The sequence below is a fragment of the Paenibacillus methanolicus genome (assembly GCF_008124765.1).
GTDB lineage: Bacteria > Bacillota > Bacilli > Paenibacillales > Paenibacillaceae > Paenibacillus_Z > Paenibacillus_Z methanolicus.
Genome location: NZ_VNHS01000011.1, coordinates 173,015 through 230,685, shown reverse-complemented (window position 1 = coordinate 230,685; position 57,671 = coordinate 173,015). Strand labels below are relative to the sequence as shown.

Below are 57,671 nucleotides of genomic sequence, written 5' to 3'. Positions count from 1 at the left end.
TGGACGAAACGTTCGTGCGCGTTCGTTTCTCGAATAGCGAGTTGGCGGCGGGTCCGTATTCGATCTCGCAGGAGCTGGCGAACGTCATTTCCCGTTACGCATAAGCGATGAACGGTCCGCTACAATAACATAAAGCCAAAGCGCGGGGAGCGTCGTTTCAGGAGAGACGCCCTCGCGCTTTTTTTACGTGCTCTTATTCTCCCCCGGATCCAATGCTGTCTGGTTAAGGAAAACGGTTGGTACGGCTGGTGAAGGCAGCCGTGGGCATAGTCGATCGGCTTACGCACAGGCATAAGTCTTAGGATGGACTTCAAAACCCACTGAAGCTTTGTCCGTCAGGACAAAAGCGTGCCCCATTCAAGCCTTCCCGCCGACCGCGAACAAACATGCCAGCACGAAAAAGGGAGTCTGAGCGTTTTCAAAGGAAAACGCACTTCGGAAGCATAGACTTTGGAGCCTCCTCGGCGGAGGAGGTGGGAGGAGGGAGCAACAAAAGTGGGGTCAACGGGGCGCAGCCCTTCTTAACCTGACAGCATTGGCGGAGGGGAAGGGGGAGGGAGGCCTCTGTTTGCCCGCCGAAATAGACGTGTAAAGGTTGGCAGAGCCAGGGCCGCCCGGATGCGGACGTTAGGCGGATCGGCTATAATAGCGGGAGGAGGCGATGCGAAGATGGCCGAGCCATTAAAAGCGATGTATAACGAGCCGTTCCTGCGGCAATTCGCGGCGCTCGTCCATTCGGCATGGACGCCGTTCGACCAAGAACGGTTCGTGGCGCTCGCGCTGGCCGGAGATTGGAAGCAGCTGGAGCTGAAGGCGAGAATGCGGCGGATTACGGTGTCGTTGGGCGCCAGTCTGCCTGAGGCATATAGCGAGGCGCTGGGTATTATGTACGCGATCGACGAGCAATGCAGGGGGTTCCCGTATTTGTTCTTCCCGGACTTCGTCGAGGTGTACGGGAGGGACGATTGGGCGCGGTCGATGGACGCGCTCGCCCGATTCACGGGCAAATCGTCGGCGGAATTCGCGATCCGTCCGTTCATCTTGGCGGAGCCGGAGAAAACGATGGCGCGGATGCTCGAATGGGCGGACGGCGAGGATGAGCATATCCGGCGATTGGCGAGCGAAGGCTGCCGGCCGAGATTGCCCTGGGCGCCGGCGCTGCCCGATTTCAAGCGCGATCCGTCCCCGATTCTGCCGATTCTGGAGAAGCTGAAAGCGGACCCGTCGCTCTACGTGCGCAAGAGCGTGGCCAACAATTTGAACGATATCGCCAAGGATCATCCGGAGCTGGTGCTGGCGGTCGCGCGGCGCTGGATCGGGCATGACGAACGAACAGATTGGATCGTGCGGCGGGGCTGCCGGTCGCTTATTAAAGCGGCCGATCCGGTCGTGATGGCGCTATTCGGCTATGCGGACGAGGCGGCTGCCGCGAACGTGACGCACGCCGCGGTGGACGTGTCGCCAGGCGAGGCGCGCATCGGCGAGACGACGGAGATCCGCTATGCCGCGCAAGTGGGTACGACCGAGGCCGAGGGAACGGAACAGGGGGCGATCAAGCTGCGGCTGGAGCTGGGCGTCGACTACGTCAAAGCAAACGGCAGCGTATCGCGCAAGAAGTTCCTGCTCAAGGAGACGCTGGCCGAGCCCGGGACGCGGATTGCCGGCGTTAAGCGGCTGAGCTGGGCGGACCTTACGACGCGCAAACATTACCCCGGCGCGCACCGGTTATGGCTGCTCGTGAACGGGCGCGAGGTAGCGCAGACGGTGATGCGGCTGCGCGGCGCGGAAGAGGGGGCGGTACCATGACGATCGGGGCGCGCGTCCTGAAGACGGGCCTTGCCGTGGCGCTGGCGATCTATCTCAGCGAGCTGCTGGGTTTCCCGTCGCCGATCATTTCGGCCATTGCGGCCATATCCATTCAACCGTCCATATCGCGGTCGTGGCAAAACACGGTCGATCAGCTGCAGACGAACGTGCTGGGCGCGATTCTGGGCATAGCGGCCATCAAGCTGTTCGGCCAAACGGCGATATCCGTCGGTCTTGTTTGCATCATCGTCATTATGATCTGTATTAAGCTTCGCATGGAAGCGACGATCGCGCTGACGCTCGTAACGGTCGTCGTCATTATGGAGACGGACGGCCAAGGCTGGTGGTTCGCGGTCGAGCGGTTCTTCCAGGTGCTCACCGGGATGGGCGCCGCCTTCGCGGTCAATCTGCTCATCTTCCCGCCGCGCCCGCGCAAGCAGTTCAACGAACAGGTACACGAGGCGTTCAACGAGCTGTCGCTCCTCTTGCGGATGGCGATCTCCAACGAGCTGAAGGAGGACGTCCACCGGAAGGAGAAGGGGAAGCTCACCGGCACGCTGCGCAAGCTGGAGGAGCGCTACACGCTGTTCGAGGAGGAGCGCTCGCTGCTGCCGAGCCGCCGCCTGGCCAGAGCCAGGCAGCTGCTCATCTCCAAGCAGCATATCAAGGCGCTGCAGCAGGGGGCGGATTTGCTGGAGGCGGTCGAGGAGCATTACTTCGCCGCGCCGGAAGCCGGCAAGTGGGCGAAGCAGTTCGACGACCAGATCGAAGATTTGACCAAATACCACGAGCAGATTCTGCTCAAGCTCGAGGGCAAGCTGAAGAACGGCGCTTCCTTCGAGCCGCCGGAGGAACGGGAGGCGCGGCTCGCCATGCAGCTGACCGAATACCTGGTGCAGGACCCGGACGAGCGCAAGCGGCTCGTCTTCGTCGGCTCCGCCGTGTTCGAATATGCCTTCCATCTGCGCAGGCTGGAGCGCCTGGCGGATCAGGTGATGCAGCGGGATGCGGAAGACGCGGAACGCGGCGCCGATTAACGGCATGAATAATCAAGGTCCTTAAGCGACGAACGCCCGCTAGCCGGTTCCGGCAGCGGGCGTTCTCTGTATAGGGCACAGTTAATGTGGAGAATTGAACCGACAACGTACGGTCGTCTAGACGCGGTCTTCCGCGACGATGGCCTCCGGAAAATCCGCCTCGTCCAGCTCGATCCACTCATGCGACCAATGCTCCAGCTCCTTGAAGAGCGGACCAAGGGCAAGTCCCTTGCCTGTCAGCGAATATTCGATGCGAACCGGCGTCTCGGGATATACGTCCCGGCGGACGATCCGCTCCTGTTCCAGCTCCTTCAGCCGCTCGGACAACAGCCGGCCGCTAATGGGCATGGCGGATTCAATGTTGCAAAATCGCTTGGGGCCGTTCAGCAGCTGATGAATGATCAAGCCGGTCCAGCGTTTGCTGATCAGCTGCATCGCTTTATCGAATTTGGGACACATTGAATCATGCATTGTCATCACCTCGTTGACTCTATTATAGCCGTTAATGACGCAAATGAATAGGTGCTAAAGAAATAATAGTTACTTGACATATAACCGCTTTCGATATAAATTTGATTACATTAAGTAACTTGTTAGTGAATGATAAGTAACGGAAGGGGATGTATTTATGCTGCCGGCTTTATTTTTGGCGCACGGATCGCCGATGCTGGCGATCGAACAAACCGATTACGCCGCGTTCCTCGGGGAACTGGGGAAGCAGTTTCAACCGAAAGCGATCGTCGTCTTCACCGCGCACTGGGAGACCGAGACGCTCGCGATGACCTATACGGACGACGTGTACGAGACGATTTACGACTTCGGCGGATTCCCGGATGAGTTGTACCAAATCAAGTATCCGGCAAGAGGATCGAAGATCGTGGCGGACATGTTGGAAGCGAAGTTTGCGAAGCAGGGTATTGCGGTAAGGCGAGACGCCGAGCGAGGACTGGACCATGGCACGTGGACGCTGCTGCACCGGATGTACCCGAAAGCGGACATCCCGCTCGTGCAGCTGTCGGTCAATCCGTATCGTTCGCCCGAGGAGCATTATCGGATCGGAGAAGCGCTGCGGGGACTCGGCGAGCAGGGGATTCTGGTGATCGGCAGCGGCGTGACGGTGCATAACCTGCGCATGATCAAATGGGGACAGCGGGAACCGGAGGACTGGGCCGTCGCATTTGACGACTGGCTCATCGAACGGATGGGAAGCGGCGACGTAGATTCGTTGTTCCGCTACGAGGAGCTGGCGCCCGGTGCTCGGATGGCGGTGCCGCGCGCGGAGCATTTCGTTCCGCTGTACGTCGCGCTCGGGAGCGGATCGAAGAAGACGCCGGAGATCCTATTCCGCGGCTATGACATGGGGACGCTGAGCTATTTGTCGTTCGCGCTTTAACGCCGTCTATTATTAAAAAGCGAAACCCCGTTGAATGGACAAAGACGTCCTTCGGCGGGGTTTCGCGCTTTTATTTCTTGGAGGCTTGGCGATGGCGAATCTTGTGCGGGCTGTGCGAACGTTCGTGACCGCCGGCGTCGTTGCCAAGGGAATCGTCTTTGGGCACTAGGCGCGGATCGGTCTCGCCGTTGTGATGGTTCTCGAAGTCAAGTTCGACCAGCTGCCATTCGCTCGTTCCCATCTGCGGATCGGCCGGGAACGTCTCTCCGCGCTTCAGCTTCTCTTCGCGGCCCCACTCGTTGCGGTAGACGCCGTCGACCTCGACATGCTCGTCGGACATCGGCTGCATCTCGTAATGGTTCTGCTCTTCGCTCATGATTGCGTTTCCTCCTTAACGGACAATGGCGTTCTTGCTTAAGCCGGCAGCTTAAGCCGGCAGCTTAAACCGACTGTCATCGCTTAGCATGCCCGGCTTGCGGAAGGGTTATAAGCCGTGCTTGCGCACCGCCGCGCTGTCCGCTTTGGACTGCATGGCGCTCGCCTTCGCTTTGCTTTTGCCGGAACGGTCGGCTTCGGATTGCGCTTGGCTGGCTTGGTTTTGCGCTTCGGACGGGAATTCGCCTGACATGGTGCAAACCTCCTTATCGTGGGTAAGCTGCATCGCAATGAATTGCTTCTACAGTGTGCGCGGAAGCGGGCAAACTATGTATCGATCCCGGCGGAAAACGATGCGCCCCGATAACGGCAAATAAGCCATGAACGTCCCGGCGAGGACGCGCATGGCTTCTTGTTATTGCAGGCGAAGACCGCAGGATGGGCAGTCCGCGTGCGCCTGCGTGACCGTCTCGCCGCATCCCGGGCACGGCTCCGAATAAGCGTGACCGTTCGCGGCGGGCGCTGGCCGTTCTTCCTTGCCGGCCGCCGTCTCCTCCGCGGCTCCGCTCCCGGGCCGCAGATGGGCGGGCGTGCCGAATAAAGTCTCGACGAAATCCCGAATTTCCCGATGCTTATCCGAATCGCTCGTCGTGATCCGAATGATCGCGAACATCGCGCCGACCAACCCGAGGGCGAGCAGCAGCACGCCGCCGGTGGCCAAGCCGCTGATCCATCCGGCCAGCGGGAGCGGATTCAGGCCGTTCCCCCACGTCAGCAAGTTTCATTCCCCCCGCATCGTCCGTTATTTCAACTGATAGCGCGACTCAAGCTTCTTGCCGCCGAACCACATGACGACGATCATGACGACCGCGACCACGATGCGCCACGGCTCCTCCGCCAAGTCCGCGATGTCGAAGCTGAGGACGGAGACGCCGAAAATCATGACGGCCTTGCCGAGCAGAACGGCCAACAGGAAGGAGCGGAACGGCACGTTGCCGATGCCCGATACGATATTGATGAGAGCCGAAGGGGAAAACGGAAAGCAGGCGAAGAGGAAAATCGGCGTGAATCCGCGGTGCTCGACCCAGTCGAAGAACTTCTCCATCTTGGGAAACCGGCGCTGCAGCCAGGGACGGAACCGCCTGCCGAGCTTGCGGGCCAGAATGAAGACGATAAGGGAACCGGCGCTGACGCCGATCCAGGAGTAGAGCGAGCCGAGCCATAGGCCGTAAATGTTCGCGTTCGCCGCGACGAAGACGAGCAGGGGCAGGATCGGCAGGAACGACTCGACCATCGTCAGCGCGATGCCCGGCAGGGGGCCGAGCACCGAATAGCTCTGGAGCGTTCGCTGAAGATGATCGAGGTCGAGCTGCTTCAGTTCGTGAATCCACTGATTGATTTGACTCATGGGTTAGGCGATCTCCTTAAAATAAGCGAAGGCGCGTAAGGCCTCTCTACGTAAACGAGCGGAACGGGAACCAAATGTAGAAGAAACCGATCACGCCGTACAGCACGGCGCTGTACAAGACGACGGACGGCTCGCCCATCGAGGCGGCCAGCACGCCGCCGACGACCGGACCCAGCATGCCGCCGATGCCCTCCACCGTGGAGAAGATGCCCCAGCCGAGGCCGGCCTGCTGAGGCGGGACATAGTTGGCGATGAGGGCGTTCCACGCGGGCAGCAGCGCGGCGTACGAAAGGCCGAGCAGACCCGCGAGCGCCATGCTGACGCCGATCGAGGGCTCCGTCGACAGCAGATAGAGCGCTACGCCGATGAAGACGAAGCCGAACACGAGGAACCACTTCTTGCCGCCCAGCCGGTCGGACAGCCGGCCGAACGGGATCAGGCCGGCCGCCGTGCAGGCGCCGCCGGCGAGCAGCAGCAGGGAATATTGAGCCCCGCTCAAACCCAGCCGGTTCTCCGCGAAGCTCGGCAGAATCGGCACGAGCATGCCCGCGCCGCCGGTCTGCAGGATCATGCCGGGCAGGAGCAGCTTCGTGTGCCGCAGCCGCTCGCCCAGCACCTTGAACTGCTCCCGGATCGGCAACGACACGACATTCGTCGCCTTGGCCCCCGAGATCAGCAGCGAGAGCAGCCAGCAGAGCGCGGACAGCCCCAGCAGAATGTAGTACGTCGCGCTAATGCTGTGATCGATGACGAAGTTGCACACGACCGGGCCAGCGCCGAGTCCGACCAGCCAGATGGTGTACAGGAAACCCATCTGAGTCGCGCGTTTCTCTTCGCTTACCCGCGTCAGGCAGACGATCCAGATCGGCGAGATCCCGACGCCGTACAAGGCGGAAGCGACGATGAACAGCCACGGCGAAGAGGCGAACTGCAGCAGCGCGATGCCGGCGAGCGAGGTCAAGAGGCCCACATGGACGACGAACCGGATGGAGAACCGGTCGAGCAAGGCGCCGATTCCCATTTTGAGCGCCGTATCGGTTAAGTAATGGGCGGTGATGGCGATGCCGATGACGTCGAAATTCAAGCCCAGCGTCTTCTGCCCGAAGACGGGCAGAAAGCTGACGAGCGCGGCGCCGCGGACGAATTCGACGAGAAACAGAATCACGGAGAACAAGGCGATCTCCGGCATGAACAATCGCTTCGAAATTTCCCTCACGTCCTTGGGTAGTCAGGTCAGAAGCCTCCGAGAGCCGCATCGTCCGCATGGGTGGTAACGGATGCGGCGGCCGGACGCGCTTCTTCCATTATATTCAAGCTGGATAAAAAGTCTAATGCGATCGTGTCCGCGGCGTACCGGCGGCCAAGCCGCGCGAGCGCCTGCTGCATGTTCTTTAAACGAAGCGGATCGCCCAGGAGTTTCAAGATTTCTCCTGCAAGCTCTTCCGTATCGTTCGTCAGGACGGCCGCGCCGCAGCGCGCCAAGTAGCGGGCGTTGCGCAGCTCCTGCCCGGGCACGGGCGAAGGGGTGAACAACGGCAATCCGCTGGCGAGCCCTTCGGCGAGCGTCAGCCCGCCGGGCTTCGTGACCATGCAGGCGGAGAGCGCCATCAATTCGTGCATATGCTCGACGTAGCCGAACACGCGCAGCCGTTCGGCCGCGGGAGGCGCTGCGAACGTCTCCCGCAGCGAGGCCGCCAGCTTGGCGTTGCGGCCGCACACGACCGCCACGAGCGGCCCCGGGCAAGCCAGCAGCGCCTCGCATAGGCCGATGACGTCGCTCATCTGGCCTTGGGCGCCCGCCATGACGAGGACCGCCTGCGAGCCGGCGGGAATGCCGTACTTCGATCGCAGCGGGGGACTGACGGTCACGCTGCCGAAGCCGCGCCGCAGCGGGATGCCGCTGACGCAAATCCGCGGATACGGAATGCGCCGTGCAATGAGCTCCGCGCGCATATCCTCGGTCGGCACATAGTAACGGTCGATATCGGGGTGTACCCATCGGCCGTGAAGATCGAAGTCGGTGACGACCGTGTACGTCGGCACCTGGAGACCGAGCTGCTTCCTGATTTCGGGCATCGCCAGCAGCGGGAACGTGTGGAATACGGCATCCGGCCGGTGCGTTTGAAGCAAGCTTCGCAGCTTGGCCCGGCCGAAGGAATGGAGCCATTGCGCGAAGAGGGAGTCATGACGCATCGGGCGGGTGGCGTCATAGACGAAGCCATATAACTCCGGCAGCAGCGTGAAGCTTTTGGCGTAGAGCTGTTTGGTCACCGCGTTCATCCAGGGATGCGCTTCGGCCAGCAGATCGACGAGGATCATGCGGCCGGCGCCGCGACTCTCGAACGCTTCCTGAAGCGCGCGCGCGGCCTGCAGATGCCCGTCGCCGAAGGATGCGTACAACAGCAGCACCTTCGGGCCGCGTCCTGGCATTGATTTCTCGATGCTCATGGGGAAAACACCTCCTGAGCCGATCGTAAACCGTCTTTGTCATGCGAATGTGAACGCGGCGTGAAACGTTTGTTAGCCTCGGGCATGCCTTCTAGTTCTGGTATAACCTAGGCGGCGGCGAATATACGCCCGAACCGGGCGGCGGGCGAAACTTTTAGACTTTCTTTAAAATACAAGCATTTATAAGTTTCACGTTTATAAATCCTCTTGTATTTTTCCGGAACGAAACTTTCGTCCCCGCAAAAGACGGGGCTAGTCGTTTCGCCTTATTGCTGGTTTAAAGGAAGTGGAAATAAAATGAAGATGCGAGAGTGAACGGTAATGATAGAGGAGGGCGATTCCATCGTGCGATTGCGTCGTCGTTTGCGCATGCCGGGCGATACGAACCCGGTCAAGCGATCCGCGCTGCGCCTGGCGGCGGGGAAGCGGTATTTTACATGGAAAAGACGGTTGTACTGGTGGTTCGGGGGCGTAACCTACGCGAAGCGGCGGGAGGCGGGTCCTCTGCCGTACCCGGTCTTCCGCCATGACACGCCGACGCTGCGGAAGCTGAAGGACGTGGAGATGTGGATGCAGCATAACAAAGAGATCAATCTGGCGCTCGCGGCGCGGCGGCTAAGCGGCATCGTCATCCGACCGGGGGAGACGTTGTCCTATTGGCGGACGATCGGCAAACCGACGAAGCGGAAAGGCTACGTGCCCGGCATGGTGCTGTTCTACGGCGGCTTCAAGGCCGGCGTCGGCGGCGGGCTCTGCCAGCTGTCGAACCTCATCTATTGGATGACGCTGCACTCGCCGCTGACCGTAACGGAGCGGCACCGGCACAGCTACGACGTGTTCCCGGACGCGGGACGGACGCAGCCGTTCGGGAGCGGGGCGACGTGCGCGTATAACTATTTGGATCTGATGATCCGCAACGACACGGAAGCCGACTTTCAGCTGGTACTGGAGCTTCGCGACCACCGCCTGTACGGGGAGTGGCGGTCGACGGCGGCGCCGGTGCTGCGTTACGAGATTTACGAGCGGGAGCACAGGATCGCGCAGGCATACTGGGGCGGGTACGAACGCAGCAACCGAATCGGGCGCCGAACGTGGAACGCGGCGGGCGAGCTGGTCGCCGACGAGCCGATCGCCGAGAACCGCGCGCTCATGATGTACGCGCCGCTGCTGAAGGCGGAAGGGAGCGAATAGCGGGCGTTCGCTATTGGCGCTCGGCGCGGCAACAAGGCGCGCATCCCCTACGGTCGAAGGAATGCGCGCCTTGTCGGCTTGCCGCCGCTCTAAATCAGCAGATTAAAGAGCAGCGGGTCTTTGTTCAGCTCGAGGAACTGGTACCCTTTCGCCCGCATGCGGGCTACCAGCGGCTCGTAGTCCTGACGGTGCTTCAGCTCGATGCCGACGAGCGCCGGGCCGTTGTCCTTGTTATGCTTCTTCGTATATTCGAATCGGGCGATGTCGTCGTCCGGACCGAGCACTTCGTCGAGGAATTCGCGGAGCGCGCCGGCCCGCTGCGGGAAATTCAGCATGAAATAATGCTTGAGCCCCTCGTAGACGAGCGAGCGCTCCTTGATCTCCTGCATCCGGTCGACGTCGTTGTTGCCGCCGGAGATGACGCAGACGACCGTCTTGCCGGCGATCTGCTCGCGGTACAGGTCGAGCGCGGCGACGGTGAGCGCGCCGGCGGGCTCGGCCACGATCGCGTTCTCGTTGTACAGGTCGAGCAGCGCCGTGCACGCTTTGCCTTCCGGCACGACGACGATATCGTCGAGCAGCTCTCGGCACATGCGGAACGTAAGATCGCCGACGCGCTTGACGGCCGCGCCGTCGACGAACTTGTCGATGGTCTCGAGCGGCTGGACGCTGCCGGCTTCGAGCGATGCCTTCATCGACGGCGCGCCTTCGGGCTCCACGCCGATCAGCTTCGTCGACGGCGACACCGCCTTCACGTACGCGCCGACGCCCGCGGCCAAGCCGCCGCCGCCGATCGTGACGAAGACGTAGTCCGGCATGGACTCGACGGCTTCCATGATCTCCTTGCCGATCGTGCCGTTGCCCGCGATGATCTTCGGATCGTCGAACGGGTGGACGAACTCCATGTCGTATTTCTCGCTGGCCGCGATCGCCTGCGCGTATGCGTCGTCGAACGTATCGCCGGTCAGGATGATCTCGACGTCCGGTCCGCCGAAGAACGCGACTTGATTGACCTTCTGGCGCGGCGTCGTGCTCGGCATGTAAATTTTGCCGGGGATGCCGAGCGTCTGGCACGAATATGCGACCCCTTGGGCGTGATTGCCGGCGCTGGCGCACACGACGCCGCGGGCCAGCCGGTCGGCCGGGAGCGACTTCATCAGATGGTACGCGCCTCTGAGTTTGAACGAACGGACGACCTGCAAGTCTTCGCGCTTGAGCAGCACGTCGCAGCCGTACCGCGCCGACAGCACCCGGTTATGTTGCAGCGGCGTGCGGACGACCGCGTCCTTCACGTGAATTTGCGCCTGCGCGATTTCGGCCATCCCGATTCGGCCGTATTCCTCCTGCGGCTTGAAGCCGCCTCGTTCCTTCTCCATCCCGATCGCCATCCTTCTCTATATTGTTGGTCTGCCAAATAAAAAATCCCGCCCCCGTTCAGGGGCGAGATGTGCTCGCGTTACCACCCTTGTTCATTGCCGCCGCCTGATAGAAGACCGGGCGACCCATGCGCTCTGCCGCGTACCACCATACGCGCTCCTTGTAACGGCGGATACCGTCCGAGCTTACTTCGCGTTCCCCGCGTTACGCAGGTTCGGCGGTTCGGCCGGGCTTCTCGGGGAGGATGCGAAGGATGAGGTTCATCCGCGTCCGGCGGCAAACATCGGCTTTCAGCGCAAGGCCGATTCTCTGGGGATTGCCTATGGCGGACGTGCGTGTTCCCGTCTACGAATGTGGACTATCGTCTGATTAGTTTTGTTATACTCCCGCCTGTTGCGAAAGTCAAGGATTGTTTCCTTCGGCATCCGCAAGCGCGGGCCGGGCGCTTTTGGGTTGCGGCTCCGGGGTAAACAGAAGGAAGGATGATTATTTTTCATAAGCAGCACGTTCGTTTTATACCATAAGGAGGGATTGCGATGGCGATTCGCGATACGATGGATATACGGATGAAAGCCAAGGGCGCCATGACCGAGGAGATTCGGCTCGTAGGCTTCCGGGGCATCCAGCCGCACGAGACCGAGCAGGTGCTGTTCGGGCAGTTGAAGGAGCGAGGCGGCGAAATTCCGCATATGCTCGGAACGGAGACCTACCTCGTCACGCTTCGCGACGGGCTGGTCGCGGCGAGGCGGGTGTCGGCGTTCGGCGAGCTGCCGCCGGGCATGATCCCGTTCACGCTTCACCCCGCGGAGCATCTGGTCTTCCGGTTCGAGGAGCGGCAGATTCCGGCGTTCTGGCGGCATTTTAACGAAGAGGCTCATCGGGAGGCGTACAATCTCGATTTCGATCAGCCGAGATTCGAGGTGTTCACGGATGCGCTGCAGCCCCGGGGGATGACCGAGATCTACGTGCCGGTCCGGAAGCGGGAAGTTCGGGTGGTGGCGCGCGGCGAGATGCTGCTGGCGGGCATCCGGATTCCGGCGGCGTATCGGGACGGGGCGGCTTTCCTGGACTGGGCGCGTAGCGAAGGCGCGGCTCGGCTTGAACGCATTACGGGCAGGATCGGGGCGGACGGCTGGATCCGGCTCTTCACGCCGGCGGGCGCGGAAGGCGCCGAGGAAGAAGGCTGGCTGTGCGCGCAGGTCGACCGGGAAGGCGACGCGCCCGAGGCGGAGACGGTGCACGCGATTCCGGCGCAGTCCTACGCGGTGACGGAGCACATCGGTCCGGCAGCGGCGGCGGATTTCGCGTACGCGCTCCTTCGAAATTGGGTCGCGGCCCACGAGTACGAGCGCATCGGGCGCATTCAGCAGCTGGAGATGTACGAGACGATCGATTTCGAAGCCGGGCTGGTTCGGGCGTGCGTGTACGAACCGATCACGGTTTAGGGCGATCGAGGGATAAGAATCAAGACGAGCAGAGATAGAATCGGGGGTCGTATAGATGCCGGAACTTTCGCAACGTAATGATGATGCGTCCGCGCACGCATGGGGAGTCAAGCCTTTCCGCGACAACCGGACCCTGCAAGCGGCGCTGATCGCGTTCGCGCTATTCTGGTTATGGATGGGCTATGATCCTTACCGCATATTCAACTGGTGGCTGGAAAATCTGCTGACGTTGCTGGCCGCGGCGGGGCTCGTCGCGACGAGGCGCTGGTTCGCCTGGAGCAACGCCTCGTATTTGCTGATCCTCGCCTTTATTGCGCTGCATACGGTGGGCGCCCATTATTCGTACAACGAGACGCCGCTGGACCGCTGGCTGGACGCGCTGTTCGATTTCGAGCGCAACCACTTCGACCGGGTCGTGCATTTCGCGTTCGGCCTGCTGACCGCTTACCCGGCCTATGAGTTTCTGCGGCGCGTCGCCGGCGTTCGGCATGGCTGGGCCTGCGCGATCGTCCCTTGCGTCGTTTTGGCGTTCGGCGCTTTCTACGAGCTGATCGAAATGTGGGTGACGTCCGTTCTCGATCCGGAACGCGGCGCGCTGTTTCTCGGCTCGCAGGGCGATCCGTGGGATGCGCATCACGACATGGAAGTCGCCCTCTACGGCGCGATCATCGCCATGCTTGCCACCGCCTGGATAAAGGGTAAAAAGCACCATTGACGGTAGGGCCTTCGATCCGTTAATCTAGCATCGATTGATCGATAGACTATATTAACTATTAGGAGCTGTTCTCTTGAAATCTTCCCTGATGAAGCGTAGTTCCGCATTATTGGTTGGCGCCGCATTGACCTTGTCGTTCGCCCAGCCGGGCATGGCCGCTCAGGCCGCCGCGCCGAGCCCGATCAAAGTCGTCCTCGCCGGCGAAGAGCTGGCGATGAAGGTCGCGCCGGTCGTGCAGTCGAACACGGTGTACGTCGAGTTCCGCACGTTGTTCCAAGCGCTCGGCTACGAGGTCGGCTATGATGCGAAGACGAAGAAAATCGTCGGCGAATCCGAATCGACGCGCATCCAGATGCAGCTCGGCACGACGAACACGCTCGTGAACGGCAAGGCGACTCAAGGCGCGGTGAAGCCGATCGCGGTTAACGGCAGCACGCTCGTGCCGCTGCGCTTCGTCGGAGAAGCTTCGGGACTGGACGTGACTTGGAATAATAAAACGCGGGTCGTCGAGCTGAACTACCCGGTGCCGACGGAGAAGGAATACGCGGCGCTGACCGAAGTGCTCGCCAAGCTGGAGACGGCGTCGAGCAGCGCGGAAAAAACGGGTTATCTGGCGCTCTTCGCCGCGAACTCGCCGCAGCTGGCCGATCTGAAAGCGCAGCTGGAGGCGGCGGACGAAGACGACATCCGCACCGATACCGTATTCGACGACGTGGAGCTGCTTGCATTCGACCGCAAGACGGCAGTGCTGTCCGTGGAAGCGACCACAACCAAAGAAGCGGGCGAGACGCGTTTCTATCTGGAGCAGAACGATCTGCTGACGATTACGGTCGACTTGCAGGCGGACGGTTCCTGGAAGATCTACGATCTGACGGTGGACGACACGATCTATCCGGGCGCGGAGGAAGCGGTTAAGCAAAAACCGGCCGTGCCGGACGCGGATAAGGCGGCGATCCTCGCCGTGCTCGAAGCGAACGTGAAGGCGCTGAACGACGAGAACGCCGAGGCGTTGGCGGCGACGTACAGTTTGAACGCGGCCGAGAAAACCGACTTCGTCGATTACTACAAGGAGTTCTTCGCCGATTACGACGATACGTTCTCGCATGACGCGATCAACATTTTCGTCTACGAAGAAGGCGTGGCGCACGTCTCGTTCATCGAGCACGAGCAGGGCGACGATGCCCACTACAGCACGCATTATATCTACACGATCGAGAAGTCGGCCGACGGCAAATGGCTGATCAACCCGGACGTGAAGCTGATCAGCTCCGAGGAGCTGGAATAGGATCGCAGGCGCAGCCCCTTTGGGGCTGCGTTTTTTTGTGCGCGGAGAGAGAAGCGCTGCGGCGGGTGGCCAATGAAAACGCGAAGAACCGCAACTTTTCTCTTCATCCCGGGACAACAAGCGCGGGGCCGCATAAGATGCGGAGGAGAACTAAATAAGGCTCCGGCAGACAATGGAGCGGTCGGCGATTGGCATTACGCCCGCCGGGCGGACATAGATATAAATACTTAACGATTCATGTAAGCGCTTACCGCTTGTCCTGGCTGTTCTTCTCCCCGCAGCGCAGCGCGTTGGAGACAACGGAAAGTCTGACACGGGAAGCTTCAGAAATGCAGAAGCGCGGAAAGGGGCATCCGTATGGCAAACAACGGGACGAACCGATGGGGCGGACGCTTCGTGGTCGACGATATGCCGCCGGAATTGACGACGACGCCCGAGGACTTGACGGAGGAACAGCTGGCGTACGGCAAGACGGCCGCCGCTTTCGCGGCTGCCGAAGCGTCCCGAACGCCCGATCCCGCCGCGTTCGATGCGGCCGCGACGAAGGCGAGTCTGCGCGCGGCCGGCGATCTAGGCCTGCTTGGCGCGGACGTGCCGGAGGTCTTCGGCGGTCTCGGCTTAGACTGGGCGAGCTCGACGCTGCTCGCCGAGAAGCTCGCGGCGGCGGGCTCGCTGGGCTTGACGATGAACGCGCACGCCGGAATCGGCACGCTGCCGATCGTCTTATTCGGCACCGCGGAGCAGAAGGCGCGGTACTTGCCGGATCTCGCGGCCGGCAAGCGGATCGCGGCGTACGCGTTAACCGAGCCGGGGGCGGGTTCGGACGCGCTGCGGATGAAGACGACGGCCAGGCTGTCGCCGGACGGGACGCATTACGTCCTGCGGGGCGCGAAGCAGTTCGTCAGCAATGCCGGGGCGGCCGACGTGTTCGTCGTCTTCGCCAAGGTGGACGGGGATTATATCACGGCCTTCATCGTCGAGCGGGGGATGGACGGATTCGAGATCGGTCCGGAAGAGCGCAAGATGGGCATTAACGGAACGTCGACCTGCTCCCTGCACTTCGACGATACCCCCGTGCCGGCGGACAATGTGCTGGGCGAGGCGGGTTACGGGCATGCGATCGCCTTCAACGTGCTTAATATCGGACGCTTTAAATTGGCGGCGCACTGCGTCGGCGGCGCGAAGGAAGCGCTGGCGGCGGCTGTCCGTCATGCGGGCAAGCGCAAGCAGTTCGGCCGGACGCTAACCGCGTTCCCGCTTGTCGGGGCCAAGCTCGCGGACATGAATATCGCGGCGTACGCGGCGGAAAGCATGGCGTACCGGACGGCGGGACGGCTTGAGGACGCGCTGCGGGGAATGCGCGCCGAGCACGCCGAAGCGGACGGGAACTGGGAGGCCGTCTCCGCGATGCTGGAAGAGTATGCGATCGAATGCTCGGCGAACAAAATATTCGCCACGGAAGCGCTAGACCGGATCGTCGACGAAGCGTTGCAAATCCACGGCGGATACGGGTATATGCAGGGCAGCGCGGCGGAGCAAATGTACCGGGACGCGCGGGTTCACCGGATCGTCGAGGGCACGAACGAAATCAACCGGCTGCTCATCCCGACCGCGCTGATGAGGAAGGCGCTCCGCGGCGAGCTGCCGCTGCTCCGCAAGGCGCGCGCCCTCCAGCACAAGCTGCATCAGCCAATGCCGCTGCCCGCTTTTACCGAGCCGCTGGCGAAGGAGACGTACCGGATCGGCCAGGCGAAGACCGCATTCCTGGCGGTGGGCGGACTGGCGGTGCAGAAGTACGGGCTCGGGCTGGAGCAGCAACAGGAGGTCATGTGCGCGCTCGCGGACATGATGATTCAGATCTACGCGATGGAGAGCGCCTGCCTGCGCGCGCGCAAAAGGCTGCTCAGCGCGGAGGGCGCGTCCGGATCGCAGCTGGCTGCCGAGATGACGGCCGTGTTCGTGCAGGAGGCGATGGACCGTATCGATGCCGAAGCCAAGCGGGTGCTCGCGACGCTGGAGAGCGGCGACGCGCTGCAGAGCCAGCTGGGGATTCTGCGCAAATTGATGCGGGCGCCGCTCTCCGACACGATCGGGCTCAAACGCGGTATCGCGGCGGCCGTGATCCGCACGGGCGGCTACATCAGCTAACGCGATCGATCCGGCCGCGCCCGGCGCCAGGCAAGCGGCCGATCCTGAAGTGGGGGGAATCGTCGATGGAGCAAGAGAGGGAGAAAGAACGGCTATGGTACAGGCACTATCCGGTGGAGGTGCCGCCCGCGGTCGACATACCGGACGACGCGGTCCACGAACTGCTGATCCGCGCGGCGGAGAAGTATCCGCATCATGACGCGCTCGATTTCTTCGGCAAGCGCACGACGTACGCCAAGCTATGCGCGGATGCCCGCCGGATCGCGGCCGGCCTGCAGGCGGCGGGCGTGGCCAAGGGCGATCGGGTGGCGATCATGCTGCCGAACTGTCCGCAGGCCGTCGCGGGATATTTCGGCGCGCTGCTGGCGGGCGCGATCGTCGTCATGACGAATCCGCTGTACGTCGAGCGCGAGCTCGTCCATCAATTGCGGGACAGCGGGGCCAAGGCGATTCTGACGCTCGATCTGTTATATCCGAGGTTAGCGGCGGCCCGCGGGGAAGACCCGGAGCGAGGCCCGCTTCCCGGGCTGAAGCACGTCATCGTCGCCACGATGCAGGAGGCGCTGCCTTTCCCGAAGAACGTCCTCTTCCCGCTGACGAAGCGCGGGACGAAGCGCGCGCCGATTCCGTACGGCAGCCATGGCGTGATCGCCTACGGGCGGTTTCTGGCCAGCCCGACCTCGGAGCCGGCTCCGTTCTCGCCGAATTCCGGCGGCGACGTCGCGCTGCTGCAGTATACGGGCGGGACGACCGGCTTGCCCAAAGGGGTCATGCTCACGCACCGCAATTTGATCGCGAACGCGCTGCAGACGGCGGCCTGGTGTTACCGGCTGGGAGACGGGAAGGAGCGCTTCCTCGCCGCGCTGCCGCTGTTTCACGTGTTCGGATTGACGGTATTAATGAATCAGGCGGTTCTGCGCGGCGGGCTGCTTATTTTGCTGCCGCGATTCGAGCCGACGGCGGTGTTGAAAGCGATTCACAAGAATCGGGCGACCGTATTCCCGGGGGCGCCGACGATGTACATCGCGATCATGAACGCGGCGAAGCTGCATAAATATGATTTATCGTCGATTGAAGCATGCGTCAGCGGCGCGGCGGCGCTTCCGCTGGATGTTCAGCAGCGATTCGAAGCGATCACCGGGGGCAAGCTGACCGAAGGCTACGGCATGACCGAGTCTTCGCCGGTCACCCATGCCAATCCGCTCTGGGGCAAACGCAAAACCGGCTCGATCGGGGTGCCCCTTCCGAACACGGAAGCCAGAATCGTCGATCCGGACACCGGCGAAGAGCAGTCCATCGGCGCCGTCGGCGAGCTGCTCGTCCGGGGGCCGCAGGTGATGCTCGGCTATTGGAACAACACGGAGGCGACGGCCGCCGCGCTGAAGGACGGATGGCTTCATACGGGCGATCTGGCGGTGATGGACGAGGAGGGCTATTTCGCCATCGTCGGCAGGCGGAAGGACGTCATCATCGCCGGCGGATTCAATATCTATCCCCGCGAAATCGAAGAAGTGCTGCACGAGCACCCGGCGGTTCGGGAGGCGGCGGTCATCGGCATTAACGATCCCTACCGGGGCGAGAGCGTGAAGGCGTTCGTCGTCGCGGTCCAGGACGCGTCCGTGACCGAGGATGAGTTGAACCGCTGGTGCAGGGAACGTCTGGCCGCCTTCAAGGTCCCGCATCAATACGAGTTCCGCGCCGCGCTGCCGATGTCGATGATCGGTAAAGTGCTGCACCGCAAGCTGTACGAGGAAGAGGCGGCGAAGAGCTGTACGCGGCCGGAGGACGGGGCGAGCGGACAACCGCCCGGCTAACGCCGGCATGGGCGATTTTCGCCCCGGCGGCCTAGGCTGCCGGCGAGACGGTTACGCGAGGAGGAGTGCGGATGAGCGAGCGCGGGAAATCCGGCAAGCAGGCGGCTCCGTCCGGGGGCGTCTTTCGCCTGATTGCGCCGGAGGGCGTCGACTTCGGCGGCTCCATCCGCTGCGGCCTGGTCCGCGCGGAAGCGGGCAAGGCCGGACTGTGCCTGGCGATCGGCCCCGAGCATATGAACTTGTACGGCATCGTGCACGGCGGGGTGCTCGCGACGTTTATGGACAACACGATGGGGATGGCGGCGATGCTGGCTTGTCCGGGCGAGAAGGTCGTCACGGCGCAATTGAACATCCATTATTTGCAAAGCGCGTCCGGGGGCGTGTTGACGTGCCAGGCGGAGCTCATTCACCGGGCGGGACGGACGCTGACGCTCGAAGGCCATATCTATGCCGAAGACGGGCAGCGGCTCGCCTGGGGCGGAGCGTCCTTTCGAAAAGTAACGTAATCGTTACAATGTTACAATTTTGTAGCGGGTTGGCCACCGCATTGAAAGCGTTCTCCCTTTCGCCTATACTTAGCCTATAACTGGAAAAACGGGCAGGGCGAAAGGGGAGCAAGATAATGGTTCATCCATGGGTAACGACGATGGTCATCGCATTCGGAATTCTGGTCGCCATTATCGGCGTCATCGCGTATCTGCGCATGTACAAGAACAGCGCCTGGTCGCCCGCCGGCGGCAAGCAAGCCGCCAATCGCCCCGCGCAAGCGGTTCCCCCGGAAGAGGAGGCCGTAAGCGCGGCGAAAAACGACAAAATGTGAGTTTCAAGGAAAATATAGGCCGTGTTCGCTTTTCAATCGCTAATTATAAATGTTATAATTAACTGACTAATAAGAATAGTCGTTCGTTTATGAGCAGCATGAAGTCGCCTAATTCAGTCGGCATGTTCTTTCTTCAGAGGTACCTAAGCGGCGCACACTTAACTCCGTCAGATAGCTCTCGTACTTGGATTGTTAGGACCGCCATCCGATGCTAGGAGGGGATTTCATGGCGAAACGAAGCCATAATGAAGTCAAAGAAAGCCTTAAGGAACTGACGAGAATTTTCCAACCGAAGGACTCACGCAAATTCGTACGCGATTACATCCGCAAATACCGCATCACCGGAGGCTATGAGGACGAGCTGACCATGCTGGTCGATCACGAGATGGGCCGTCTGAAATCTTCGGTAAGTTAAATACGCACAGGCAAAGCCTTGTCCGCTCTTTTTGGGACGAGGCTTTTTTATCGTTCAGGAAATTATGGTGCTCTTGAATATGTGGATAAAAGGAACGTAAAGCGTGTCCGCGCAAGCGGACGAAAGCGAGGATTAGAACCGCATCCCACTGATGGCTCGAATAAGCAGGTTTACGTCCGAGGCACACAGCCGCGAACGAAGCTCGATCAAGAGCTTTGTCCAAGCAACCTCCCCATAAACCAACTTCAGGACAACGCGGGCTCCGCGCGAAAGGACACATCGAAGACGGCCGCGTAGAAGGCGAGTTTATTTCGGGAGTCCAGAGGGACGAATCCCTCTGGTTCCCCTCAGCGGAGGGCAATGCTGTCAGGTTAAGGAAAAGCGTACGGTGAGGCCACCGGCTGCTAGCAGTTACCAGGCTTCAACACGCTTATGTCTAAGTAGGACTTAAGCCCACTGAAGCTTTGTCCGTCAGGACAAAAGCGTGCCCCACTCAGGCCCAGTCGCCTACCGCGAACAAGCGCGCCATCACGAAAAAGGGTGTCCAGAGGGCGAAGCCCTTTGCTTCCCCTCGGAGGAGGGGGAAGGGGGAAGGGGGAGGGAGAAAGGGGATCTGAAGGGGCGATGCCCTTTTGTTATATGTTCCGCGGACATCGATGGGCAGCAGGAGGGAGAACGGATGGCGGAATTGAAGACGGCGGCGGAGATCGGCCGCATTCGCAAGGCGGGCGCGATTATCGCCTCGTGTCACAAGGAAATCGCCAAGCGGTTGGCGCCCGGCGTCACGACGGCGGAGATCGACGCGTTCGCCGAGGCCTACATGGTCCGGCGCGGGGCCAGGCCTGCCCAGAAGGGCTACAAAGGCTACCGGTACGCGACGTGCGCATCGGTCAACGACGTCTGCTGCCATGGCGCGCCGACGAACAAGCCGCTTCGCGGCGGCGACATCGTGACGATCGACATGGTGGCGGAGTTGGACGGCTGGATGGCCGATTCGGCCTGGACGTACGCGGTCGGCGTCCCTTCGGCCGAAGCCGCGCGCCTGATGCGCGCGACGAAGCAGGCGCTGATGGCGGGCATTGCCGCGGCGGTTCCGGGGAACCGCGTCGGCGACATCGGCTTCGCGGCGGGAATGGCGGCGGAGCGGGCCGGCCTTGCGGTCGTCGAGAGCTTCGTCGGCCACGGCATCGGCCGTCAGATGCACGAGCAACCGCAGGTGGCGCACCGCGCGAGGCCCGGCACGGGCAAGAAACTGCGCGCCGGCATGGTGCTGACGGTCGAGCCGATTCTGACGCTGGGCACGCCGTATATCCGGCTGGATCCGGACGGCTGGACGGCGCGCAGCTTCGACGGCAAGTGGTCGGCCCAGTACGAGCACACGATCGCGATCACGGAGCGCGGGCCCGTTATTTTGACCGAATAAATCGATGATCGCCCCTCTCGCTCCGCGCGTCCCGGCAAGGCAAGATTCACGCTTCGGACATGGCACCCTGCCCCGTTCATCGTTTATAATGCGGGGAGAAATGTTTTACCACTATAAGACGGGGCAGGGAGCGGAAATGCAAAGTCGGTTACGTTTCGGCATTCGGGCGAAAATATTGACGGGCTATCTGGCTATCATCATGTGTTTACTGACATCGATCGTCGTCTTAGGCGATCGGCTGAATACGCAACAGGAGGAAGTCGCGTTCATAACCGAGCATGATTTCTCGGTTCAGGAGAAGACGAGCCGGATCGAGAAGGCGATGCTGGACATGGAGACGGGGCAGCGGGGGTTCGTCATCACCGGCAACCCGAGCTATCTGGTTCCCTACGATGACGGACATGCGAGTTGGGAGAAGGATTTGCACGAGCTGTACGACTTGATGGAGGACAATCCGGCGCAGCAGCGGCGGCTGGATTCGATCGAAGCCTCCATCCGGAAGTGGATCGAGACGGCGGGCGATCCGATCGTCGCGCTGCAGAAGGAAGGCCGCGACGAGCAGGTGAAGGCCTTTTTCCAACGGGACGCCGGCAAAACGGTATTCGACGAGGTGCGCAAAAAGTTCGAGGATTTCCGTCTTGTCCAGCAGCAACTGTCCGATGCTCGCGTCGCCGAGCTCGAGGAGCAGAGCCTTATGCTGCGCTGGGTGCTGCTGTTGGCCATCGGTCTGACCGTATGCGTGGCGGTGGCGCTGGGTCTGTTCACCGCCGGCGCGATCACGCGGACGATTCGGGACGTGAAGGAGGCCATCGACGAAATCGCCGTCTCGAACAGCGCGAGCGGGCGGCGCATCGTCGTACATACCAATGATGAGATCCGCGACCTGGGCGAGGCGACGAACCGGCTGCTGGAGAGCAAGGAACGCGAAGCTTGGCTGCAGACGACGCAGACCGAGATCGTCAGCGCCCATCAGGGAGTTACGGACATGGATCGGCTCGGGCGGTCCTTCCTTGGCATGATGGTACGGCAGACGGGCGCCGACTGCGGGGTGCTGTACCACCGGAGCGACGATCGCAAACGGCGGCGGCTCGAGCGGCTGGCGGTCTTCGCGGTCAGCGGGGAAGCGGATGCGGCGCCGGCTTACCGGCTCGGCGAAGGACTGGTCGGCCAATGCGCGCTCGAGCAGCGAATCTTGGAGCTGAAGGGGACGCCGCCGTCTTACTTGCGGATCGCCTCCGCGCTCGGGGAAGCCGACCCGCAGCATGTGCTGGTCGCGCCGGTCGTGTTCGAGGGCGAGACGATCGCCGTGCTGGAGCTGGCCGCCTTCCGGCCGTTCGCGGCGACGGAGCGGTCGCTGCTCGAGAAGGTGATCGGCACGTTCGGCGCGACGATGAACGGCGTGGAGAGCCGCGACCGCATCGAGCGGCTGCTGCGCGAATCGCAGACGATGATGGAGGAGTTGCAAACGCAGCAGGAAGAGCTTCGGGCCACGAACGAGCAGCTCGAGGACCGAACCCGGTTCGCGGAGGAGAAATCGCGGGAGCTGTCGCTGATCCAGACCGAGCTGGAGAATTACGCGTCGGAGCTGCAGCAGAGTTCGCAGTACAAATCCGAGTTCCTCGCCAACATGTCGCACGAGCTCCGCACGCCGCTGAACAGCATGCTCATCCTGTCTCAGATGCTGGCGGAGAACGCGCACGGCACGCTGCAGCCGGAGGAGCAGAACTACGCCCGCGTCATCCACGAGGCCGGCGGCGATCTGTTGCTGCTGATCAACGACATTCTCGATCTTTCGAAAGTAGAAGCCGGCAAGCTGGATATTCACGTCGACCAAATGGACACGACGGAGCTGCCGTTCGTCATGGAGCATCATTTCCGCCCGCTGGCGGAGAAGAAGAGGCTGGCCTTCGCCGTCGAGCGGGACCCGGCCATACCGGACTTTATCTATAGCGATGGACTGCGCGTCCATCAGATCATCAAAAACTTATTATCCAATGCGATCAAATTCACGGAGCGGGGCGAAGTGCGGCTGACGCTGCGGCCGTTCGATCCGGAGCGGGATGCGGACGCGGCTAGACGCCTCCCGGGACCGGTCTCGCTCGTCGTTTCCGTCGCCGACACGGGGATCGGCATCCCGCCCCATATGCACGAAGCGGTCTTCGATCCGTTCCGCCAGGCGGACGGGACGACCAACCGCAAATACGGGGGCACCGGGCTCGGGCTGTCGATCTCCAGGGAGCTGTCGAAGCTGCTGCGCGGCCATATCGCGCTCCGCAGCGCCGAGGGAAGCGGATCGACGTTCACGCTGTATTTGCCGTCGTTGACGGATGGCGCGGGCGAAGGGACGGGCTTGGCGAACATCGCGATCCGGCACGTCGGCGGCGCGGGCGGGTATGGGGGATCGACAAAGCCGAGGCCGAGCGCAAGCGAAGCGGAGACGGCGGCGGCCGCCCTGCAGCCCGCGGAAGCGGCGCGCGGGCAGTTCGCCGGGCGAAGCGTGCTCATCGTCGACGACGACGTGCGCAACGTCTTCGCGCTGACGAGCGCCCTGGAGAAGACCGGCTTCGCGGTTAAGGCCGCCCATGACGGGGAGGAGTGCTTGGCGCTGCTTCGGCAGGGGATATCCGTCGATCTCGTGCTCATGGACATTATGATGCCGGTTATGGACGGCTACGACGCGATGCGGGCTATCCGCTCGCAGCCGCAATTCGCGCGGCTGCCGATCATCGCGCTGACGGCGAAGGCGATGAAGCAGGACCGCGAGCAGTGCTTGGCGGCCGGGGCCTCCGACTATATCAGCAAGCCGATCGACATGTCCCAGCTGCTCTCGCTTATTCAAGTGTGGCTGGTCAAATAGGCAAGGCGGAAGTCCGCGCGCCCGGCAACGGGGGCGCGGACTTTTTGGTTGCTTAGAAACTTATGCAACTGAGGGGCGAGGATGAAAAGAGGGATTTGGAGGGCGAAGCCCTTTTTGTTAGCGCGAATTTCGGTTTGTAACGGCCGCGCCATTCGGTATAATGGGGCATGACTGTATGAGGGAGGGCGGCGCTCGCGTCGTTCTTCGCTCGTTCTAGCCATTGCCGTCATATATCCGCCAACGATACAAGGAGGAAACATAGATGTTGTACAAGCTGCTGCTTGTCGATGATGAAATTGATGTTCGGGAAGGGCTGCTGCAGGAGATCGACTGGGCGGCTCATGGCTTCGAGGTCGTGGCCACCGCCGAGAACGGCCGGGAGGCGTCCGAGCTCGTCGAACGGCTGATCCCGGACGTCGTGCTGACCGATATCAGCATGCCGTTCATGGACGGGCTCGCGCTGTCGGAGTGGATTCGGCGCGAGTATCCGAATACGCGCATCGTCCTGCTCTCGGGCTTCGACGAATTCGAATACGCCCAGCGCGCCATCAAGCTGGAGGTCGACGAATACGTGCTCAAGCCGTTCGACGGCGCGCAGATCGCGGCGACGCTGGCCAAGGTGAAGGCTCGCATCGACGCGGAGATCGCGCGCCGCGAAGACATGGAGCTGCTGCGCGAGCATTACCGGACGAGTCTGCCCGTGCTGCGGGAGACGTTCCTCGCCTCGCTGCTCTCGCGGAAGCTGCCGGGCAGCCAGATCGCGGAGAAGGCGCGCACCTACGGCCTCCAGCTGGCCGGATCCGGCTATCTCGTCTCGGTCATCAGCCTGCAGACGGGCCAGGAGGCGGCATCGGCCAAGCCGGGCGGCGGGCGAATGAGTTCGCTGCTGGCCTCGGACGACCTGGACCTGCAGCTGTTCGCGGTGCTTAATATCGCCGAGGAACTGTGGAACAAGCAGGGGCTCGGACGGGCGTTCATCCACCAGGATCATATCGTGCTGCTCTCCATCTCGGCCGAGGCGGATCATGAAGCGCTGCTGCGCGCGACGCTCGCGGTGCTGCAGGACACGATCGATCAGATCGAGCGTTTCCTGCAGCTGCCCGTCACGGTCGGCGTCGGCGAGCCGGTCTCCGGCCTAGCCGAGCTGAAGCGCGGCTACGAAGGGGCGCTTCAGGCGATCGATTACCGGGTGCTCGAGGGCAGCAACCGGATTATCTATATCGGCGACGTGGAGCGGCGGTTCGTGAACCGGCTCCGCTTCGACGAGCTGAAGGAGCAGGAGCTCGTCCGCTCCCTGAAGCTAGGGACCGGCGACGAGGTGCGCCAGGTCGTGCACGAACTGTTCGAGGAGATCGCGCGGACCGAGACGTCGTACAAGGACTATCAGGTGTACGTCATCGAGCTGCTGACCGCCGTGCTGAAGGCGGCCAAGGACGCGGATGCCGATCTCGAAGGCCTGTTCGGCGGCAGCGGCAAAATTTTCGCCGAGATCGAGAAGCAGGGCAGCATCGAAGCGACCCGGGAGTGGTTCGGCAACCTGTGCGTCAAGCTCGCGCAGACGATCTCCAGCAGCCGGCAGCATTCGTACAGGCAGCTCGTACAGCAGGCGATCGACTTCACGCGGGCCAATTATGCGGACAGCAACATTTCCGTCAACCAGGTGTGCGGGCATTTGCACATTAGCGCGGGCTACTTCAGCAGCGTGTTCAAGAAGGAGACGAAGCTGACGTTCGTCGCCTACCTGATGAACATTCGGATGGAAGCGGCGAAGGAACTGCTGCGCGCGACGGATCTGAAGGCGTTCGAGATCGCGGAGCGGGTCGGCTTCTCCGATCCGAACTACTTCAGCTTCTGCTTCAAGAAGCAGGTCGGCATCTCGCCGAAAGAATATCGCAACCGCTCCCAGGAGGAGTGAGGCCGCCCATGCGCAGGAGCATTCAATTTATCCTGACGGTCTCGTTCTCGCTCCTCTCCGTCGCGATCATCGCGTTGTTCGGACTACTTCTCTACGATAAATTCTCGCAGACGGAAGAGCAGAGCGCCATTCTCAGCACGCAGCAGATCGTCGAGCAGGTCAGCTACAACCTCGAAGATTACGTCGGCAGCATTACCGAAGTATTCCGCGTCATCGACCAGACCGTCGCCAACGCCCAGGGACGTCCGGGGGAGACGGTGGCCAGCGAGCTGAACGCGATTCTCCGCACGCGCGAGGACATCGTGTCGCTAGCGCTGTTCACCGAGAGCGGGGAGCTGATCGAGAGCAACCCGAGACAGACGGTGCGCGACTCGATCACGCTCAGCGAGCAGAGCTGGTTCCGCTCGGCGGTCGACACGCCGAACCATCTCAGCTTCTCGCTGCCGCATATTCAGAATATTTATCACGGCTCGTACCGGTGGGTCGTCTCGATGAGCAAAGGCATCACGATCAAGCGCGGCGGCGTCACCCAGAACGCCGTGCTGCTCGTCGACGTCAATTTCAAGCAGATCGACGAATTGAGCCAGCGCGTCAGCCTGGGCCAGAAGGGCTATGTATACATCATCGACGACTCGGCGGGCAACATCGTGTACCATCCGCAGCAGCAGCTCATCTATATCGGACTGAAGTACGAGAACGTCGAGCAGGCGCTGAAGTATGCCTATGGCTCCTACATGGACGACTCGACCGGCGAGGACCGCCTGATTACGATCAAGACGGTCAACAACATCGGCTGGAAAGTCGTCGGCGTCTCCTACATGGACGAGGTGATGACGAGCAAGCAAGAGGTCGGGGATTACACGCTCCGCATTCTGGCGCTCGTGCTGCTGCTCGTCCTCATTATCTCCGCATTCATGTCCGCGCGCATTTCGCGTCCGATCAAACAGCTCGAGAAGGCGATGAAGTCGGTCGAACGGGGCGAATTCGGCACGCCGGTGCAGGTGAAGGGGGCGCTCGAGGTAGAACGATTGTCCCAGCGGTACAACATGATGATGGGGACGATCAAAGGACTCATGAACCAGATCGTGCGGGAGCAGGAGGCTAAGCGCAAATACGAGCTCGAGGTACTTCAGGCGCAGATCAATCCGCATTTTTTGTACAACACGCTTAATTCGGTCGTCCGCATGGTCGGCATGAGCAAGAACGAGGAGATCGTGCGCACGATTACGTCGCTCTCCAAGCTGTTCCGCATCAGCCTGAGCAAAGGGCAGGCGATCATCACCGTGCAGGAGGAGATGGAGCATGCCCGCAACTACCTGACCATTCAGGAGATCCGGTTCAAAAATAAATTCCGCTTCACCGTCGAAGCCGACGACGACGTGCCGCACGACCGGACGCTGAAGCTCATCCTGCAGCCGATTATCGAGAACGCGATCGTGCATGGCATCGAGCGGATGGTCGACGAAGGCGAGATCGAGGTGCGGGCGATTGCGGCGGGCGATCGGGTCCGCTTCACGATCCGCGATAACGGCCTGGGTATTCCGCCGGCCAAGCTGGCCGCGTTGAACGCGGGACGCGAGATCGCGCCGGAGCCGTCGCCGGCCGGCGGCGCGCAGCCGGTCAGCTCGGGATCGGGGGTCGGCGTGCACAACGTGCGCGAGCGCATCCGGTTGTATTACGGCGAAGAATACGGGCTGACGTACGAGAGCGAGCTGGAAGAGGGGACGACGGTGACGATCGAGATTCCGAGAAATACGGACGGCGCGGACCGCGCATTGCGAGAGGAGGAAGCCGAATGACCCGGAACGAGAAATTCGGCTACGCGCTGCTGGCGGTCATCGCGGCCTTCGCGATCGCGGGCATTCTCTATTCCCTTCTGCCGACGGGCGAAGCCGAGGAGCGGGTCGGTCTGCAGGGCGAAGCGCTCAATCAGCCGACCATCACCCTCGTCCTGCGCGAGCAGGAGAGCGACTTCTGGGAGACGGTGCGCATGGGAGCCGAAGCGGCGGCCAAAGAGTTCGGCGCGAACCTGACCGTGACGGCGATGCCCGACAGCGACGATTCCGCCGGCCAGATCAAGCTCGTCCGCCAGGCGCTGGCGGATAAGACGCGGGCGCTCGTCGTCGCGGCGGCCGACGACGGCGACATGGCCAATGCCATCACCGGCGTGCGGATTCCCGTTATCGCCATCGACACCGACATTAATGCGGGGGCGGTCCGCTCCTATATCGGCATCGACAACTATGACGCGGGCAAGAAGGCTGGCGAACGCATCATCGAGCAGCTTGGCGAGCAGGGACACGTCGTCATCCTAAGCTCGGTGAAGGACGACCGGAACATGGAGCAGCGCATCCGCGGCATTCTGGATACGTTCAAGCAGGCGTCGTTCATCACGGTGCTGGACAACCGCTACTGCATGGCGGGCATCGAGGCATGCGAGAGCGTAACGCGCTCCCTGATGGACGCGACGCTCGTGGACGGCATCGTCGCGCTGAACGCCGACGCGGCGATCGGCGCGGGGCGGGAACTCATCCGCCGCGGGGAAGAAGACCGAGTGAAGGTGGTGGCGTTCGAGAGCGCCCACGAGGAGCTGGAGATGCTGCAGGACGGGGTGCTCGAGGCGACGATCGTGCAGAATCCGTTCAGCATGGGCTACCTCGGCGTCAAGCATGCGATGCAGGCGATGGAGGGCGAGACGATTCCGCCGCGCGTCGATATCCATACGAAGATCATCGACCGCGACAATATGTTTTGGATGGACAACCAGAAGATTCTATTTCCGTTCGTCAAATAAAACATTGAATATTCCATCAATTCCGACATGTTTCGACATGTCTTTTTTTTATGAAAACAGATGAGAATTTCGATAGAAAACAGGAGAATATTGAATTCGTTTTCCTCTCACAATCGCGCATAATAAATTCAGCAGGCGAGAGAAACACTACGAACGCAGGCATCCAAAAAGAACATGAACGATTTAAAGGGAGGTTGTTCTTCTTGAAAAAGACAAAAATGACGGCCATTGTACTCGCTAGCGTATTGGCGGTTGGCGCGCTGGCAGGCTGTGGCGGCAACAACGAAGGCACCAACAACGCGGGTAACACGGGCACGAACGCGGGAACGAACGCAGGCACGAACGCGGGCGACAGCGCAGAACTTCCGAAAGTCGGCGTGGCCATCTACAAATTTGACGATACATTCATGACGGGCGTTCGCAACGCATTGAAAGACGCGGCGGCGGGCAAAGCGGAAGTCGACATCGTCGATTCCCAGAACTCCCAACCGACGCAGAACGATAAAGTAGACCTGTTCCTCAACAAAGGCTACAAAGCGCTGGCGATCAACGCGGTTGACCGTACGGCGGCAGGCGTTCTGATCGACAAAGCAAAAGCAAAAGACGTACCGATCGTGTTCCTGAACCGCGAGCCAATGGCAGACGACATGAACAAATGGGATAAAGTATACTACGTCGGCGCGAAAGCCGAAGAGTCCGGCACCATCTCCGGCCAACTGATCGTCGACTACTGGAAAGCAAACCCGAAAGCCGACAAGAACGGCGACGGCAAGCTTCAATACGTTATGCTCAAAGGCGAGCCGGGACACCAAGATGCCGAGCTGCGCACGAAATTCTCGGTTAAAGCCGTAGAAGACGCGGGCATTCCGGTTGAGAAGCTGGCTGAAGATACGGCCATGTGGGACCGCGTTAAAGGCCAAGAGAAAATGGCGGCATTCCTCGCTTCCCAAGGCGACAAAATCGAAGCGGTCTTCGCGAACAACGACGACATGGCGCTCGGCGCGGTCGAAGCGCTCAAAGCGGCTGGCTACTTCACAGGCGACAAATTCATGCCGGTTGTCGGCGTAGACGCAACGGCGCCTGCGATCCAAGCGCTGCAAGACGGCACGCTGCTCGGTACGGTTCTGAACGACGCGAAGAACCAAGGTAAAGCTACGCTTGAGCTGGCAGCGGTTCTGGCGAAAGGCGAAACGCCTACGAAAGAAAACACGGGCTATGACCTGACAGACGGCAAATACGTCTGGATCGCATACAAGAAAATCACGAAAGACAACATTGCCGACGCTCAATAATCCAAGTTTTACGCAGATTCAACGCGATGAAGCGTGCTGCGCCCCAGGGCGCAGCCGTTTCATCTAAATATAGGAATTTATAAGTTTCACGGTTATAAATCAACCTCTATTTCACCGGAACGAAACACGCGTCGCCGCTAAAAGACGGCGATGCCGTTTCGCCTTGTGTATATAGGTTTCAAGGCACAGGAGGCGTATCAAAGTGGCGAATACCCCGTTCATCCTAGAGATGAATCACATTTCCAAATCGTTCCCGGGCGTTAAAGCGCTCGACAATGTGACGCTGAAGGTGCGTCCCGGCACCGTCCACGCGCTTATGGGCGAGAATGGCGCGGGCAAATCGACGCTGATGAAGTGTTTGTTTGGCATCTACACGCCGGATGACGGCGAAATTATTTTCGACGGACAGTCCGTCAAGATTGCAGATTCGAAAGATGCACTTAATCGCGGTATCTCGATGATTCACCAGGAGCTTCACCCCGTTCCGCACCGGAACGTCATGGATAATCTCTGGCTAGGCCGTTATCCGATGAAAGGCTTCGGCCCATTCCGCTTTATCGACGAGCGCAAGATGCTGCAAGAAACGAAAGCGGTGCTCGCCGAGCTCGAAATGACCCTAGACCCGCACGTCAAAGTCGGTTCCTTGTCCGTCTCCAACGTGCAGTCCATTGAAATCGCCAAAGCCGTGTCGTACCGCGCCAAAGTCATCGTTATGGACGAGCCGACTTCCTCGCTTACGGGCAACGAGGTCGAGCAGCTGTTCAAGATCATCAACAAGCTTCGCGCGCGGGGCGTCTCGATCATTTATATTTCGCACAAAATGGAAGAAATTCTGCGCATCTCCGACGACATCACGATCATGCGCGACGGCAAGCTGATCGGCACGTGGCCGTCCGCGGAAATGACGATGGACCTCATCATCTCCCGGATGGTCGGCCGCGAACTGAAAGAGCGGTTCCCGGAGCGTACGAACGTGCCTGGAGAGCCGATCCTGAAGGTCAACAATCTGACGTCCACGCAGGCGCTGTCCTTCAAGGACGTGTCCTTCGAGCTTCGCAAAGGCGAAATTCTCGGCGTCGGCGGTCTCGTCGGCTCCCAGCGGACCGAGCTGATCGAAGCGCTGTTCGGCCTTCGCGGCGTCGCATCCGGCACGATCGCCATCAACGGCAAGGAAGTCAAGATCAAGTCGCCGGTGGAAGCGATTGACCACAAGATCGCGCTGCTGACCGAGGAACGCCGCGTAACCGGTATTTTCCCGGTACTATCGATTAAGGAAAACACGGCTATCGCAAGCCTGAAGCAGTACCGCAACAAATTCGGGCTGCTGAGCGACCGCAAGATGCGCAAGGATGCCGCGGACAACGTCACGCGGTTCCGCACGAAGACGCCTACGATCGACACGCCGATCAAGAACCTCTCCGGGGGTAACCAGCAGAAGGTATTGCTCGCGCGTTGGCTCCTGACCAACCCGGACATTCTCATGCTGGACGAACCGACCCGGGGCATTGACGTCGGCGCCAAATACGAAATTTACATGTTCATGACCGAACTTGCGAAGCAAGGGAAAAGCATCATTATGATCTCGTCCGAGATGCCCGAGCTGCTCGGCATGTCCGATCGGGTCATGGTTATGTGTGAAGGACGTATGACGGGCATCGTCGATGGGGCGACTGCTACCGAAGAAGATATTATGCGGCTTGCCGCCCAACGCGGCTGATCGAAGGAGGATTTTTGCGCATGAACGCAGCTAGTATTCGAAATTTCACATCGCAAAACGCGATCTACATCGTTCTGGTGTTACTGATCGTCGGGATTGCGGTTTATGACCCAAGCTTCATCGCGATCACGACGCTTCGCGATATCCTGCTCCAATCGTCGACCCGCGCCATTATCGCGCTGGGCATGGCGTTCATTCTCATCACGGGCGGCACCGACTTGTCCGCCGGCCGTATCGTCGGCCTGACGGCGGTCATCTCGGCGTCCATGCTGCAGATGGATACGTACGCGAACCGGTTCTTCCCGGATCTCGGCCACCTGAACATGTTTATCCCGATCATCCTGGCGATCATCGCCGGCTTGCTCGTCGGCTTGCTGAACGGCTTCATCGTCGCGAAGCTGAACGTTCCGCCGTTCATCGCGACGCTCGGCACCATGGTCGGCGTATACGGTCTGAACTCCTTGTACTTCGACCTGCCTCCGAACTCCTCGCAGCCGATCGGCGGTCTGCGCGAGGACTTTACGAATCTCGGCACGGGCTACATCGGCGTGGACGGCACGTACTCGGTTCCGTATATCGTCATTATCGCGATCGTCGTCGCCCTTATCGTCTGGGTCATCTTCAACAAGACGCAATTGGGCAAGAACATGTACGCGATCGGCGGCAACATCCAAGCGGCGAACGTATCCGGTATCCGCGTATCCCGCAACATCATGTACATCTACATGATCGCCGGCGCCCTCTACGGTCTGGCAGGCGTGCTCGAAGCAGCCCGCACCGGCGGCGCGACGAACAACTACGGCAACATGTACGAGCTTGACGCCATCGCGGCGTGCGTCGTCGGCGGCGTATCCACCGCAGGCGGTATCGGTACCGTACCGGGCGTTATGGCCGGCGTCGTCATCTTCGGCGTTATCAACTACGGTCTGACGTTCATCGGCATCAGCCCGTACTACCAGCTCATCATCAAAGGTCTCATCATCGTCGCGGCGGTTGCGTTCGACATCCGCAAATACGTGGCGAAGAAATAGGATTTTCGAAGCTGCTCCGCTTTGGCGGGGCGGCTTTTTTGTTATATGGGAAAATTCTCCTTTTTTTGCGTTTCCTCGTCTAGATCGCGGACTATGGCCTAGCGCGGACGTCCTTAACCATTCTTCAGAAAACCTTCAGAATTTCATTGACTCCCTGCTCAGATTTGCGTCGTATGCTTATAACAGGCGTTAAGGAACGTTATGATCAAGCGGTAAAGGGGAATGATCCTTCATGTTGGATATGCTTGCGCAGCTCGTGGCGCAATATGGATACGGCTTATTCTTCGTGGCGTTCGGCCTGGGACCGATCGGCATTCCGATTCCGAACGAGGCGACGATGCTGCTTGGCGGTTCGTTGGCCGGGCAGGGATCGCTCGATCCAGGGCGGATCTATCTATATAGCCTTGCGGGGCTCATTGTGGCGTACACCGTCGCATTCTTCATCGGCCGGCTGTTCGGGCACATGCTGCTGCGGAAACTTAGGGCGAACGAGCGATTCCGGCGTCCGCTGGCCAAGGTGGATGCGATGACCGCCCGTTATGGGGCCAAGGCGCTGATCGTCAGCTGCTTCCTGCCGGGCGTCCGATACTTGATGCCGTTCGTCGCGGGCGCGACGGGCGTCCCCTTCCGCAAGCTGGCGCTGTTTGCCTACACGGGAGCGGTGGCGTGGATTTTTATTTATTTCATGCTCGGGTTTCATTGGGGCGACGAAGCCTTCGAGCTGATGGAGGGAACGGGGATGGCGAGCAAAATTTTCTTCTTGGCGAGTACGCTGCTGCTGTATTTCGCCACGCGCATTATCGTCCGCCGCCGGAAGACGAAATCCGGCTTGGCCGGGTAACCGGCAGCGGCGCGACGCGCGACGGATAGCGGCAGGGAAAGGCGCCTTTAACGGCGTATACGTATAGCGGCATGAAACATTGACAGACTTAACCATTAAGGGCGGCGAGAAGGCGATGAGTCAAACAAGCTTCACCGTGCTGGTGACGGACGACGATCCGGAGATTCGGGACGTGATTCATATTTATTTGCGCAACGAGGGCTATCGGGTGCTGGAGGCGGGGGATGGGCTGCAGGCGCTGGAGCTGCTGCGGCAGGAGGCCGTGGACCTCGTCATTCTGGACGTGATGATGCCGGTGCTGGACGGGATCAAGACGTGCCTGCGCATTCGCGAGCAGTGGGACGTGCCGGTCATCATGCTGTCCGCGAAGGGCGAGGACCTGGATAAAATCACGGGGCTGACGACGGGCGCCGACGATTACGTCACGAAGCCGTTCAACCCGCTCGAGCTGTTGGCCCGCGCGAAGGCGCAGTTGCGCCGGATGGAGCGGCTGCGCGCGCGGATGCAGGAAGAGACGCGCATCATCATCGGGGATCTGGTCGTGGACGCCGAACGTCACCGCGTCACGTCCGGCGACCGGGAGGTGGCGCTGACGCCGCTCGAATTCGGCATTCTGCAGCTGCTCGCCAGCCATCGCGGGCATGTGTTCAGCGCGGACCGCATCTATCAGAGCGTATGGAAGGAGCAGTCGGGCTACTCGGACAACACGGTCATGGTTCATATCCGCAATCTCCGCGAGAAGCTCGAGCGCAATCCGAGGGAGCCGCTCTACATTAAGACGGTCTGGGGAGTGGGGTACCGCATTGAATAACCGCCCGTTCTCCCTGCGCATCCACCTGGTTGTCACCTTCGCCCTCAGCCTGCTGGCGAGCACGCTGGCCGTCATGCAGATCGACGTGCTGTTCCGCGCGGCGCATAAAGTCCCTTACACGAGCTACGAAGCGAGCGTCAACGAGATGGATAACCGTCTGGCTTGGCTGCGGGACGAGGTGCCCGGCCGCGCGAACGAATTCTCGATGCGGGCGGCGGTCGAGGAAGCCGGCGGCGGCCAATACGCGGTTTACGTCACGGATGCGGACGGCACGGTTCGCTTCCGCTCGGAGGAAGCGGGCAAGAAGGAACGTCTGAACCTGGAGCAGCTGTACGAGCGGGCAGGCAACGCGCATGATCCGTACGAAGGCATGCCGTACGTGAAGATCGAGCCTGCCACGTGGCAGGAGGAAGAGGTCATCCTCGTCATTCAAGGCCGGCTGCACGGGAAGGACGGCTACTTCTACGTCCCGCAGAGCGGCCGCAACATGGTGCTGTTCGTCCTGTTCTTCGTCATCACCTTCTACCTGTTGAACTATCGCAAAATGCGGCGGTTCCAGCTCATCAACGCGAGCTTGAGCGAACTGGCCAAAGGCAATCTGTCCGTGCGGCTGAACACGCGCGGCAAGGACGAGCTGGGGCTAATCGCCGGCAATATCAATGCGATGGCGGAGCAGCTGGAGCGCCAGCTTCGCCAGGAGAGGCAGACGGAGCGGGCGAAGATGGAGCTGATCACGGGCGTCTCGCACGATCTGCGCACCCCGCTGACGAGCATTATCGGCTACCTTGATCTGCTGCGGAGCCGTTCCTACCGGGACGAAGCCGAGCATGACCGGTTCGTGCAAAATACGTACAACAAGACGCTTCAGTTGAAGAAACTGATCGACGACCTGTTCGACTACACGCGGCTGTCTTCGGGCGATATTCAGCTCGATATCCGGCGCGTGGATATGAAGGCGCTGCTCGGGCAGCTGCTGACCGAATACGAGCCGCTCGCCATCGAGCGGGGGCTAACGCTTCAGGCAAGACTTCAGGCCGAGAGCGTGCCCGCGGATGTCGATCCGGAGAAAATCGTGCGGGCGATCGATAATTTGCTCATGAACGCGCTGAAGTTCTCGGTCGTGCCGGGCGAAGTAAGGGTGACGCTGGCGGCCGAGCCCGAGCGGATATGCATCGTCGTCGAGAACGAAGGCGAGCCGATTACGAAGGAGCAAGAGCGGAAGCTGTTCGAGCGGTTCTATAAGGCGGACGAAGCCCGTTCGGGCGCGGCCAACCGGGAGGGGTCCGGCCTTGGCTTGTCCATCGCGAGGCAGATCGCCGCGCTGCACGGCGGGGAGATCGCGCTGACGCACCGGGCCGGACACTTTGCGTTCGCCCTCGCGTTGAATCGCGCGCGCGAGTAGATGTCCTGCGTATTCAGGCGGTTTCGCGGCGAAAGACGAGGAAATTACGGCTTCGGCGAACGTTTTTTGCGCCGAGGCTGTTTCTTATTTGGCCGGATTGTTTTAAGCTTGAAGAAACAGACCTGAAAGCGGGGGATGAGCTAGTGTCGGATGAAGACCAAAGGTATGATTTTCGCATTGTCTCCGCGGACGGCGAATCGACGATATCCTTTCTGCTGGAGAAGTACGTTCCCGGCGAGCTGCCGAGCATATCCTGCGCGATCGAGATCAAGGATCACAAATTCACGGGACGGGGCAGCAACGTGTGGTTCACGCTGCGGGAGTTCGAGTCGTTCGTCCGTCGGCTGAAGGAAGGGAAGGTCGAGAACCGAATCGAATTGGCGTCGAGGTTCCCCGAGGATTTCGAGATGAGCGTCGAGACGCTGCGCATCCGCAAAGAACAGCTGGCGATCCGTTACTTCTTATCGACGGGGAAATACGGGGCCAATGCCGACCGGATCGAGGTCAAGCTATCGGGCGGCTTCGAGATCGACCAGGCTTGTTATGCCTCGATGATCGAGCGGTTCGGCCGGTTGTCGTCGATGGCGAAGGCCAAGTCAGGGGATATTAAGCTCGATTAACAATAAACGGCATTAATAAATCGTATCGCTGCGAACTCATGCGTATTGAATGCGGCAAAAGAAATAGCGCCCCCGCCAAGCCAACCAGGCAAGGAGGGGGCGCTATTCATATTGCGGCGATTAGAACGCCCAGTTGCCGCCGCGGAAGATCGGCTCGATCGTGCCGTCTTCGGTAATGCCGTCGATGTCCATCTCGGCGGAGCCGACCATGAAATCAACGTGCGTGATGCTGTTGTTCACGCCGTACTCGGCCAGCTCCTCGCGGCTCATCTGCTTGCCGCCTTGGAGGTTGAACGCATAGCCGCTGCCGATAGCGAAGTGGTTCGACGCGTTCTCGTCGAACAGCGTGTTGTAGAACAGGATGTTCGATTGCGAGATCGGCGACTGGTGCGGCACGAGCGCGACTTCGCCGAGGTAATGCGAGCCTTCGTCGGTGTCGACGAGCTGCTGCAGAATCTCTTGGCCTTGGCTAGCTTCGACCTTCACGATGCGGCCCTTCTCGAACGTCAGCTTGAAGCCGTCGATGATGTTGCCCGCGTAGCTGAGCGGCTTCGTGCTGGAGACGTAGCCTTCCGTGCCGTCCTTGAACGGAACGGTGAACACTTCCTCGGTCGGCATGTTCGCCATGAACGCGTTGCCCTTCGGATCGGTGCTGCTCGCCCCGAGCCACAGGTGCTTCTCCGGCAGCTCGACCGTCAGGTCGGTGCCCGGCGCGCGGTAATGAAGCTTCTTGTATCGCTTCGCGTTCAGGTAATCCGCTTTCTGGTGCAGGTTGTCGTTGTGCGCCGCCCAAGCCGCCACCGGATCTTCCGCGTGCAGGCGCACGGAGGAGAAGATCGCGTCCCACAGCCGATCGACCGCTTCGTCCGGCGTGCCGGCGTTCGGGAATACTTTGACCGCCCAATCCTTGTTCGCCGCCGCGACGACCGTCCAAGGCACTTTGTCCGATTGCACCGCTTGACGGTAGCCCGCCAGCGCCGTGCCGGACGCCTTCTGGAAGTTCGCGATGCGCTGCGAATCGATGCCCTTCAGCAGATCCGGGTTGGAGGAGACGATGGCGATGAACGCCGAGCCGTTCTCGACGAACGACATCCGTTTGTCCTTCTCCCAATCGGGGAATACGGTGAACACCTCGTCCGCCGCTTTCTCGTATTTCAGGCGCGAGAGCGTATCGTCCGTCCAGTCGATGTGCACGTTGCGCGCGCCGGCCTCGTAGGCCGAAGCCGCGACGAGACGCGCGAGCGGCGCCATCTCGATCGTCGTCGTGACGAATACGTCCTGCCCTTGCTGCACGTTCACGCCGGTTCTGACGATCAGCTCGGCGTATTTCGCCAAGTTTTGTTCCGATACAGCCATGATTAAGCGCTCCCTTCAAATATGGGTATGTAAAGTAAGTACCTTTATTAGTATACCGTTATTTAGGCATATTCGCACATGAATGAGGATTGTTTGGTAAATAATAACCAAATCAACCAAAACCATCAAAGCGAGGAGTACTAAGGATGTGCGAAGCGATTGCCATTACGGCCGAACGAGCGGAACTCGAGCAGCGATACCAGATAGAAAAGGTACTAACCTATAATGCGAACCGGCTGCAAATTAGTCCGACCGAGACGGTATCCGCCATCTTCGACCACCCGCACCAAGGACGCCTGCTGGACGATTTCCGCTGGGGGCTGCTGCCGTATTGGGCCAAGGATTCCGTGCTGATGGAGACGCGCACGATGCTGTGGAAGCCGATTTTCGATCGTATCCTCAAGAAGCAGCGCTGCATCGTGCCGTGCACCGGCTTCTATGTAACGAAGACCGAAGGCAAAGAGACCGTTCGCGCCAAAATGACGATGCGCGGCGGCTCCTTCGCCATCGCGGGGCTGTACGACGTCTTCCGCTCGAACTCCGGCGAGGAGCTGCGCACGTGCACGCTGATGACGACGCAGGCGAACGGACTCGTCTCCCCGTACCAGCGGACGATGCCGGCGATTCTCGAAGAAGAGCACATCGAGCAGTGGCTGGCCGGCCGATTCGCCGACCCGTTCGAGCTGCACGCGATGCTGGGGCCGATGGACGTGCTTCGGATGGAGAAGATCGAGCTGGAGACGACGATCGAGGGCAAAGTGCCGTTCGAGCTGCGCCGGCCGAAGATGGTGTAGGGTCGACAGGGCGAAGCGTCTCGCGGCTGACGTTCGAGTACCGAAGAAGCTCCGGTTCCGGGTAGGAACGGGAGCTTTTTGGCATGCCTTGCGGGGTCCTGTTGGCGGGAGGGCTGGGCTGGAGCGGGGAGTGGGGAGTGAACGCGGCTTAGATAATGAATGACATTCATTCACTAAATCCCGTACGGACCTGCATATCGCCGAACCCGCATTCATAGTCATGAACGGACGATGCCTTTACATCGACTCGTCGATCTTGTTCGTACCGGACAAATTCAAGTCGGCCGGCAGGATGCGGAACCCTTTGGTCGAGTAGATGAGACTGATGAATCCGACGACGGCCCAGCCGATGCCGAGATAGATCGAGTGCATATCCAGGTTGACCCATAGGACGATCATGGAGGCGGCCCCGATGGTCGGAATGATCAAGTAGGAGAGCACTTCCTTGGCGCTGCGGAGCATCTTGCGGCGAACGACGTAGTGGGCGATGACCGACAAATTGACGAACGTGAACGCGGTGAGCGCGCCGAAGTTAATGAACGACGTGGCCGTATCGAGACTGAAGAATACGGCGGTCAGCGATACGACGCCGACGAATAGCGTGTTGAAAATCGGCGTATGGGTCCGCGGCGAGAGATGGCGGAACCAGCGGGTCGGCAGCATTCGGTCGCGGCCCATCGCGTACATGAGACGGGATACGCTCGCCTGCGAGGAGATCGCCGATGCGATCGTGCCGGCGAAACCGGCGGTCAGGAAGATCGCCTTGAACACGACGCCTCCTAGATAGAGCGCCATCTCGGGCGTAGAAGCTTCGGGATCGTTGAAGTCCGATACGTTCGGGAACAACGCCTGCGCGAAATAAGAAGCGACGATGAACATCAGGCCGCCCACGAGCGCGGTCAGGAAGAGGGCGCGCGGAATCGTACGCGTCGGGTTGTCCGTCTCTTCGGCGAAGCCCGCGACGGCATCGAAGCCGAGGTACGAGAAGCAAAGCAGCGTCGCGCCGGAGATTAAGGTCGACGTCTCGATATCGCCGGAGAAGAACGCGTCCGGGTACCACACCGAACCGACGCCTTTGCCGCTGAGCAGCGCCCATACGGAGATGCCGACGAAGACGATGACCATGCCGATCTGGAAGAGCACGAGGTAGCTGTTCATGTTGGCGGTGCCTTTGACGGAGAGCAGGTTGATGGCGGTCACGAGCGCGACGAAGACGACGACGAAAATCCAGGCCGGCGCGTTCGGGAACCAGGAGGTCATGTAAATTTGGGCGATGAGCGCGTTGACCATCGGGAGGAACATGTAGTCCATGAGCGCGAGCCAGCCGACCATGAAGCCGAGATTCGGGTGGATCGACTTTTGGGTATACGTGTAGGCCGAGCCGGCGTTCGGGAAAGCTTTGATCATAAAGGCGTAGCTCCCGGCGGTGAACAACAGCGCGACCAGCGCGATGACGTACGAAGCCGGCACGTGGCCGCCCGTCTCTTCGGACGCGATGCCGAACGTGTCGAATACAACCATCGGGGTCATGAAGCCCAACCCCAGGAGAACGAGCTGCCACATGCTAAGCGAGCGTTTCAGTGTCGTGGACTCTCCGTGCATACCATGCCTCCTTGTCTGCGAGACGCAGACTTACGTGGATATGTTCTTGTAAGCGTTACCCGTCACTATTCCTTCCGCAACGGAAGGATATAATCACTCCCCACCCACATATTGGCGTTATGCGACCTAGTATACAACGCGCATTTTTCATCTTTCAAGCGGAATTTTAAGAGGGGTGTCACATAAGATAACATGTATGGCGAAAATAAAGGTTGCGCCGTTTTTCGGCCTGAGCTATGATAATTCTCACCAAGCAAAAATGAATGAGAGTCAGTCATTGGAGGGCGATTCGTGTCAGCAACTACCGTCAACGACAAATATAATGCCATTTTGCAAGCGGCCATCGAGATCATTTCCGAGAAGGGGCTGTACAGTACGTCCATCTCCGACATCGTCAAGAAAGCCGGCGTCGCGCAGGGGACGTTCTACCTGTATTTCCGGTCGAAGAACGCGCTCATTCCGGCCATCGCCCAGAACCTGATCTCGATCACGCTCGAGAAGAGCCGGGAGAAGACGAAGGGCCGCGCGAACTTCATGGAGTTCCTGCAGACGTTCATCGACGAGATCTACAACATCACCGACGAGTATAAGGACGTCATCGTGCTTGTGTACTCGGGACTGGCGATCGATCATTCGATGGAAATTTGGGAGACGATCTACAAGCCGTATTACGAGTGGTTCGAGGACGAGCTGAAGCGGGCGATCGTAAGCGGCGAGATCATTGGCGAGCTCAACGTCGGCTGGACGGCCAAAATGATCGTCAACATGGTCGAGAACGCCGCCGAACGGTTCTTCATCGGCCGCGATCAGGATATCACGCGCGAGGAATCCCAGCACGAGGTGTTCCAGTTCCTAAAGCGCTCGATGGCGCCGGCGAAGTAGCCGGAGCCGTACGTCCCTCGGAAGGACTGCGGCGAAACTCGGCGGATAGGGCATCTAGGGTGGACCTTCGCAGGACGCGCCGCTCATCCGATTCACGCCGAAGTGCCGAGTTCCACGATTCCGGGAGGCAAGGGTGCGCAACTACTGTCGCCGAGAATCACCGACGTTAGCCGTCGAATCGCGCGCTATGTCTCACATGCACGGCCTTCGCGGCCGTCATTTATTCTATAATGACTGACGTTCATTCAATTTATCTAAAAGGAGCTGCAGCCGATGCACCAATCCGATGCGACCCTGGCCCTCATCCAACTTTCCTGCGATCCCGACGCCGCCCTCAACGTCCGGCGGACGATCGCGCATATCGAGGAGGCCGCGGCGAAAGGCGCGCAAATCATCTGTCTCCAGGAGTTGTTCGCGAATCCATACGTCGCGCAGCGCGTCACCCCGCGCGGCTACGAGCTGGCGGAATCCCCGGACAGCGACGTGCTGCGGGCGATGGCCGATCTGGCCGGCAAGCTCGGCGTCGTGCTCATCGTCCCTTACTACGAGAAGGCCGGCCGCGGCCTTTACTACAACAGCGCCGCCGTCTACGACGCGGACGGCACTTGTCTTGGGACGACGCGCAAAAACCACATTCCCGACGGCCCGCAGTATCACGAGAAATATTATTTCATTCCCGGCAACACCGGCTACCCGGTCTATAAGACGGCGTTCGGCACGATCGGCATCGGCATCTGCTGGGACGAATGGTTCCCGGAGACGGCCCGCCTACTGGCGCTGCAGGGCGCGGAAATCTTGTTTTTCCCGTCGGCCATCGGCTCCGAGCCGGACCATCCCGAGCTGTCGACGCGCCGGACGTGGGAGAAGGCGATCTCCGCGCACGGCATTCACAACGGCGTATTCATCGCCGCGGTCAACCGCGTCGGCCGGGAGGACGACATGACGTTCTACGGCGGCTCGTTCGTCAGCAATCCGATGGGCGATATCGTGCAGTCGCTGGATGACGAGGAAGGCATCCTCATCCAGAAGGTCGAGCTCGGCGAAATCGATTTTGCCCGCAATCTGCTGCAGTTCATGCGCGACCGCCGGCCGGAGACGTACGGCATGCTGATGACGCGCGATTCGCGGAGCTAAGGAAGTTCACCCCGATATTCAAATTCAAGGAGGCAATCACATGGCCATCGATCATACGCAAGTAACGCAGCAGCACGGCGGCGAGGACGAGACGAAGTCGTATATCAAGAAAGTGCTCGGCCTGATCGCGAAGAAGGAAGTGACGAGCGAAGAGGCGGCGTGGATTACGAAGGAGACCGTCGACGGCTTCCGCGAGAACGTCAACCCGGGCTTCCTCGAATACCGCAAAACGGTGACGCAAGGCGGCCAGTTCGCCGCGGTCGAGTGGTCGGACGAAGGCTCCTGCTTCAAGGACGTCAGCGGCAAGGAGTACATCGATTGTCTGGGAGGCTTCGGCATCTATAACGTCGGCCACCGGCATCCGAAGGTCGTCGAGGCGGTCGAGAACCAGCTGAAGCGCCAAGCGCTGCACAGCCAGGATCTGCTCGACCCGCTGCGCGCCATGCTCGCGAAGATTCTCGAGCGGATCACGCCGGGCGACCTGAAGTATTCGTTCTTCACCAACAGCGGCACGGAGAGCGTCGAAGCGGCGCTCAAGCTGGTCAAAATGTACAGCGAGCGCACGACGATCATCTCCACGACGCGCGCGTTCCACGGCAAAAGCCTCGGTTCGCTCTCCGGTACGGCCAAAGGGATGTTCCGCAAGCCGTTCCTGCCGCTCATCCCGGGCTTCCGCCACATTCCGTTCGGCGACATCGAGATGATGCGCAAGACGTTCGAGACGTGCGCGATGGTCGGCGAGGACGTCGCGGCCGTGCTGCTCGAGCCGGTGCAAGGGGAGGGCGGCATCATCCTGCCTCCGCCGAACTACCTGCGCGAAGTGCGCGAGCTGTGCGATGAGTACGGCGCGCTGCTCGTGTTCGACGAGGTGCAGACCGGCATAGGCCGCACGGGCCGCATGTTCGCTTCGGAAGTATACGGCGTTACCCCGGATATCCTCTGTCTGGCCAAAGCGTTTGGCGGCGGCGTCATGCCGGCCGGCGCGGTCGTCGCGAACGAGCGCGTGTTCAAGAGCTTCTTCCCGAACCCGTTCATGCACACGACGACGTTCGGCGGCAACCCGCTCGCCTGCGCGGCGGCGATCGCCACGATCGACGTGCTGCTGGAAGAGAACCTTCCGGCCCGCGCGGACGAAGTCGGGCGCTACTTCCTGAACGGCCTGCGCGAAGCGGCTGCGGGTCATGAAGACAAAGTGATGGAGATTCGCGGCATCGGCCTCATGATCGGCATCGAGTTCCACCGCGATGAAGTCGGCTATGAAGTATCGAAGGGCATGTTCGACGAGGGCATCCTTGTGGCGGGCACGCTCATCAATTCCAAGACGATCCGGATCGAGCCGCCGCTGACGATCGGCATGGACGAAGTCGACCGCGTCATCGCGATGTTCCGCAAGGTGCTCGCGCAAACGAAAGCTTAATTCTCGCCGAGGTGAAGCCGCATGCCAAGAACGATCAATAGCACACCAAGACAGGACGGCTACCGGATGCCGGCCGAATACGAACCCCATCGCGGCACATGGATGTTGTGGCCGACGAGAACCGATACATGGCGCCTCGGCGCCAAGCCGGCGCAGGACGCGTTCGTGGAGGTGGCGCTCGCCATCTCCCGGTTCGAGCCCGTGACGGTCGGCGTCGGCTCCTCGCAGTATGAGCATGTGCGCGCTATTTTCCCCGACCCGATCCGGGTCGTGGAGATGTCCTCCAACGACGCATGGATGCGCGACGTCGGCCCCACGTTCGTGAAGAATGGCGCCGGCGACGTGCGCGGCGTCGACTGGGGCTTCAACGCCTGGGGCGGCTTGCAGGGCGGACTCTACTTCCCATGGGACCAGGATATGCTCGTGAAGCAGAAGGTGCTGGAGATGGAGTACAAGGACCGGTATGACGCCCAGCATTTCATCCTCGAAGGCGGCGGGATTCACGTCGACGGGGAAGGGACGCTGCTGACGACCGAGCAATGCCTGCTCAACCCGAACCGCAATCCCGACTTAACGAAAGAACAGGTCGAGGAGCTGCTGCGGGAGTACCTGAACATCGAGAAGATCATCTGGATCACGGACGGCATGCTGTTCGACGAGACGGATGGCCATATCGACGAGGTTGCGGCGTTCATCCGGCCGGGCGTCGTGGCGATGAGCTGGACCGACGATCCCGCGGACCCGCAGTACGAGGTGCTGCAGGCGGCGTACAAGACGCTCAGCGAAGCGGTCGACGCGCGCGGCCGGAAGCTGGACATTCACCGCATCCACATTCCGTCGCCGCTGACGATCTCCGACGAGGAAGCGCGCCGGATCGACCGGGCGCGCCGCAGCTACAGCCGGGCGACGGGGACGTGTTTCGCCGCGACGTACGTGAACTTCTACATCTGCAACGGCGGCGTCGTCATCCCGGCGTTCGACGATCCGCGCGACGGCGAGGCGCTGACGCAAATCCGGGCGCTGTTCCCGGACCGCGAGGTCGTGCAGGTGAACACGCGCGAAATCGCCCTCGGGGGCGGCAACATCCACTGCATCACGCAGCAGCAGCCGATGTGCGGCAAGTAGCGAGCCGAGAGGGTCGAGCTATGAGTGCCGTGCTTGATTAGCCGCTCTCTGTGCGAGAAACAGGGCGGCCATTCACCAAACCATGAGAGCAGGAGGAGCCAACGAATGAGCGAACAACTGCAAATGTATATCGACGGTCAATGGGTGGACGCCTTGTCGGGCGAAACGCGGGAGATCGTCAATCCGGCCAGCGGCGCGGTCATCGCGGTAGCGGCCGAAGGGAACGCGGACGACGCGCGCCGGGCGATCGCGGCGGCGCGTACCGCCTTCGACGAGGGCGAGTGGAGCACGACGCCGGCGGCCGAACGGGCAAGGCTCATCTTCGAGCTAGCCCGGCTGCTCGAGGCGGAGAAGGACGAATTCGCGCGGCTCGAGGTGCTCGACAGCGGCAAGCCGCTGCGCGAGGCGGCGGGCGACGTGAACGACGCGGTGGCCTGCTTCCGTTACTATGCCGGACTTGCGACGAAGCCGCACGGCCAGACGTACGAGGTCGCCGATCCGATGCAGGCGATCGTCGTCCGCGAGCCGATCGGCGTGTGCGGCCAGATCATTCCGTGGAATTATCCGCTGCTCATGGCGGCGTGGAAGCTCGCGCCGGCGCTGGCCGCCGGCAACACCGTCGTCTTCAAGCCGGCGGAGATCACCCCGGCGACGGCGGTGAAGCTGTTCGGTCTCATCGAGCGCGCGGGCTTCCCGGCGGGCGTGGCGAATCTCGTGCTCGGCGCGGGCGCGACGGTCGGCCATGAACTGGCGGAGAGCGACCAGGTCGACAAAATCGCCTTCACCGGCGGCACGGCGACCGGACGCAGCATCATGCGGGTCGCGGCGGGCAACATGAAGAAAATATCGCTCGAGCTCGGCGGCAAGTCGCCGAATATCGTGTTTGCCGACGCGGATTTCGAGACGGCGGTCGAATACGCGATGTTCGCGATCTTCGCCGGGCAAGGCCAAATTTGCGCGGCGGGTTCTCGGTTGCTGCTCGAGGAGAGCATTTACGACCGGTTCATGGAACGGCTGACGGAACGGACGAGGGCGATCGTCGTCGGCGAAGGGCTGTCCGAAGATACCGAGATGGGACCGCTCGTCTCCGAGGCGCATTTGCGCAAGGTGCTGGACTACGTAGAGATCGGCAAGTCCGAGGGCGCGCGGCTCGTCTGCGGCGGCAATCGGCTGACGGAAGGCAAGTACGCCGGCGGTTATTTTATGGAGCCGACGATCTTCGCCGATACGACGCCGGATATGCGCATCGTGCGCGAGGAAATTTTCGGACCGGTGCTCGTCGTGCAGACGTTCAAGGACGAGGCGGAGGCGATCCGCTTGGCGAACGACACGATCTACGGACTTGCGGGGGCGGTGTTCACGAACAACGGCGCGAAGGCGCAGCGGGTCGCCCGCAAGCTCCGCGCCGGCATCACGTGGATCAATACGTACCACCCGACTTATAACGAAGCGCCGTGGGGCGGCTACAAGCAGAGCGGCATCGGCCGCGAGCTCGGCACCTTCGGCTATGAAGCCTATACGGAAGTGAAGCAGATCAATACGAATCTACAGGTCGAGCCGCTCGGCTGGTACCGCGGGTAAGGAGTATGAGATAATATGGCGACAGAACGCAAATTCGCGTCCATTAAAGGTCCCTTGCCGGGACCGCGCACGGCCGTGCTGCTCGAGCGCCGCTCGGCGGCCGTCTCGCTCGGCGTCGGCAATAATTTCCCGCTGTTCGTGGAACGGGCGAGCGGCGCGCTGCTGACCGACGTCGACGGCAACACGTTCCTCGATTTCGTCGGCGCGATCGGCACGATCAACGCCGGGCATTGTCCGCCGGAGGTCGTGAAGGCCGTTCAGGAGCAAGCGGAGAAGTTCCTTCATACGAGCTTCCACGTCGGCATGTACGAATCGTACGTCGCGCTGGCCGAGAAGCTGGCGGCGATCACGCCGGGCGACTTTCCGAAGAAGGCGCTGCTGCTGAACAGCGGGGCGGAGGCGGTCGAGAACGCGGTGAAGATCGCGCGGAAGTACACCGGCAAGCCGGGCATCGTCTCCTTCACGCGCGGCTTCCATGGCCGGACGCTGCTCGGGATGAGCCTAACGAGCAAGGTGAAGCCGTACAAGTTCAAAATGGGCCCGTTCGCGCCCGCGACCTACAAAGCGATGTACCCGTATCCGTATCACCGGCCGGCGGCGATGACGGAAGAGGAATATGCGCGCTTCTGCGTGCGGCAGTTCGAGGACTTCCTCCTGACCGAGGCGGCCCCGGAAGAGATCGCGGCGGTCATCATGGAGCCGGTGCAGGGCGAGGGCGGATTCATCGTACCGCCGAAGCTGTTCGTCCAAGGCGTGTTCGAGGTATGCAAACGGAACAACATCTTGTTCATCGCCGACGAGATTCAGACCGGCTTCGGCCGGACGGGGCGGATGTTCGCGAGCAGCCATTTCGGCATCGAGCCGGATCTGATCACGGTGTCGAAGTCGCTTGCGGCGGGACTTCCGATCAGCGGCGTCGTCGGCCGGGCGGAGCTGCTGGACGCGGCCAGCCCGGGCGAACTGGGCGGCACCTACGGCGGCAGCCCGCTCGGCTGCGTCGCGGCGCTCGCGGTCATCGAGCAGATGGAGCGGGAAGGGCTTAGCGACCGCTCGGAGGTCATCGGCGAGCGCATTCGCGGGTATTTCGAGGCGCTGCAGGAACAGTATCCGATCATCGGCGACGTCCGCGGTCTCGGCGCGATGTGCGCGGTGGAGTTCGTCGAGCCCGCGACCGGCGAGCCGGCGAAGGCGTTCGTCGCGAGTTTGCTGCGGGCCTGCTACGAGAAGGGGATCATCCTGCTCAGCGCGGGCGTGCACGGCAACGTGGTTCGCTTCTTGACGCCGCTCGTCATAACTGACGAGCAGCTGGCCGAGGGACTTGATATCATTAGCGAAGCGTTATCGGAGATGTACGCGAAAGCTATATAATAAGCGATGCTGGCCAGCCATGGCCCGGACAGCCCTGTTACGGCGCGTCGGGATCGGCTGGCCGCTGTCGTTGGCAGCAGGGGCAATCGAACGAGAGAGGCAAGGAGGAATCATTCTTATGAAGAAACAGTTGCTCATCGGCGGCGCTCAGGTCGAGACGGCCGACTATACGATCCTTTATGCGCCTTATTCCGGCGAAGCGATCGCCGAGATCGCGAATGCCGGTCTTGCCGAGGCGGACCAGGCGATCGAAGCGGCCGTCGCGGCGCGCCCGGCCATGCGCCGGATGCCCGCGCATCAGCGTGCGGCGATCTTGTACCGCGTCGCCCAACTGCTCGGCGAGCGCAAGGAGGAAGCGGCGCGGTTGATCGCGCTCGAAGCGGCCAAGCCGCTGAAGGCGGCATATGCCGAGGTCGATCGCACGGTGCAGACGTACTTGTTCGCGGCCGAGGAAGCGAAGCGGCTGCACGGCGAGACGATCCCGCTCGACGCCGCGCCGGGCGGGGAAGGCCGCCTCGCGTATACGACGCGCGAGCCGATCGGCGTCGTCGGCGCGATCACGCCGTTCAACTTCCCGATGAACCTCGTCGCGCATAAGCTCGGTCCGGCGTTCGCCTCCGGCAACGCGGTCGTGCTGAAGCCCGCGCCGCAGACGCCGCTGTCCGCGTTCTACATTGCGGGGCTGTTCGCCGAAGCGGGGCTGCCGGCAGGCGCGCTGAACGTCATTACCGGCGACGGCAAGCTGCTCGGCGAGAAGATCACGACCGACCCGCGCGTCGGCGCGATCAGCTTCACCGGCAGCGCCGCCGTTGGCGCCTCGATCCGCGCGATGGCCGGGTTGAAGAAGGTCACCCTCGAGTTGGGTTCCAACGCGGCGGTCATCATCGACAAAGACGCCAATCTGGATGCGGTCGCGGCGCGCTGCGCGGTCGGCGCGTTCTCGAACCAAGGGCAGGTGTGCATTTCGCTGCAGCGGATTTACGTGGTGGAGGAGCTGTACGAGGCGTTCGTCGCGAAACTCGTCGCGGCGGTCGGCCAGCTGAAGGTCGGCGATCCGCTCGATCCGGCGACCGACGTCTCGGCGCTTATCGCCGGACGCGAAGTGACGCGCACGCTCGGCTGGATCGCCGAAGCGGCGGAGCGCGGGGCGACGGTCGCCTGCGGCGGAACGGCGGAAGGCGGCGTCCTGCTGCCGACCGTGCTGTTGAACGTGCCGCCGGACGCGCAGGTGTCGTGCAAGGAAGCGTTCGCGCCGATCGTGCTGGTCGGGAAGGTCGGCTCGATCGACGAGGCGATCGCGCTCGTGAACGACTCGCCGTACGGCTTGCAGGCGGGCATTTACACGAACGATCTGCGCACCGCGCTCGACGCGGCGGACGCGCTGCACGTCGGCGGCGTCATGATCAACGACATCCCGACGTTCCGCGTCGACCACATGCCGTACGGCGGCGTGAAGGAGAGCGGCCTCGGACGCGAGGGCATCAAATACGCGATCGAGGACATGACCGAGCTGAAGCTTGTCGTTATTAACCGGAATTAGCGGTGGTGGGGAGAAGCCATCCAGGGGCGATTGCCTTGGGGTGGCTTTTTGGCGCGCAATAGAGGTGCTCATCCCACTATAGCGGGGGATCGACTGGGGTCTCATGCAACAGCGGCCTCCCGCCGACCGTTGCGCCACCGCTACCCAACGCGCGCCGCTTCATGATACGATGGTGCCGATAAAGGTGGCGACGGAAGGAAGGCAGCAGCTGATATGAACAATGAAGCAAGCCGTAATATAGGCCGGTTCGAAGCGGTCTTTTTTGATTTGGACGATACGATGTACGATTCGCTCTCCCCGTTCCGCAAGGCGGCCTTGGCGGTGCTGGCGCTGCCGGCGGATTTCCCGCTGGAGACGGCGTACCGGCGGGTGCGCTACCACAGCGACCGGCTCTGGGAGATTTACGCGGAGGGACACATGGAGCTGGAGGAGATGCGGGTACAGCGCGTCATTTTGGCGTTCCACGAATTTGGCCTTACGGTGTCACGCGAGCAGTCGGCGGCGGTGCAAGCCCGTTATATCGAGGAGCAGGGGCGGATCGAGTTGTCGGACGGCGTACTCGAGGCAATCGCGCTCGTGCGCGAAGCCGGGCTGGGGCTGGGCATGATTACGAACGGACCGGTCGAGCATCAGATGGCCAAGATCCGCGCGCTCGGATTGGACCGCATCGTGGCGGCCGACCGGATTTTCATCTCGGACGGCGTGGGGATCGCGAAGCCCGACCCGCGGATTTTCAAGCATGTCAGCGACGTGACCGGGCACGCGCAGGCGGTATGCCTATACATCGGCGACTCGTGGCGCAACGACATCGCAGGGGCGATGGAAGCCGGTTGGCGTTCGGTCTGGCTGAACCGCCGCGGCGCCGCGCCGGATACGGATCATGCGCCGCATGCGGAGATTCGCGACATCAGCGAACTGCCCACGCTGCTGAAGACGTGGCTGTAATCGCTTTAATTAAACAACGAGACGAACCGGCCGCGAGCGTGAGCCGGTTTTTCGCGGGTTTAGGCAAAAAATGACCCGCATCGCTGCGGGTCCAAGTCTTACTCTATTATAAAGGGGGGTCGTTGGAATTAAGTATAGGCGCCGAACCTTAAACGAAGCTGAAGTCGGGCTTATGATAACCTTAAAGATTGGTTACAGAAATGTGACCCGCGGTAGACGAGATACGGAACCGTCTGCAACAACGGTTGCTCGGCAAGCAATTGAGAGCAAGAAGGGCAATTCACGGATGAGAGGGAAGTGTGTGAAAGGATGAAAATGTGGGCAGCGTGGATCGTAGTCCTTCTCATTCTGTCGGGTTGTCTTGCAAATAAGACGAACGCAGCATCCCGCAACGACAACATGACGGGTATGAGTACCGATAACATTTCTTTCGACCGGGTAGTAGAAGCATTAAATGAGGAGGGAGTAGAGCTGCTGCCCTTCGGCATAGCTCGTGAAAGTGCCGATCATGAAACGATGTCCCCGGCAGACCCGTCCTTCACGGGCGATCGGGAACTTGAACTGCATCAGGTCAAGCCCAACCGATTCACGGTGGGAAGACCCGAGGTGGATCAAAACAATGTGGAAGAATTGTATATTTATATCTATGACTCTGCCCAATCGCGTGAAAAAGGCCAGCTTGAACTAACCCAAGCAGCCCCGTCGAACGGTTCCCCCAGGTGTTCGCGAACAAGAATATATTGATGTTATATTGGCCGCATTCCACTGAAATCAGCTTCAATGATGCTCTAGATGAGGCTGTGCATTCATTCCGATAACGCTACCTTGCAAGAGGATTCAGCTCCGCGTATCTCAAGCCGTCCGATCTCTAACCGTGATACCGCGAAGAAACGCTCGTACAATTAAAGGGGAGCCAGCCTTCGGCCGGACTCCCCCTTCGTTATTACGCTTGCTCGCCGCTCTTCTCCTTCTCCAGCGCATCCAGCGCCGCGTCGATCAGCGTATCGAACAATTCGTCGTTTTCCTCGATCTGCTCTTCCACCTTGTTGATCTGGACTTCTTTGCCCGGGCCGCTCAGGAAATTCAGGCTGTACATCCAGTCCTCGCAGTTTTTGCTCTTGAGCGTCAGCTCGTAATCCGATTTGTGGCCTTCCACGGCAAAATGGACGAAGCCCAGGTAGCCGTCCTCTTTCCCGGTGTATTTCAATTCCGCTTTCAAAATCGTGATGTTCATCGCCATCATCCTCTCCGTATTGTCGGGCCGCTTAAGGCCAATATGAACTACATTCGTCGTTTACCTGTCGTTTCCGCCCGTCGGCATGCAACTCGAACGCCTCTTATTCCCGCTGGCTCCGCTCCGCGATCAGCTCCGACGGCAGCCTTCCGACCGTCCGCTTGAACGTCCGGTTGAAATAAGACGGGTCGTTGTAGCCGAGATGCTCGGAAATTTCCTGCACGGTCAGCTGCGAGTGGCGGAGCAAGTATTGTGCCGTCTTCATCCGCTTACGATGGACGAAATCGCTGATCGTCAGCCCCGTCACGCTGCGGAACAGCGCGGCGGCGTAGTTCGGGCTGACGCCGACGCAGCGGCCGAGCTCCAGCTTCGTGATTTTCTCCCGGTAATGTTCGTCGATATACCGCTTCATCCGCTCGGCATGCTGGACGGTCGACGGCATCCTAGCCCCGGAATCGACTTCCCGGTTAATCAGGACGAGCACTTCCGCCAGCAAGGCGCTGCATAGCACGGAATAGTAAGGAGCGCGCTCGTTCCAGTGTCCGGTCAGCTGCAGCAGTTTCTCGTCGATGAGCTCGGGCATGCGGGTTGTCCACGCAAGCGGCGCAAGCGCCCCGAGCAGCGGCAATTGGCTGGCTACCTCGGCGGTCGCGGGGCTGAACCGGACGGCGATCGCGTCGCGTATGCCGCCTTCGCCGCTGAGCTCGTACAACGTCCGGCCGGGCGGCGCGAGCATAAGCTCGTTCTTGCCGCAGACGTAGGCTTTGCCGGCGATCTCGAGCGTCACGCGTCCGAACCGGACCCACAAGAAGAGGTAACTATCATTACCCAACCGGCGCCGGTCCTGACGAAGAACGCCTCGTTCTTCGCCGATATGAAAAATACTGAACAATAGCGTCGCCTCAATTATTATCGGACTATAGTATAACTACTGTACTATAGTTCATCGATCTTGAACAGCCGCTCCTATACAATTGAACTAACGATAGACAAAGAACGATAGCATTTGACAGGAGTGGACAACGCAATGAAAAAAACACAGATCGTTTGTACGATGGGACCGGCTTGTCTGAGCCCGGAGATGCTGGAGAATATGATCGATGCAGGCATGAACATCGCCCGCATGAACCTGGCGCACGGCGAGCTGGACGATCACCGGAACCGGATCGTACTCGTGCGCGAAGCCGCTCGCAAGAAGAATACCACAATTGAAATCATGCTGGATATCAAAGGACCGGAAATTCGCACGGGCAATTTGGCGGAACCGTCGTACCTGCTGCAAAGCGGCGCTACGCTGACGCTGACGACGGAGCAAATTGCAGGGACGATCGACCGGATTTCGGTATCCTACGATTTGTCGAAAGACGTTCAAGTCGGCTCGCGCATCATGATCGACGACGGTCTGATCGAGCTGGCCGTCGAGCGCATCGAAGGGACGGACGTCGTCTGCACGATCTTGAACGGCGGCATCATCAAATCGCGCAAAGGCGTCAACCTGCCGGGCATTCGCACATCGCTGCCGGGCGTAACCGAGCGCGATAAGCAGCATATCCGATTCGGCATCGAGAACAACGTCGAGATCATCGCGATGTCGTTCGTGCGCCGCGCGGAGGACGTGCTCGAAGTAAAGAAGATGCTGGCCGACGCGGGCGCTTCCCACATTAAAGTCATGTCCAAAATCGAGAACCAAGAAGGCCTCGACGAGCTGGAAGCGATCATCGCGGCGTCCGACTCCATCATGGTCGCGCGCGGCGATCTCGGCGTCGAGATTCCGATCCAAGACGTGCCGATCGCGCAGAAGCAAATGATCGCCGCGTGCAACAAAGCCGGCAAATTCGTCGTAACGGCGACCCAAATGCTCGAGTCGATGCAGCAGCAGCCGCGCCCGACGCGCGCCGAAGCGGGCGACGTCGCTAACGCGATCTGGGACGGCACGGACGCGGTCATGCTCTCCGGCGAGACGGCGGCCGGGAAATATCCGCTCGAAGCGGTTCGCACGATGGCCGCGATCGCGGTACGCGCCGAGGAAGTCCGGTACGCGCGCGCCGAGCGCGAAGCCGTGCTGGCTTAATCGCCGGCGGGTTACCTCGAACGATCGAACTATAGAAGCAAGTAGGCAACAGCGCTGCAGGTCGTGCGAATAGCACCCTGCGGCGCTGTTTTTTTGCATGCAAGCATGTATGCGTTTCCCATTCCGCGCAAGGTACCCCGGCAAAATGCCGCATTCGGTCCGGTTGCCCCGGCAAGCCTCTTCGTATAAAGTTAAAGCGAAGGGTTTGCAGGAGAAGAGACGGACCTCTTTACAATTAGAAGATAGGCGGTTGAAGCATGCACGTACTAACGGTTGATCATATAACGAAAAGCTATGGCGAGAAAATGCTGTTCGAAGACGTCACGTTCGGCATCGAGGCCGGCGATAAAATCGGCATTATCGGCGTCAACGGAACGGGCAAGTCCACGTTTATGAAAGTCGTGGCGGGGCTGGAGCAGCCGGATTCCGGCTCGATCATGACCGCCGGCGGCGTCACCGTGCAGCTGCTTGCGCAGGATCCTCCTTTCGATCCCGAAGCGACGGTGCTTGCGCACGTGCTCGCGGGCGATTCCGAACCGATGAAGGCGGTGCGCGCGTATGCCGAAGCGCTCGCCGCGCTGGAACTGAACAGCGGCGACCCGTCGCTGCAGGAGAAGCTTGTCCGCGCCAACCAGCGGATGGACGAGCTGGACGCGTGGACGATCGAGAACGAGGCGAAGACGGCGCTGACGAAGCTGGGCATCTTGCGCTTCGACGCCAAGCTCGGCACGTTGTCGGGCGGCCAGCGCAAGCGGGTCGCGATGGCCGCGGCGCTGATTCAGCCGGCCGACGTGCTGCTGCTGGACGAGCCGACCAACCATATCGACAACGAGTCGGTCGCCTGGCTGGAGCAAATGCTGGCCAAGCGCAAAGGCGCTTTGCTTATGATTACGCATGACCGGTATTTTCTAGACCGGGTGACGAACCGGACGCTTGAATTGGACCGGGGCAAGGCGTATTTCTATACGGCGAACTACACCCGCTTCCTGGAGCTCAAGCTGGAGCGGGAGGAGCGGGATGCGGCTTCGGAGGCGAAGCGGCAGAACCTGTTCCGCAATGAGCTGGCCTGGATGCGGCGCGGGGCGAAGGCGCGGACGACCAAGCAGAAGGCGCGCATCGAGCGGTTCGAATCGCTGAAGGACGCGGCGCCCGAGAAGGCATCCGGCAAGCTGGAATTGTCGGTGGCATCCGCGCGGCTGGGTAAGAAGATCGTGGAGATCGAAGCGCTGACGAAAGCGTTCGAAGGACGCGCGGTTATTCGCGACTTCAGCTATATTGCCGTGCCGGAAGATCGCGTCGGCATCGTCGGGCGCAACGGGCTCGGCAAGTCGACGCTGCTCAAGCTGATCGCGGGCCAACTGGCGCCGGACGCGGGCACCGTGGAGCTGGGGCCGACCGTCCGGCTGGGCGTTTTCTCGCAGGAGCGGGAAGAGATGGACGACACCGTACGGGTGATCGACTATATCAAGGAGGGCGCGGAACGGATCGCGACGGCGGACGGCTCCTCGGTATCGGCGGGCCAAATGCTGGAGCGCTTCCTATTCTCGCCGACGATGCAGTGGTCGCCGATCGGCAAACTCTCCGGCGGCGAGAAACGCCGGGTGCAGCTGCTGCGCGTGCTGATGGATGCCCCGAACGTACTGCTGCTCGACGAGCCGACGAACGATCTGGACATTCAGACGTTGACCGTGCTCGAGGACTATCTGGACGACTTCCCGGGCGTCGTCTTCGTCGTCTCCCACGACCGGTACTTCCTGGACCGGACGGTCGACCGGATTCTCGCCTTCGAGGGCGAGGGCGTCGTGACGCATCATGTCGGCAATTATACGGAATATGCCGATCACAAGGCGGAGGAGTCCGTCCGCAAGGCGCAGGCCGAGACCGCCGCCAAACCGGCGGCGGCGCCAGCGGCTTCGACCCGTTCGGCGGAGAATGCCGGACCGACGAAGATGTCGTACAAGGAACAGAAGGAATTCGAGACGATCGACGATACGATCGCGAAGACCGAAGAGGCGCTCGCGGCGGTCGCCAAGCGGATGGACGAATCGGGCAGCGACTCGATGCTGCTGCAGCAGTTGGTGGCCGAGCAGGAGCAGCTCGAAGCGAAGCTGGAGGAGCTCATGGACCGCTGGGCGTATTTGAATGAGCTGGCTGAGCAAATCGCGGCAAACAAGCAACGGTAACCGCCGCTAAAACAAGCGGCGGATGCCGTGGCTAACAACGGTAACCACGTCAAACAAGCGGCGGATGCCGTGGCTAACAACGGTAACCGCGGCAAACAAGCAACGGTAACCGTGGCTGCAGCGTTAACGGCGCGAAATTTTAACGCAACGAACGATTCATGCGGCGAACGGCCGCGATGGACGGCGAAAGGGGAGAGCCGCGTGCCCGGCGACGGGATGCGGCTCTTTTCCGTGTGCGCCGTGGCGGAGATCGGCTTGCGGACGAGGCTGTTAGGCAGACGCGTCCCCGGCCAGAAAATGATTGACGCCTAAAGGAAAAAAGTGCTAAACTACGCTAAAACCAAGTAAATTAATGTGAATTATTTGAATTTAGCGCAAGCAGGGATTTGCAACCGGTCGAAGAATACCAATATGGAAGTCGCATCCAAGAATCGGCACAATCGCGTTCCTAATTTCAAGACGAAAAGGGGATTACACGATGAGCGACAAACCGAATTACGAATTGGAAACGCTGGCTGTACACGCAGGGCAGGATTTTGATCCGACGACGTTGTCCCGGGCGGTTCCGATCTATCAAACGACTTCGTATGGCTTCCGCGATACGGATCATGCGGCTAACCTGTTCGCGCTGAAGGAATTCGGCAATATCTACTCCCGCATCATGAACCCGACGACGGACGTGTTCGAACAGCGGATCGCGGCGCTGGAAGGCGGCGTCGGAGCGCTCGGTCTCGCATCCGGTCAGGCCGCGATTACGTTCTCGATTCTCAATATCGCCGAGGCCGGGGATGAGATCGTCTCTTCTTCCAGTCTCTACGGCGGGACTTATAATTTATTCGCGCATACGCTCAAGAAGCTCGGCATTAAAGTGACGTTCGTCGATTCGAGCGATCCGGAGAACTTCCGCCAGGCGATCACCGACAAAACGAAGGCGCTCTACGGCGAGACGATCGGCAATCCGAAAGGCGACGTGCTCGACATCGAGGCGGTGGCGGCCATCGCCCACGAGAACGGCATTCCGCTAATCGTCGACAACACGTTCCCAAGTCCGTATTTGCTGCAGCCGATCAAGCACGGAGCGGACGTCGTCGTCCATTCCGCGACGAAATTCATCGGCGGCCACGGCACGTCGATCGGCGGGGTCATCGTGGACGGCGGCACGTTCGATTGGGCGGCGAGCGGCAAGTTCCCGGGCTTGACCGAGCCTGATCCAAGTTACAACGGCGTCGTCTATACCGAAGCGGTCGGTCCGCTAGCGTATATTATCAAGGCGCGCGTCCAACTGCTACGCGACCTCGGCTCCGCGTTGTCGCCGTTCAATTCCTTCCTGCTGCTGCAGGGGCTGGAGACGCTGCATCTGCGGCTGGAGCGCCACAGCCAGAACGCGCTCGAGGTCGCCAAGTTCCTGGAGAACCATGCCGACGTAGCGTGGGTTAGCTACCCGGGCCTCGCGAGCCATCCTTCGCACGCGCTGGCGCAGAAGTATTTGCCGAATGGCCAAGGCGCGATTCTTGCCTTCGAGATCAAAGGCGGCATCGAGGCGGGCAAGAAGTTGATCCATGCGACGAAGCTGTTCTCGCATTTGGCCAACGTCGGCGATTCGAAGTCGCTGGTCATCCATCCGGCGAGCACGACGCACGCGCAGCTGAAGCCGGACGAACAGCTGGCCGCAGGCGTTACGCCGGGGCTGATCCGCTTGTCGATCGGCACGGAATCGATCCGCGATATTCTAGCCGATCTGGAACAGGCGATCGCGCTCAGTCAGCAGGCGCCTCAGCCGGTATAATCGCGTCGCCACTGCCGTTACGGAATCGGCAGGCGGAGCAAGCCCGTTTATCCTCGCTTGAGGATAAGCGGGCTTATTTCGCGCGTCCAGAGGCGAGAGCGTCTGCGACACGCCTATAAATCATCTTGTATTTCTCCGGAATGAAACTTGCTGCCGGTAGGCGTCATGCTGTTCAAGGCGTTTTAGTCTTGTATCTCGTGCCACCGCCAAACGAGCATGTCGGGCTTCAAGCCGTTGCAGTAACGACAGTCCATCTTGCGATTACGATCAAAA

At 60.9% G+C, this 57,671-nt stretch carries 51 protein-coding genes (1 of these 51 cut by a window edge); 39 read left to right on the top strand and 12 right to left on the bottom strand.

The genetic code is table 11. From position 1 onward, the window contains the following. The 3 genes from BCM02_RS27045 to BCM02_RS27035 all read left to right on the top strand — a co-directional run. Positions 1-104 carry the final stretch of a sporulation protein gene (locus BCM02_RS27045; protein WP_148932251.1) on the top strand. It extends 667 nt beyond the left edge of the window, so only the last 104 of its 771 coding nucleotides appear in the window; its start codon lies beyond the left edge, outside the window; it ends in the stop codon at positions 102-104. Positions 105-669: 565 nt separating this feature from the next. After that, a complete protein-coding gene (locus tag BCM02_RS27040) occupies positions 670-1,806 on the top strand; it encodes a DNA alkylation repair protein (RefSeq protein ID WP_148932250.1) in 1,137 nt (378 codons plus the stop codon). Then, a complete protein-coding gene (locus BCM02_RS27035) occupies positions 1,803-2,843 on the top strand; it encodes an FUSC family protein (RefSeq protein WP_148932249.1) in 1,041 nt (346 codons plus the stop codon). Before BCM02_RS27040 ends, BCM02_RS27035 begins: the two co-directional genes overlap by 4 nt. A gap of 117 nt (positions 2,844-2,960) precedes the next feature. Here BCM02_RS27035 and BCM02_RS27030 read toward each other — a convergent pair whose 3' ends face one another. Then, entirely contained in the window at positions 2,961-3,314 is a 354-nt protein-coding gene (locus BCM02_RS27030) for a winged helix-turn-helix transcriptional regulator (RefSeq protein WP_187434426.1), read from the bottom strand. 157 nt (positions 3,315-3,471) lie between these two features. Here BCM02_RS27030 and BCM02_RS27025 point away from each other — a divergent pair, with 157 nt between their 5' ends. Continuing rightward, the gene (locus BCM02_RS27025) at positions 3,472-4,236 is read left to right on the top strand and encodes a DODA-type extradiol aromatic ring-opening family dioxygenase (RefSeq protein ID WP_148932248.1); all 765 of its coding nucleotides are present in this window, start codon (positions 3,472-3,474) and stop codon (positions 4,234-4,236) included. 70 nt (positions 4,237-4,306) lie between these two features. Here BCM02_RS27025 and BCM02_RS27020 read toward each other — a convergent pair whose 3' ends face one another. From BCM02_RS27020 to BCM02_RS27000, 6 genes are all read right to left on the bottom strand, one after another. Continuing rightward, complete coding sequence (locus tag BCM02_RS27020) at positions 4,307-4,612, bottom strand: transposase (RefSeq protein WP_246183577.1); 306 nt, start codon at positions 4,610-4,612, stop codon at positions 4,307-4,309. Positions 4,613-4,720: 108 nt separating this feature from the next. Continuing rightward, positions 4,721-4,864, bottom strand: a complete 144-nt coding sequence (locus BCM02_RS35475) for a hypothetical protein (protein WP_187434425.1) — start codon at positions 4,862-4,864, stop codon at positions 4,721-4,723. Between the two features lie 162 nt (positions 4,865-5,026). Beyond that, positions 5,027-5,389, bottom strand: coding sequence for a hypothetical protein (locus BCM02_RS27015; protein ID WP_148932247.1), 363 nt, complete (start codon positions 5,387-5,389; stop codon positions 5,027-5,029). 24 nt (positions 5,390-5,413) lie between these two features. After that, the gene (locus BCM02_RS27010; protein ID WP_148932246.1) at positions 5,414-6,019 is read right to left on the bottom strand and encodes a TVP38/TMEM64 family protein; all 606 of its coding nucleotides are present in this window, start codon (positions 6,017-6,019) and stop codon (positions 5,414-5,416) included. 46 nt (positions 6,020-6,065) lie between these two features. Next, positions 6,066-7,208 carry an MFS transporter gene (locus BCM02_RS27005; RefSeq protein ID WP_148932245.1) on the bottom strand — a complete coding sequence of 381 codons (1,143 nt, stop codon included), beginning with the start codon at positions 7,206-7,208 and terminating at the stop codon, positions 6,066-6,068. Between the two features lie 44 nt (positions 7,209-7,252). After that, positions 7,253-8,467, bottom strand: coding sequence for an MGDG synthase family glycosyltransferase (locus tag BCM02_RS27000; RefSeq protein WP_148932244.1), 1,215 nt, complete (start codon positions 8,465-8,467; stop codon positions 7,253-7,255). Between the two features lie 369 nt (positions 8,468-8,836). Here BCM02_RS27000 and BCM02_RS26995 point away from each other — a divergent pair, with 369 nt between their 5' ends. After that, positions 8,837-9,658 carry a VanW family protein gene (locus BCM02_RS26995; RefSeq protein ID WP_148932385.1) on the top strand — a complete coding sequence of 274 codons (822 nt, stop codon included), beginning with the start codon at positions 8,837-8,839 and terminating at the stop codon, positions 9,656-9,658. 89 nt (positions 9,659-9,747) lie between these two features. On the opposite strand, the gene ilvA is transcribed toward BCM02_RS26995, so the two are convergent. After that, entirely contained in the window at positions 9,748-11,034 is a 1,287-nt protein-coding gene (gene ilvA, locus BCM02_RS26990; RefSeq protein ID WP_148932243.1) for a threonine ammonia-lyase IlvA, read from the bottom strand. Between the two features lie 537 nt (positions 11,035-11,571). On the opposite strand from ilvA, the gene BCM02_RS26985 reads away from it, so the two are divergent. The 20 genes from BCM02_RS26985 to BCM02_RS26890 all read left to right on the top strand — a co-directional run bounded on the left by BCM02_RS26985 (position 11,572) and on the right by BCM02_RS26890 (position 36,380). Next, a complete protein-coding gene (locus BCM02_RS26985; protein WP_148932242.1) occupies positions 11,572-12,480 on the top strand; it encodes a GyrI-like domain-containing protein in 909 nt (302 codons plus the stop codon). Positions 12,481-12,535: 55 nt separating this feature from the next. Further along, complete coding sequence (locus BCM02_RS26980; RefSeq protein WP_148932241.1) at positions 12,536-13,195, top strand: DUF2238 domain-containing protein; 660 nt, start codon at positions 12,536-12,538, stop codon at positions 13,193-13,195. A 73-nt stretch (positions 13,196-13,268) separates the two neighbouring features. Beyond that, entirely contained in the window at positions 13,269-14,480 is a 1,212-nt protein-coding gene (locus BCM02_RS26975) for a copper amine oxidase N-terminal domain-containing protein (protein WP_148932240.1), read from the top strand. 357 nt (positions 14,481-14,837) lie between these two features. After that, entirely contained in the window at positions 14,838-16,628 is a 1,791-nt protein-coding gene (locus tag BCM02_RS26970; RefSeq protein WP_148932239.1) for an acyl-CoA dehydrogenase family protein, read from the top strand. A gap of 65 nt (positions 16,629-16,693) precedes the next feature. Beyond that, entirely contained in the window at positions 16,694-18,442 is a 1,749-nt protein-coding gene (locus tag BCM02_RS26965; protein WP_148932238.1) for a long-chain-fatty-acid--CoA ligase, read from the top strand. Between the two features lie 71 nt (positions 18,443-18,513). Beyond that, positions 18,514-18,948 carry a PaaI family thioesterase gene (locus BCM02_RS26960; RefSeq protein ID WP_148932237.1) on the top strand — a complete coding sequence of 145 codons (435 nt, stop codon included), beginning with the start codon at positions 18,514-18,516 and terminating at the stop codon, positions 18,946-18,948. A 116-nt stretch (positions 18,949-19,064) separates the two neighbouring features. Continuing rightward, positions 19,065-19,262: a hypothetical protein gene (locus BCM02_RS26955; RefSeq protein WP_148932236.1), complete on the top strand. Its 198-nt coding sequence runs from the start codon at positions 19,065-19,067 to the stop codon at positions 19,260-19,262. Between the two features lie 226 nt (positions 19,263-19,488). Beyond that, entirely contained in the window at positions 19,489-19,677 is a 189-nt protein-coding gene (locus BCM02_RS26950) for a hypothetical protein (RefSeq protein WP_148932235.1), read from the top strand. Positions 19,678-20,356: 679 nt separating this feature from the next. Further along, positions 20,357-21,100 (top strand): type I methionyl aminopeptidase, encoded by a 744-nt coding sequence (gene map, locus BCM02_RS26945; protein ID WP_148932234.1) that lies wholly within the window; start codon positions 20,357-20,359, stop codon positions 21,098-21,100. 136 nt (positions 21,101-21,236) lie between these two features. Next, entirely contained in the window at positions 21,237-23,957 is a 2,721-nt protein-coding gene (locus BCM02_RS26940) for a CHASE3 domain-containing protein (RefSeq protein ID WP_187434424.1), read from the top strand. Positions 23,958-24,222: 265 nt separating this feature from the next. Then, a complete protein-coding gene (locus BCM02_RS26935; RefSeq protein ID WP_148932384.1) occupies positions 24,223-25,872 on the top strand; it encodes a response regulator in 1,650 nt (549 codons plus the stop codon). Positions 25,873-25,880: 8 nt separating this feature from the next. Further along, entirely contained in the window at positions 25,881-27,671 is a 1,791-nt protein-coding gene (locus BCM02_RS26930) for a cache domain-containing sensor histidine kinase (protein WP_148932232.1), read from the top strand. Continuing rightward, positions 27,668-28,666 (top strand): substrate-binding domain-containing protein, encoded by a 999-nt coding sequence (locus BCM02_RS26925; protein WP_148932231.1) that lies wholly within the window; start codon positions 27,668-27,670, stop codon positions 28,664-28,666. The genes BCM02_RS26930 and BCM02_RS26925 overlap by 4 nt, the downstream gene beginning before the upstream one ends. A gap of 218 nt (positions 28,667-28,884) precedes the next feature. Continuing rightward, positions 28,885-29,958, top strand: coding sequence for a galactose ABC transporter substrate-binding protein (locus BCM02_RS26920; protein WP_148932383.1), 1,074 nt, complete (start codon positions 28,885-28,887; stop codon positions 29,956-29,958). A 229-nt stretch (positions 29,959-30,187) separates the two neighbouring features. After that, positions 30,188-31,675: a sugar ABC transporter ATP-binding protein gene (locus BCM02_RS26915; protein ID WP_148932382.1), complete on the top strand. Its 1,488-nt coding sequence runs from the start codon at positions 30,188-30,190 to the stop codon at positions 31,673-31,675. A gap of 20 nt (positions 31,676-31,695) precedes the next feature. Next, positions 31,696-32,706: a galactose/methyl galactoside ABC transporter permease MglC gene (gene mglC, locus BCM02_RS26910; RefSeq protein ID WP_148932230.1), complete on the top strand. Its 1,011-nt coding sequence runs from the start codon at positions 31,696-31,698 to the stop codon at positions 32,704-32,706. Positions 32,707-32,938: 232 nt separating this feature from the next. Next, on the top strand, positions 32,939-33,547 hold the full coding sequence (locus BCM02_RS26905) for a DedA family protein (RefSeq protein WP_148932229.1): 609 nt from the start codon (positions 32,939-32,941) through the stop codon (positions 33,545-33,547). A 115-nt stretch (positions 33,548-33,662) separates the two neighbouring features. Continuing rightward, on the top strand, positions 33,663-34,358 hold the full coding sequence (locus BCM02_RS26900) for a response regulator transcription factor (RefSeq protein ID WP_148932228.1): 696 nt from the start codon (positions 33,663-33,665) through the stop codon (positions 34,356-34,358). Continuing rightward, positions 34,351-35,760, top strand: a complete 1,410-nt coding sequence (locus BCM02_RS26895; protein WP_148932227.1) for a sensor histidine kinase — start codon at positions 34,351-34,353, stop codon at positions 35,758-35,760. The genes BCM02_RS26900 and BCM02_RS26895 overlap by 8 nt, the downstream gene beginning before the upstream one ends. Positions 35,761-35,903: 143 nt before the next feature. Next, positions 35,904-36,380, top strand: coding sequence for a hypothetical protein (locus BCM02_RS26890; protein WP_148932226.1), 477 nt, complete (start codon positions 35,904-35,906; stop codon positions 36,378-36,380). A gap of 120 nt (positions 36,381-36,500) precedes the next feature. Here the strand turns inward: BCM02_RS26890 and BCM02_RS26885 are convergent, their stop codons facing one another. Continuing rightward, positions 36,501-37,736, bottom strand: coding sequence for an aminopeptidase (locus tag BCM02_RS26885; RefSeq protein WP_148932225.1), 1,236 nt, complete (start codon positions 37,734-37,736; stop codon positions 36,501-36,503). A gap of 146 nt (positions 37,737-37,882) precedes the next feature. Here BCM02_RS26885 and BCM02_RS26880 point away from each other — a divergent pair, with 146 nt between their 5' ends. Beyond that, a complete protein-coding gene (locus BCM02_RS26880; protein ID WP_148932224.1) occupies positions 37,883-38,530 on the top strand; it encodes an SOS response-associated peptidase in 648 nt (215 codons plus the stop codon). A gap of 237 nt (positions 38,531-38,767) precedes the next feature. Here BCM02_RS26880 and BCM02_RS26875 read toward each other — a convergent pair whose 3' ends face one another. After that, positions 38,768-40,132, bottom strand: coding sequence for an APC family permease (locus BCM02_RS26875; RefSeq protein ID WP_148932223.1), 1,365 nt, complete (start codon positions 40,130-40,132; stop codon positions 38,768-38,770). Positions 40,133-40,423: 291 nt separating this feature from the next. Between BCM02_RS26875 and BCM02_RS26870 the strand changes: the two genes are divergently transcribed. The 9 genes from BCM02_RS26870 (at position 40,424) to BCM02_RS26830 (ending at position 50,868) form a co-directional block, all read left to right on the top strand. Continuing rightward, complete coding sequence (locus tag BCM02_RS26870) at positions 40,424-41,014, top strand: TetR/AcrR family transcriptional regulator (protein ID WP_148932222.1); 591 nt, start codon at positions 40,424-40,426, stop codon at positions 41,012-41,014. Between the two features lie 273 nt (positions 41,015-41,287). Beyond that, on the top strand, positions 41,288-42,148 hold the full coding sequence (locus BCM02_RS26865) for a carbon-nitrogen hydrolase (protein ID WP_148932221.1): 861 nt from the start codon (positions 41,288-41,290) through the stop codon (positions 42,146-42,148). A gap of 40 nt (positions 42,149-42,188) precedes the next feature. Next, positions 42,189-43,565 (top strand): putrescine aminotransferase, encoded by a 1,377-nt coding sequence (locus BCM02_RS26860; RefSeq protein WP_148932220.1) that lies wholly within the window; start codon positions 42,189-42,191, stop codon positions 43,563-43,565. Positions 43,566-43,586: 21 nt separating this feature from the next. Continuing rightward, positions 43,587-44,690 (top strand): agmatine deiminase, encoded by a 1,104-nt coding sequence (gene aguA, locus BCM02_RS26855; RefSeq protein ID WP_148932219.1) that lies wholly within the window; start codon positions 43,587-43,589, stop codon positions 44,688-44,690. Between the two features lie 105 nt (positions 44,691-44,795). After that, positions 44,796-46,271: an aldehyde dehydrogenase family protein gene (locus BCM02_RS26850; protein WP_148932218.1), complete on the top strand. Its 1,476-nt coding sequence runs from the start codon at positions 44,796-44,798 to the stop codon at positions 46,269-46,271. A gap of 15 nt (positions 46,272-46,286) precedes the next feature. Further along, positions 46,287-47,639 (top strand): 4-aminobutyrate--2-oxoglutarate transaminase, encoded by a 1,353-nt coding sequence (gene gabT, locus BCM02_RS26845; protein WP_148932217.1) that lies wholly within the window; start codon positions 46,287-46,289, stop codon positions 47,637-47,639. Positions 47,640-47,757: 118 nt separating this feature from the next. Beyond that, on the top strand, positions 47,758-49,179 hold the full coding sequence (locus BCM02_RS26840; RefSeq protein ID WP_148932216.1) for an aldehyde dehydrogenase family protein: 1,422 nt from the start codon (positions 47,758-47,760) through the stop codon (positions 49,177-49,179). 213 nt (positions 49,180-49,392) lie between these two features. Continuing rightward, on the top strand, positions 49,393-50,124 hold the full coding sequence (locus tag BCM02_RS26835) for an HAD family hydrolase (RefSeq protein WP_148932215.1): 732 nt from the start codon (positions 49,393-49,395) through the stop codon (positions 50,122-50,124). A gap of 309 nt (positions 50,125-50,433) precedes the next feature. Then, on the top strand, positions 50,434-50,868 hold the full coding sequence (locus BCM02_RS26830) for a hypothetical protein (protein ID WP_148932214.1): 435 nt from the start codon (positions 50,434-50,436) through the stop codon (positions 50,866-50,868). 199 nt (positions 50,869-51,067) lie between these two features. Here the strand turns inward: BCM02_RS26830 and BCM02_RS26825 are convergent, their stop codons facing one another. Both BCM02_RS26825 and BCM02_RS26820 read right to left on the bottom strand, forming a co-directional pair. Next, on the bottom strand, positions 51,068-51,358 hold the full coding sequence (locus tag BCM02_RS26825) for a hypothetical protein (RefSeq protein WP_148932213.1): 291 nt from the start codon (positions 51,356-51,358) through the stop codon (positions 51,068-51,070). 103 nt (positions 51,359-51,461) lie between these two features. Next, positions 51,462-52,250: a helix-turn-helix transcriptional regulator gene (locus BCM02_RS26820; protein ID WP_148932212.1), complete on the bottom strand. Its 789-nt coding sequence runs from the start codon at positions 52,248-52,250 to the stop codon at positions 51,462-51,464. A gap of 135 nt (positions 52,251-52,385) precedes the next feature. Here BCM02_RS26820 and pyk point away from each other — a divergent pair, with 135 nt between their 5' ends. The 4 genes from pyk to BCM02_RS26800 all read left to right on the top strand — a co-directional run bounded on the left by pyk (position 52,386) and on the right by BCM02_RS26800 (position 57,398). Further along, entirely contained in the window at positions 52,386-53,429 is a 1,044-nt protein-coding gene (gene pyk / locus BCM02_RS26815; RefSeq protein WP_148932211.1) for a pyruvate kinase, read from the top strand. Positions 53,430-53,686: 257 nt separating this feature from the next. Then, a complete protein-coding gene (locus BCM02_RS26810) occupies positions 53,687-55,612 on the top strand; it encodes an ABC-F family ATP-binding cassette domain-containing protein (protein ID WP_148932210.1) in 1,926 nt (641 codons plus the stop codon). Between the two features lie 27 nt (positions 55,613-55,639). Further along, complete coding sequence (locus tag BCM02_RS26805; RefSeq protein WP_148932209.1) at positions 55,640-55,924, top strand: hypothetical protein; 285 nt, start codon at positions 55,640-55,642, stop codon at positions 55,922-55,924. Positions 55,925-56,090: 166 nt separating this feature from the next. Continuing rightward, positions 56,091-57,398, top strand: a complete 1,308-nt coding sequence (locus BCM02_RS26800) for a homocysteine synthase (protein WP_148932208.1) — start codon at positions 56,091-56,093, stop codon at positions 57,396-57,398. Positions 57,399-57,671 lie beyond the last annotated feature (273 nt).

Excerpts from the sequence above, each read along its gene's own strand:
- BCM02_RS27040 (WP_148932250.1), top strand. The coding sequence starts at position 670 with ATGGCCGAGCCATTAAAAGCGATGTATAACGAGCCGTTCCTGCGGCAA.
- BCM02_RS27035 (WP_148932249.1), top strand. The coding sequence starts at position 1,803 with ATGACGATCGGGGCGCGCGTCCTGAAGACGGGCCTTGCCGTGGCGCTG.
- BCM02_RS27030 (WP_187434426.1), bottom strand. The coding sequence starts at position 3,314 with ATGCATGATTCAATGTGTCCCAAATTCGATAAAGCGATGCAGCTGATC.
- BCM02_RS27025 (WP_148932248.1), top strand. The coding sequence starts at position 3,472 with ATGCTGCCGGCTTTATTTTTGGCGCACGGATCGCCGATGCTGGCGATC.
- BCM02_RS27020 (WP_246183577.1), bottom strand. The coding sequence starts at position 4,612 with ATGAGCGAAGAGCAGAACCATTACGAGATGCAGCCGATGTCCGACGAG.
- BCM02_RS35475 (WP_187434425.1), bottom strand. The coding sequence starts at position 4,864 with ATGTCAGGCGAATTCCCGTCCGAAGCGCAAAACCAAGCCAGCCAAGCG.
- BCM02_RS27010 (WP_148932246.1), bottom strand. The coding sequence starts at position 6,019 with ATGAGTCAAATCAATCAGTGGATTCACGAACTGAAGCAGCTCGACCTC.
- BCM02_RS27005 (WP_148932245.1), bottom strand. The coding sequence starts at position 7,208 with ATGCCGGAGATCGCCTTGTTCTCCGTGATTCTGTTTCTCGTCGAATTC.
- BCM02_RS27000 (WP_148932244.1), bottom strand. The coding sequence starts at position 8,467 with ATGAGCATCGAGAAATCAATGCCAGGACGCGGCCCGAAGGTGCTGCTG.
- BCM02_RS26995 (WP_148932385.1), top strand. The coding sequence starts at position 8,837 with ATGCCGGGCGATACGAACCCGGTCAAGCGATCCGCGCTGCGCCTGGCG.
- ilvA (WP_148932243.1), bottom strand. The coding sequence starts at position 11,034 with ATGGAGAAGGAACGAGGCGGCTTCAAGCCGCAGGAGGAATACGGCCGA.
- BCM02_RS26985 (WP_148932242.1), top strand. The coding sequence starts at position 11,572 with ATGGCGATTCGCGATACGATGGATATACGGATGAAAGCCAAGGGCGCC.
- BCM02_RS26980 (WP_148932241.1), top strand. The coding sequence starts at position 12,536 with ATGCCGGAACTTTCGCAACGTAATGATGATGCGTCCGCGCACGCATGG.
- BCM02_RS26970 (WP_148932239.1), top strand. The coding sequence starts at position 14,838 with ATGGCAAACAACGGGACGAACCGATGGGGCGGACGCTTCGTGGTCGAC.
- BCM02_RS26965 (WP_148932238.1), top strand. The coding sequence starts at position 16,694 with ATGGAGCAAGAGAGGGAGAAAGAACGGCTATGGTACAGGCACTATCCG.
- BCM02_RS26960 (WP_148932237.1), top strand. The coding sequence starts at position 18,514 with ATGAGCGAGCGCGGGAAATCCGGCAAGCAGGCGGCTCCGTCCGGGGGC.
- BCM02_RS26955 (WP_148932236.1), top strand. The coding sequence starts at position 19,065 with ATGGTTCATCCATGGGTAACGACGATGGTCATCGCATTCGGAATTCTG.
- BCM02_RS26950 (WP_148932235.1), top strand. The coding sequence starts at position 19,489 with ATGGCGAAACGAAGCCATAATGAAGTCAAAGAAAGCCTTAAGGAACTG.
- map (WP_148932234.1), top strand. The coding sequence starts at position 20,357 with ATGGCGGAATTGAAGACGGCGGCGGAGATCGGCCGCATTCGCAAGGCG.
- BCM02_RS26940 (WP_187434424.1), top strand. The coding sequence starts at position 21,237 with ATGCAAAGTCGGTTACGTTTCGGCATTCGGGCGAAAATATTGACGGGC.
- BCM02_RS26930 (WP_148932232.1), top strand. The coding sequence starts at position 25,881 with ATGCGCAGGAGCATTCAATTTATCCTGACGGTCTCGTTCTCGCTCCTC.
- BCM02_RS26925 (WP_148932231.1), top strand. The coding sequence starts at position 27,668 with ATGACCCGGAACGAGAAATTCGGCTACGCGCTGCTGGCGGTCATCGCG.
- BCM02_RS26920 (WP_148932383.1), top strand. The coding sequence starts at position 28,885 with ATGACGGCCATTGTACTCGCTAGCGTATTGGCGGTTGGCGCGCTGGCA.
- BCM02_RS26915 (WP_148932382.1), top strand. The coding sequence starts at position 30,188 with ATGAATCACATTTCCAAATCGTTCCCGGGCGTTAAAGCGCTCGACAAT.
- mglC (WP_148932230.1), top strand. The coding sequence starts at position 31,696 with ATGAACGCAGCTAGTATTCGAAATTTCACATCGCAAAACGCGATCTAC.
- BCM02_RS26905 (WP_148932229.1), top strand. The coding sequence starts at position 32,939 with ATGTTGGATATGCTTGCGCAGCTCGTGGCGCAATATGGATACGGCTTA.
- BCM02_RS26900 (WP_148932228.1), top strand. The coding sequence starts at position 33,663 with ATGAGTCAAACAAGCTTCACCGTGCTGGTGACGGACGACGATCCGGAG.
- BCM02_RS26885 (WP_148932225.1), bottom strand. The coding sequence starts at position 37,736 with ATGGCTGTATCGGAACAAAACTTGGCGAAATACGCCGAGCTGATCGTC.
- BCM02_RS26880 (WP_148932224.1), top strand. The coding sequence starts at position 37,883 with ATGTGCGAAGCGATTGCCATTACGGCCGAACGAGCGGAACTCGAGCAG.
- BCM02_RS26875 (WP_148932223.1), bottom strand. The coding sequence starts at position 40,132 with ATGCACGGAGAGTCCACGACACTGAAACGCTCGCTTAGCATGTGGCAG.
- BCM02_RS26865 (WP_148932221.1), top strand. The coding sequence starts at position 41,288 with ATGCACCAATCCGATGCGACCCTGGCCCTCATCCAACTTTCCTGCGAT.
- BCM02_RS26860 (WP_148932220.1), top strand. The coding sequence starts at position 42,189 with ATGGCCATCGATCATACGCAAGTAACGCAGCAGCACGGCGGCGAGGAC.
- aguA (WP_148932219.1), top strand. The coding sequence starts at position 43,587 with ATGCCAAGAACGATCAATAGCACACCAAGACAGGACGGCTACCGGATG.
- BCM02_RS26850 (WP_148932218.1), top strand. The coding sequence starts at position 44,796 with ATGAGCGAACAACTGCAAATGTATATCGACGGTCAATGGGTGGACGCC.
- gabT (WP_148932217.1), top strand. The coding sequence starts at position 46,287 with ATGGCGACAGAACGCAAATTCGCGTCCATTAAAGGTCCCTTGCCGGGA.
- BCM02_RS26840 (WP_148932216.1), top strand. The coding sequence starts at position 47,758 with ATGAAGAAACAGTTGCTCATCGGCGGCGCTCAGGTCGAGACGGCCGAC.
- BCM02_RS26835 (WP_148932215.1), top strand. The coding sequence starts at position 49,393 with ATGAACAATGAAGCAAGCCGTAATATAGGCCGGTTCGAAGCGGTCTTT.
- BCM02_RS26830 (WP_148932214.1), top strand. The coding sequence starts at position 50,434 with ATGAAAATGTGGGCAGCGTGGATCGTAGTCCTTCTCATTCTGTCGGGT.
- BCM02_RS26825 (WP_148932213.1), bottom strand. The coding sequence starts at position 51,358 with ATGAACATCACGATTTTGAAAGCGGAATTGAAATACACCGGGAAAGAG.
- pyk (WP_148932211.1), top strand. The coding sequence starts at position 52,386 with ATGAAAAAAACACAGATCGTTTGTACGATGGGACCGGCTTGTCTGAGC.
- BCM02_RS26810 (WP_148932210.1), top strand. The coding sequence starts at position 53,687 with ATGCACGTACTAACGGTTGATCATATAACGAAAAGCTATGGCGAGAAA.
- BCM02_RS26800 (WP_148932208.1), top strand. The coding sequence starts at position 56,091 with ATGAGCGACAAACCGAATTACGAATTGGAAACGCTGGCTGTACACGCA.